A 55387-nucleotide genomic window follows, 5' to 3' on the forward strand; every position below is an offset into this window, starting at 1 on the left:
TTGCCGATGAAGAAGGGCGCGCGGTTCGTCTCGTAGGCCCGCTTGAATCCGGCGACGTAGGAGGCGGACGCCTGGGTGCGCCAGCCCGGGTAGTTGTACGAGGGTGCCCGGGTGGTGGCGATCGACTGGTTGGCGAGGATGTTGTAGTCCATCGAGAGGACCTCGAAGCGGTGTCCGGGGAAGGGCATCGCCTGGAGGGGCAGGTCCCACAGCCCCTCCTTCTTCTGCGGCCAGCGCTGGACACCGCCGGGCGAGGAGGCGTCGTAGCGCCAGCCGAGCTCCTTGATGGCGGGCAGCAGGTTGTTCTGGCCGAGCAGGCAGGGGGTGCGGGCGCCGATGAGCTCCTTCTCGTAGTCGAAGGGCAGCGGGGGCAGGTCGGTCCAGCCCGTGTTGGTGCGCCACTCGGTGACGAAGGACTTGGCCTGTTCGATCTCGCTGGTCCACTGGCGGGGCGTCCAGTTGCCGACCGAGCCGGAGCCGCCGCAGAAGTGGCCGTTGAAGTGGGTGCCGATCTCGTGGCCGTCGAGCCAGGCCTGACGGATCAGCTTGAGCGTGGAGCGGACGTGTTCGTCGCTCAGGTAGCCGATGTCCGAGGCGCCGCGGGGGTTGTTCGGCGGGTCGTAGAGGCGCTTCTTCGACTCGGGCAGCAGATACAGCCCGGAGAGGAAGAACGTCATGTGCGCGTCGTGCTCGTTGGCGAGCTGGAGGAAGCGGTCGAAGAGGCCGGTGCCGACCTCTCCGGCTCCGTCCCAGGAGAAGACCACGAACTGCGGCGGGGTCTCGCCGGGTTCGAGCGGTACGGGGGCCTGGGGCTGGCGCGGCTGCTTGCCGGTGTAGGCGGTGGAGCCGTCGCCGATCAGTCGGGCGGCCGGCTTCTTCGGGGCACCGGGCCGGCCGGTGCCGGCCGTGGCGGACGGGTCAGGATGCCGTTTTGCTTCCTTGCCCGAGGTGGTGCCGCATGCGGCGAGTCCGAACGCGGTCGCCGCACCCGCACCGAGGCCGATCATTCCCCTTCGGCTGACGTCGCGCATACGGTCCTCTTTTCATCGCACCCTCTCAGCTGACTCTCAGCTTGTATCCCATGAGAGGGCGCGATGAAGTCGCGGGTTCCGTTTAACGCGCGCAGATTTATATGATTTTACGAAGATACGCCCATTTAGCCGGGCTCTTCGCGTACGTCCGTCAGGCCCCGAACGCCTTGCCCTTGCCCTTCACCGGCTTGGCGCCCGCGAGGAGATGAGCCGGCACCAGATCGCGCGCGGGCTCGCTGTAGCCCACGGAAACGATCTTGTCGCCGCGGTAGGTGAACGTGGTCAGCGACGCCAGGGTGCACTGCCGCTTGCGCGGGTCGTGCCACAGCCGCCGCTTCTCCGCGTAGCTGCGGACGATCCAGATCGGCAGCTGATGACTCACCAGCACCGCCTCGTGGCCGCGCGCCGCGTCCTTGGCCGCGTCCAGCGCCCCCATCATCCGCACGACCTGGTCCACGTACGGCTCGCCCCAGGACGGCTTGAACGGGTTGACGAGGTGCTTCCAGTTCTCCGGCTTGCGCAGCGCGCCGTCCCCGACCCCGAACGTCTTGCCCTGGAAGACGTTGTCGGCCTCGATGAGCCGCCCGTCCGTCGCCAGGTCGAGCCCGTGGGCCTTCGCGATCGGCGTGGCCGTCTCCTGCGCCCGCTCCAGCGGAGAGGCCACGACGTGCGTGACGTCGCGCGAGGAGAGGTGCTCGGCCACCCGGTCGGCCATCTGCCGCCCCAGCTCGGACAGGTGATAGCCGGGCAGCCGCCCGTAGAGCACACCGTCCGGGTTGGCGACCTCGCCGTGCCGCATCAGATGGACGACGGTGATGTCGCCCGCGCCGTTCGTGCCGCTGGTGTCGCTCATGCCGTGGCCTCCGCCGCTGCCCGCGCCGCCGCCGGAAGGGCGTCGGCGATCCGCTGAATCGCCTGGTCGTCGTGGGCCGTCGACACGAACCACGACTCGAACGAGGACGGCGGCAGGTAGACGCCCTGCGCCAGCATCGCGTGGAAGAACGCGGTGTAGCGGAAGGACTCCTGCGCCTTCGCGTCCTCGTAGTCGCGCACCTCACGTCCCGTGAAGAACACGGAGAACATGTTGGAGGCGCGCTGGAGGCGATGGGTCACGCCCTCCTTGGCGAGCGCCTCGGTCACCAGCGCCTGGATCCGCTCCGACACCGCGTCGGCCTTGTCGTACGCGGCCTGGTCGAGCAGCCGCAGCTGCGCGAGACCTGCGGCGGTGGCGACGGGATTGCCCGAGAGCGTGCCCGCCTGGTACACCGGCCCGGCCGGCGCGAGGTGCGCCATCACGTCCTCGCGGCCACCGAACGCGGCGGCCGGGAAGCCGCCGCCCATCACCTTGCCGAAGGTCATCAGGTCGGGACGCACGCCGTCGATCCCGAACCAGCCGGCCCTGCTGGTACGGAAGCCGGTCATCACCTCGTCCGAGATGTACAGGGCGCCGTTCTTCGCGCAGGCGTCCTTGAGGCCCTGGTTGAAGCCGGGCGCGGGCGGCACCACACCCATGTTCCCGGGCGAGGCCTCGGTGATCACACAGGCGATCTCACCGGGGTGCGCGTGGAACGCGGCCTGCACGGCCTCCAGGTCGTTGTAGGGCAGGACGATGGTGTCGGCGGCCTGCGCGCCGGTGACGCCGGGCGTGTCCGGCAGCGCGAACGTCGCGAGACCGCTGCCGGCCGCGGCGAGCAGCGAGTCGACGTGGCCGTGGTAGCAGCCGGCGAACTTGATCACCTTGGTGCGCCGGGTGAACCCGCGGGCGAGCCGGATGGCCGACATGGTCGCCTCGGTGCCGCTGGAGACGAGGCGGACCTGCTCCACGGGCTCGACCCGGGCGACGATCTCCTCGGCGAGGGCGACCTCCCCCTCACCGGGCGTGCCGAAGGACGTACCGCGTGCGACGGCCTCCTGGACCGCGGCGATGACCTCGGGGCGGGAGTGCCCGAGGATCATCGGACCCCAGGAGCAGACGAGGTCGACGTACTCGCGGCCGTCGGCGTCGGTCAGGTACGGACCGGTTCCGGACACCATGAACCGGGGCGTACCGCCCACGGCGCGGAAGGCGCGCACCGGAGAATTCACGCCACCTGGTGTGACGGCCGCCGCACGGTCGAACAGCGACTGCGAGGCTGGGGCTTCGTAGGGATAAGGCAGTTCGGTCATGACCTGCGACGTCTCCGACTCCGGGGGGCTAGTGACCTCCTCAGGGTAGGCCAGGGGTCCCGGTGGGCCGTGCGGGGAACGGCGGAGCGCCGTGAACGGACCGCCCCGGCCCGACGTACGGGTCCTCACAAGGAACGATCCCGGCCATCGCCGGGCCGGTGTGACGGAGCCCGGTACGACAACCGGGTCCCTTCCCCCGGCCATCTGCGAAACTGGGGCACGAACGGACAGCTCACATGAACGACGGTGTTCAGGGGCCGCGAAGATCCCGCGGACAGGTGTTTCGGCGTACGTTTCGGCGTGCGACCGTGGGGGAGGTCACTGTCACGATGATCGGGTTGCGTGGCGGGGGTCGCGCGACTTAGAAAAGCAGTCGGGTGGAGATATGCATCGCGGTGGCGGACTGGGCGAGGGGACCGATGACCTCAACCCTCGGCGTGCCCGGCGGGGGAAGCACCGGCGTGAGGCGGAGGAAGCGGCCGGGAGAGCCGGACAGGTACAGGGATCGCACGGTGACCCCGACGAACAGATCGATCGCGCGGTCGAGCGACTGCGGGCGGAGAGCGGGAATGGTGGCCGAGTGGGGGTGACGTACAAATATTTCGGCGCGCCGGACGGCGCGACGGCCGCCAGGGTCCCGATCTCGATGCGCCCCGAGGAACTCGGCGGCGACGAACTCGGCATGAACGGCATGTTCACCAAGATCAAGCCGGAGACGATGGCCGCGATGGTCCTCACCGGCATAGAAGGCGTCCCCCTGAACAAGGTGCCGCCGCTCGAACTCGTCGTCCTTCACCCCGACTACGCCGTGGTCAAGCTCCCCATGACCGTCGTCGACCCGATCCGCGGCATAGGCGAGGAGGCCGTCGGCGCCGCCGCCTTCATCTGGTCCACGGTCCCGGACCGCGGCGGCCCGCGCGACGCCTTCAACGTCTACCAGCTGCTGCACGAGTGGCAGGACTTCTCCCACCGCCTCCACGAGGCGGGCCACCAGCCGTACTGCCTGGTGTGGCCCTGATCCAGGGCTTGAACGGCAACGGGCGGGGTCCTCGGACCCCGCTTTTCCCGTTCCCGGGCCCCGTTCAGCGACCGCCCGCGACCCGCAGCACCGTGCCCGTCGTGTACGAGGCGTCGTCCGACAGGAGCCAGGCCACCGCGCCGGAGATCTCGTCCGGCCGGCCCGCGCGGCCCATGGGGATCGTGGCCGCCAGCCGGGCCGGACGCTGCGGGTCCTCGTGGAACTCGGTCCAGACCACGCCCGGGGCGACACCGTTCACGCGGATGCCGTCGGCCGCGACCTCCTTGGACAGGCCGACGGTCAGGGTGTCGACGGCCGCCTTCGCCGCCGCGTAGTGGACGTACTCCCCCGGGCTGCCGAGGGTCGCCGCGGCGGACGAGACGTTGACGATCGCGCCCCCGCCCGACCCGGTCATCTCCCGTACGGCACGGCGGGCGCAGAGCAGATAGCCGAGGACGTTGACCGCGAGAGCGTCCCGCATGCCCTCGGGGTCGGCGTCGGCCAGCGGTCCGTTGGGGCCGCTGACGCCCGCGTTGTTCACCAGCCCCGTGACCGGGCCCAGACCGGCGGCCGCCCGGTCGAAGAGTGCGTCGACCGCGGCGGGGTCGGAGGTGTCCACGGCGACGGCCAGAGCACGCCCGCCCGCGTCCTCGACGGCACCCGCCACCTTCTCGGCCGCCTCGCGGTCGGACCGGTAGCCGACGACGACGTCATGCCCCTCCAGGGCCAGCCGCCGGCAGACGGCCGCGCCGATACCGCGGCTTCCGCCCGTCACCACCGTGATCCTCCGCCCGTCACCCACGGCCGCCCACCTTCCTGACGCATCGTCATGTCGCTTCACGCCCCGGCACATCCCGTCATCTCGCTCCACGGCGTGGACCACCAGTGTGACGGCAACCGGTGCCGCCGGTGATCTCCGACGGCCGGGGCCGGCTCGGGCACCCCGCCCGGCCCAGCCGGCCGCGCAGACGAGTCGCCGCCGATCGGGTCATGCGCCGGGCGCCGTCCGGAGCCGTCCCACCACGACGGGGCCCGGCGAACCGGCAGGTCAGAGCCGCCGGACCGGCCCCCGGTGACCGCCGGGGCAGCGGCCGGACGGGGGCTCCGCCCTCGGCCGGGTGCGCTCCCCGGGTGGTGCGCCCGGCTCATCGGATTGACGGTTGATCACGTCGCACCGGGTTTTCGCCTGCTGACAAGAGGTCAGCTGCCTGGTCTGACGGAAGGACTTCGACAATGCGATCTGCCCGCATGCTCCTGGCCGCCGCCACGGCCACCGCCGCTCTCGCGATCGCCGCCCCGGGGGCGTACGCCGCCACGGCCGGCGACTGGGACCACAGCGACTCCTCCTCTTCCTCTTCCTCCTCTTCGTCCTCCACCAAGGACCACGAGGACTCCGGCTACGGAAAGGAGCACGACGACTCCGGGTACGGCCAGGACCACGGGAAGGACAGCGACAGCGACCACGGCAAGCCCAGCTGGCACCACGAGAAGCCCGAGGGCGGCGTCCACACCGGTGGCGGCGCGCTGATGTCCATCAAGACGGACGACTCCTCGAAGGGTGACAAGAAGTACGACCCGGAGACCTACAAGGACAAGGACTCCTCCAGCTCCGACCACGGCAGCGGCTCCTGGGACTCCGGTTCGGACAAGGGCTCGTGGGACTCGGGCAGCAAGGAGGAGGAGAAGCCGCACGGCGGCATGCACACCGGCGGCGGCGGTCTCGCCACGTCGTCCGGCGTCACGGCCGGCGGCATCGGTGTCCTGGGCCTCGCGGCCGCGGGCGTGTACATGCTGCGCCGTAGGAACACGCAGGGTGGTGTGGCCTGACCATGCCTGACGACATAGCGGTCCGGGCCGCCGCCCCCTCACCCGTGGCGGCCCGGCCGGTCTCCCCCACCCGTGGCGCCCCGCCCGCTCTCTCCTTCCACCGCTCCTGCCGCTCCCACGGCCGGTGCGCCTGACGCTCCCCGCCGCGGACCGCCGGGACACCTGACGCTCCCGCCGTTCCTGGCCCCGATGCCGCTCCTGCCGCTCCCACCGCTTCGAACGTTGCCGTAAGTCCCGTTGATCCTGTTGCCCTCCTGCCCCCACCGGTCCCGTCGTTCCCGCTGTCCCCGCCCAGTCCGCTCCGCTGCCCCGACCCGATGAGGTGGTACCCGATGGCAGCCCGGTTGTCCTCTCCCGCCGAGACCCCGACCACGTCACCCGAGCGGTCCTTCCGGCGTCGTGCGACCTGGGTCGTGTGGTGCGCAGGCATCGCGGTCCTGGTGGCCACCAACGTGCTCCACCGCCAGGACGAACCCTCCGGCCCCTCCCCCACCGCCCCCGCCGCGGCGGCCCCCGGGCACGCGCACCCGCCCGTGTCCTCGGCCTCGCCCTCGAACGACCGCCCGGCGGCACGGCACCTCCCGCGAGCCGAGCCGACCCGGCTGCTCATCCCGAAGATCTCGGTGGACGCGCCCTTCACCGAACTCGCCCTCGACTCCACGGGCAAGCTCCAGCCCCCGCCCGCGAACGACACGAACCTGGTCGGCTGGTACGCCAACGGCGTCTCCCCCGGCGAGACCGGGGCGGCGATCATCGCCGGGCACGTCGACACGAAGACCTCCGCCGCCGTGTTCGCCGGCCTCGGCGATCTGAAGAAGGGCGACAAGTTCAGCGTCGAACGGTCCGACGGCCGGACGGCGAACTTCGTCGTCGACACCGCGGAGACCTTCGCGAAGAACGCCTTCCCCGACGACCGGGTGTACGCCGACACCCCCGACGCCGAGGTCCGCCTCATCACGTGCGCCGGCACCTACGACCGCACGGTCAAGGACTACACCGACAACCTGGTCGTCTTCGCCCACCTCGTCTGATCCGGCGGGCGGCCGGTCCGCACGGACCGGCCGCCCGCCGCACACGGACCCGTCAGCCCTGGCCGCAGGTGCCCCGAGGGCGATGTCGCGTCAGGGGTCGTTCAACGTTGACGCCATGGCTCGTCAAAGACCCGTCAACGCACGTCGCCCCCCGCCCCACCGATCACTACGGTCGGAGGCATGGAACCCCGCGACGAGACCCGCGCAGCGGCCGAGGCGCCCCCGCCACCGGCCGCCGAGGTCGCACACGACCTGCGCTGGGCCCAGGACCTGCGCAGCTCGATCCGCTGCGCGGGCGCGCTCCTGGCCCTGCTCGTCCTGACCGACGGCGTCGCCGGCACCCTCACCGGCCCGCGCGCCCTGCTGTGGCTGGCCCTCGCGGCCCTGCTCTTCCTCATCCTGTGCCCGGCCCGGATCGCGGCGGGCGAGGGCTGGCTCAGCTCCCACGGCCCGCTCGGCACCCGGCGGGTACGGACCGACCGCCTGGTGTCCGTACGCTGCCTCGACGGCGTCGGACAGCGGCTCGTCCTGCGCGACACCTTCGGAGCGCGCCTGGAGCTCGACCCCGATGTCCTGGCCGCCAGCCCCGGACTGTGGCACCGCCTGGACGAGGACGCCCGGATCTCCGCCCGGCGCGGCACCCTCACCAGCGGAGAGAGCGCGCTGCGCCGCGTCTCCGAGCGGATCGACCGCGAGACCGCACGCACCGTGTTCAAGCTGTCCGGACTGGACTGAATGTCCGGTCCCGACCGAGTGTCGGGACCGCCCGGCCCGTCCCGGCGGGCTTAACCTCCGCCCGTGCTCAACGTGACGGAGATCCTCAAACGCCTGGTGATCGGCCGCGCGATGCGCAGCGAGGAACTGACCGGGACGCTGCTGCCCAAACGGCTGGCCCTGCCCGTCTTCGCCTCCGACCCGCTGTCGTCCGTGGCCTACGCGACCCAGGAGATCCTGCTCGTCCTCACCCTCGGCGGACTGGCGTACCTGCACTTCACGCCGTGGATCGCCGGGGCGGTGGTGGCGCTGATGGCCGTCGTGGTGCTGTCGTACCGGCAGGTCGTGCACGCCTATCCGAGCGGCGGCGGCAGCTTCGAGGTGGCGACCACGAACCTGGGCCCCTCGGCCGGTCTGGTCGTCGCCGCCTCGCTCCTGGTCGACTACGTCATGACGGTCGCCGTCTCCGTCGCCTCGGGCGTCGACAACATCATCTCGGCGCTCCCCGGACTCGCCCACCTGCGGGTCCTGCTGGCCCTCGTCTTCGTCGCGGTGCTCGCGGCCATCAACCTGCGGGGCGTGCGCGAGTCGGGACGGGCCTTCGCCGCGCCGACCTATCTGTTCATCGGCGGCGTCCTGATCATGGTGGTCACCGGCATGGTCCGCTACGCCCTCGGGAACCCGCCGGTCGCCATGAGCGCCGGCTACGGGATCACCCCCGACCCCGCCGACGCGCATCTGACGGGACTGGCCCTGCTGATGCTGGTCCTGCGCGCGTTCTCCTCCGGCTGCACGGCGCTGACCGGGGTGGAGGCGATCTCCAACGGCGTCCCCGCGTTCCGCAAGCCCAAGTCGCGCAACGCGGCCACCACCCTGGCCGCGATGGGAGGGCTCGCGATCGTCATGTTCACCGGGGTCACCACCCTGGCGCTGGTCTCCAAGGTGCACATCACCGACGACGCGTGCCGGCTCACCGGTCTCGACGTGGACTGCGCCTCCTACACCCAGCGCACGGTCATCGCGCAGATCGCGGCGGCGGTGTTCGGCGGGGAGCACAGCGCCGGCTTCTACTTCATCCAGGCCGTGACGGCCCTGGTCCTGATCCTGGCCGCGAACACCGCCTTCAACGGCTTCCCCCTGCTGGCCTCCATCCTGGCCCAACACCGTTATCTGCCACGCCAGTTGCACAACCGGGGCGACCGACTCGCCTTCTCCAACGGCATCCTGGCCCTCTCCATCGTCGCGGGCCTGCTGCTGTGGGGCTACCGGGCGAACGTCACCAGCCTCATCCACCTCTACATCCTGGGCGTGTTCACCTCCTTCACGCTCTCCCAGCTCGGCATGGTGCGGCACTGGAACCGGGAGCTGCGCGGCGAACCCGACGGCGTCGCACGCCGGCGCCATCACACCGCGCGCCTGATCAACGCGGTGGGCGGCATCGTCACCGGCTTCGTCCTCCTCATCGTCCTGACCACCAAGTTCACCCAGGGCGCCTGGCTGGCGGTCCTCGCGGCGAGCGTGCTGTGGGTGACCATGCGCGCGATCAGACGCCACTACGACACGACGGCTGCGGAGCTGGCGGTCACCGATCCGCACGAGGAACTCAGGCCGCCCAGCCGGGTGTTCGCGATCGTGCTGGTGTCCCGGCTGCACAAACCGACCCTGCGGGCCCTCGCCTACGCGCACGCCACCCACCCCTACCGGCTGGAGGCGCTGACCGTCTCCGTCGACGCGGACGCCACGGCCGAGCTGCGCCGGCACTGGGAGGAGTACGGCATCGACGTACCGCTGAAGATCGTCGACTCCCCGTACCGCGAGATCACCCGGCCGGTCGTCGGGTACGTCCGCTCCATCCGCCGCGAGAGCCCGCGCGACGCCGTCGCCGTCTTCGTCCCCGAATACGTCGTGGGCCACTGGTGGGAAAACCTCCTCCACAACCAGTCCGCCCTGTGGCTCAAGAGCCGGCTGCTGTTCACCCCGGGCGTGATGGTGACGAGCGTGCCCTGGCAGCTCAGCTCCTCGGCCCACGCCGACCGGCCGGCGCCCCGCGCACCGGGCTCCGTACGCCGCGGCGAGCCCCCGGTCGCCCCGCAGCAGCGGACCCCGTGACCACGGACCCGCGGACGCACGGTCACCGGCCCACGGCCACCGACCCCGTGACCGGCACCTGAACGGGTGACGAACCCCGCCCCTCCCGGCGCACCCGTGATGCGGGACCAGCGGGTCTTAACGCAAGCTTGACGCCTGAGGCCCCTCGACGCTTGGGCCCGGGCATCACTCTCTGCATACGCTGATGGGCGCCGTCTCCTCGATGGCCGGAATGTTCGAAGAGACGTACGTCAGGAGAGTCATCGATGGCCAGCACCGAGCCCGCCCCGCCGAGCCGCTTGCGGGCGTGGATGCTGGAAGGCCTGTCCGACATCAGCAAGAGCAAGGGCCGCCAGCTGCCGAAGCCGGCCGAGCCCGCGCCCGTCCACAAGGGACAGCGCTGGTGGCGCGTCATGTGCCTGACCGGTGTCGACTACTTCTCCACCCTCGGCTACCAGCCCGGCATCGCGGCCCTGGCGGCCGGCCTCCTGTCACCGATCGCCACGATCGTGCTGGTCGTCGTCACCCTGGCCGGCGCCCTGCCCGTCTACCGCCGCGTCGCCGAGGAGAGCCCCCACGGCGAGGGCTCCATCGCCATGCTGGAACGCCTGCTCTCCTTCTGGAAGGGCAAGCTGTTCGTCCTCACCCTCCTCGGCTTCGCCGCCACCGACTTCCTGATCACCATCACCCTCTCGGCCGCCGACGCCTCCACCCACCTGGTGGAGAACCCCCATCTGAACAGCGCCCTGCACGACAAACAGATGGTGATCACCCTCTTCCTGGTGGCCCTGCTCGGCGCCGTCTTCCTCAAGGGCTTCCTGGAGGCGATCGGCGTCGCGGTCGTCCTGGTCGGCATCTACCTCGGCCTCAACGTCGTCGTCGCCGTCGCCGGGGTCTGGGAGGTCGCCACCCACGAGCACCTCGTCACCGACTGGTCCACCGCGCTGACCGCCGAACACGGGAACGTCGCCGCCATGATCGGCGTGTCCCTGCTCGTCTTCCCCAAACTCGCCCTCGGCCTGTCCGGCTTCGAGACCGGGGTCGCGGTCATGCCGCACGTCGAAGGCGACTCGGGCGACACCGAGGAGGAGCCCACCGGGCGGATCCGCGGCGCCAAGAAGCTGCTCACCACCGCCGCCGTGATCATGAGCGTCTTCCTCATCGTCACCAGCTTCATCACCACCGTGCTGATCCCCGAGAAGGAGTTCCAGCCGGGCGGCCAGGCCAACGGCCGCGCCCTCGCCTACCTCGCCCACGAGTACCTCGGCAACGCCTTCGGCACCGTCTACGACGTCTCCACCATCTGCATCCTGTGGTTCGCCGGCGCCTCCGCCATGGCCGGCCTGCTCAACCTCATGCCGCGCTACCTCCCCCGCTACGGCATGGCCCCCCACTGGGCCCGCGCCGTCCGCCCCATGGTGATCGTCTTCACCCTGATCGCGTTCCTCGTCACCTGGATCTTCGACGCCGACGTCGACAAGCAGGGCGGCGCCTACGCCACCGGCGTCCTCGTCCTGATCAGCTCCGCCGCCATCGCCGTGACCATCGCCGCCCGCAAGGCCCGCCAGAAACACTGGGCCGTCCTCTTCGCGGTCATCTCGGCGGTCTTCCTCTACACGACCGTCGTCAACATCATCGAACGCCCCGACGGTGTGAAGATCGGCGCCTGCTTCATCGCCGGCATCATCCTCGTCTCCCTGCTCTCCCGGCTCGCCCGCGCCTTCGAGCTCCGGGTGACCAGCATGACCATGGACGACATGGCCGAACGGTTCGTCCGCGACATCGCCAGCCGCCGGATCCGCTTCGTCGCCAACGAACCCGACAAGCGCGACATCGCCGAGTACCGCGAGAAGATCGAGCAGATCCGCGCCGACCACGACCTCCCCGCCCAGGACGACTTCGTCTTCCTGGAGGTCACCGTCGGCGACCCCTCCGAGTTCGAGTCCGTCATGAACGTACGCGGCGAAGTCCTCCACGGCCGCTACCGCGTCCTGACCCTGGAATCCGCCTCCATCCCCAACGCCCTCGCCGCCCTGCTCCTCTACGTGCGCGACACCACCGGCGGCATCCCCCACATCTACTTCGAGTGGACCGAGGGCAACCCCTTCACCAACTTCCTGCGCTTCTTCCTCTTCGGTCAGGGCGAGGTCGCCCCCGTCACCAGGGAAGTCCTGCGCGAGGCCGAACCCGACCGCACGCGAAGGCCACGCGTCCACGTCGGCTGACCCCGCACCCGCACAGGACCGGGACCTTTCCGGGCACGTCCGACACACCGGGAAGGGGTGAGAGGCCGGTAAGAAGGCCCGTCGCGGACCCGCCCACCTGCTCGCTTTCGGCCGACGGCTTGGCAGACTGGGCAAGTGCCCCAGAACGTACTGCTCGCCGAGGACGACCGCGCCATCCGCCACGCCCTGGAAAGGGCGCTGACACTGGAGGGCTACGAGGTCACAGCCGTGGCCGACGGGGTGGAAGCGCTGGCCCAGGCCCACCGCACCCCGCCGGACGTCCTCGTCCTCGACGTCATGATGCCCGGCATCGACGGCCTCCAGGTCTGCCGCGTCCTGCGCGCCGAGGGCGACCGCACCCCGATCCTGATGCTCACCGCGCTCGTCGAGACCGCCGACCGCATCGCCGGGCTCGACGCCGGAGCCGACGACTACGTCGTCAAGCCCTTCGACGTCGAGGAGGTCTTCGCCCGGCTGCGCGCCCTGCTGCGCCGCACCGGCAACGGCGCCCTCGACGAGGACGCGCAGCCGCCCGCGCCCCGCGAACCCCAGACGTCCAGCAGCCAGATCTCCGCGGCCGGACTGCGCATGGACATCCAGGCCCGCCGGGCCTGGCGCGGACAGCGCGAGCTGGAACTGACCCGCACCGAGTTCGAGCTCCTCGAACTGCTCGTCCGCAACGCGGGCATCGTCCTGGACCACTCGACCATCTACGACCGGATCTGGGGCTACGACTTCGGCCCCGGCTCCAAGAACCTCGCCGTCTACGTGGGCTATCTGCGGCGCAAGCTCGACGAGCCGGGAGCTCCGGCGCTGATCCACACCGTACGGGGCGTGGGGTACGTCCTGAGGGAGGACTGAGTGCGACGACGGCTGCGGCAGGTGTCGTCCCTGCGGACCACCTTCACCGTGTCCTTCGCGGCCGTCGCCGCCGCCGTCACGGTCCTCGTCGGGTTCCTCAGCTACGACGCCGCCGCCCGCCTGGTGCGCGTCGACCAGCAGACGGTGTTCGCCGAGGTGGTGCAGGACCTGCGCGACCAGGTGCGCGAGCGCTCGCTGGAACCGGGCGACTTCGCCTCATCCGACCCCGACCACGACGGGCCCCTCGACGACATCATCCGGCCCAGCCGCACCGACGTGCAGGTGCTCGGGCCCAAGGGCGTGATCGTCGACCACGGCGTTCCGCCGCTGCCCGTGTACAGCCACGACCGGGCGGTCGCCGACGACGCCAAGGCGGGCAGGCTCGAACAGCACAAGGACGTCGACGTCTCCGGGGACCGCTACCGGCTGGCGACCGTCTCGCTGGGCGGCGGACGCGGTGCCGTGCAGGTCGCCCAGCAGTTCAGCGACACGGAGGACCTGCTCCGCACGCTCCAGCAGCGGACCGTGATCCTCGTCGGCGCCGTCGTGATCGCCGCCGGGCTGTTCGGCTGGTGGCTGGCCCGGCGCATCACCCGGCGCCTGGTCCGGCTCGCCGGGGCCGCCGAGGACGTGGCCCGCACCGGGCGCCTCGGCATCCAGGTGCCGGTGACCGGGCACGACGAGGTGGCCCGGCTCGGCCGGTCCTTCGACCGGATGCTCGGCCGCCTCGCCCAGTCCGAGGAGGACCAGCGCCGGCTCGTCCAGGACGCGGGACACGAGCTGCGTACGCCCCTGACCTCCCTGCGGACGAACATCTCCATGCTCCGCCGGATCGACGAGCTGCCGCCCGGCGCCCGCGAGGAACTCGTCGCCGACCTGGCGCTGGAGTCCCGGGAGCTGACCGACCTGGTCAACGAACTCGTCGCCCTCGCGGCCGGGCAGTCGGACACCGAGCCCGTACGCCGGCTGGACCTCGGCGAACTCGCGGAGGACGTGGCGACCGTCGCGCGCCGCCGGACCGCCCGGGAGATCACCGTCCGGGCCATCGGCGACACCACCGTCGACGGCCGCCCGAGCGCCCTCCAGCGTGCGGTCTCCAACCTCGTGGAGAACGCCGCCAAGTTCGACCGGGGCGGCAGCGCGCCGATCGAGGTCGTGGTGACCGGGCCCGCCGGGCCGACGGCCGGGACCCATCCGGGCATCCCCGGCACCCCGCTGATCCACCTCGGGGCCGCCGCTTCCGCGAGCCGTCAGGGGCTGGTCCGGGTCGAGGTGCTCGACCGGGGGCCCGGCATCGGCGAGGACGACCTCATGCGGGTCTTCGACCGCTTCTACCGGGCCGCCGACGCCCGCAGCCTTCCCGGTTCGGGCCTCGGCCTGTCGATCGTCCGCGAGGTCTCCACGGCCCACGGAGGCACCCCGTTCGCCCATCCCCGCAAGGGCGGCGGCACGGTGATCGGCTTCACGGTGCAGGCGGCACCCGCCGCGGACTGAGGCTTCCGCTGTGCGGCCTCGGTCCGGTGGGTGGGTGGGTCGGGGCCGGGCCGGTGCATCAGCCCGTCGCCGTCGGACAAAGACGTGACCGTCGGTGGCGACGGCCATCGATGCACCGCCCCGCCCCCTCACGCCCGATCCCGACTGCGGATGCATCGTGGTACCGGATCAGGAGACCTCATCCCCGGCCGGTCAATCTTCATCCCCGGCCAGCGAAGGATTCGGCCGCTCCGGCCCACCTTTCGGATGCCGGGGACATTCCCTCCCCGGCCGATCACATTCCAGCTCCGGCCGGCGAAGGATTCGGCTCCGCCCGGTCACCGTCCCGGCCGGGGAGAGATTCCGCCCTGCCCGGTCACCTCTCAGCCCCGGCCGGGGAAAGGTTCAGCCCTGCCCGGTCACCTCTCAGCCCCGGCCGGGGAAGGGTTCAGCCCTGCCCGGTCACCTTTTAGCCCCGGCCGGGGAAAGGTTCAGCCTTGCCCGGTCACCTCTCAGCCCCGGCCGGGGAAGGGTTCAGCCCCTCCGGCGTTTGAGGAGCGGGGGTCCGGGGGCGGCGCCCCCCGGGTACGGGTTGGGTAGGGGCGGAGGGGGCGAAAACCACCCACTACGGCCGCAGCGCCGCCAGCTGCTCCTCGAACGGGACCACATGGAACCCGTCCGCCCGACCGGGGGGCTCGGACTGAGCCGGCAGCAGCGCAGCCCCCGGCTCCGGGCCAGCAGCAGGCGCAGGCACAGACACAGGCACAGGGGCCGGCGAGGACACGGCCAACGCCGACATCAGCGCAGCCAGCTCCCCCGCCCCCCGCTCGATCCGCTCCGCGAGCCCCTCGGCCCCCCAGTCCTCCGAAGCCGCGTACACCCCGGTCGGCACGACCACGGCCCGCAGATAGGCGAACAACGGCCGCAACGCGTGCTCCAGGACGAGCGAATGCCGCCCGGTCCCCCCGGTCGCCGCGACCAGCACGGGCTTCCCCACCAGCGCGTCCTTGTCGAGCACGTCGAAGAACGACTTGAACAGCCCGCTGTAGGAGGCGGAGAAGACCGGCGTGACGACGATCAGACCGTCCGCGGAGGTCACGTCCTCGATCGCCGCGGACAACGCCCGCCCGGGAAACCCGTTGGTGAAGTTGTGCGCGATCTCGACCGCGAGATCACGCAGCTCGACCACCCGGAGATCCACCGCACCGGACACCCGGCCGGCGGTCGCAGCCGCCAGCCGGTCACCCAGCAGCCGCGTGGACGACGGAACACTCAGCCCCGCCGAGACGACGACGAGCCTCATGCGCGGCTCACCTCCTCCTCGGCCGCCGCCACCCGGGCCGCGTGGGTCGGCGCGTCCGGCACGTCGGCCGGCCGCCCCTTGGCGAACTCCTCGCGCAGCACCGGCACGACCTGCTCCCCGAGGAGGTCGAGCTGCTCCAGCACGGTCTTGAGGGGCAGCCCGGCGTGGTCCATCAGGAACAGCTGTCGCTGGTAGTCACCGGCGTACTCGCGGAACGCCAGCGTCTTCTCGATGACCTGCTGCGGCGAGCCGACGGTCAGCGGGGTCTGCTCGGTGAAGTCCTCCAGGGAGGGCCCGTGCCCGTAGACCGGCGCGTTGTCGAAGTACGGCCGGAACTCCCGTACCGCGTCCTGCGAGTTGGGCCGCATGAACACCTGGCCGCCGAGGCCGACGATCGCCTGCTCGGCCGTGCCGTGCCCGTAGTGCGCGTACCGCTCGCGGTAGAGCTCGACCATCTTCTTGGTGTGGTCGGCGGGCCAGAAGATGTTGTTGTGGAAGAAGCCGTCGCCGTAGTACGCGGCCTGTTCCGCGATCTCGGGCGAGCGGATCGAACCGTGCCAGACGAACGGCGGGACACCGTCCAGCGGACGCGGGGTCGACGTGAACGACTGGAGCGGCGTACGGAACTTGCCCTCCCAGGTCACCACGTCCTCGCGCCACAGGCGGTGCAGCAGCGCGTAGTTCTCGACGGCGAGGTTGATGCCCTGGCGGATGTCCTGTCCGAACCAGGGATAGACGGGGCCGGTGTTGCCGCGGCCCATCATCAGGTCTACCCGGCCGTCCGCGAGGTGCTGGAGCATCGCGTAGTCCTCGGCGATCTTCACCGGGTCGTTGGTGGTGATCAGCGTCGTGGACGTGGACAGGACGAGCTTCTCGGTGCGCGCCGCGATGTAGCCGAGCATCGTGGTCGGGGACGACGGCACGAACGGCGGGTTGTGGTGCTCGCCGGTCGCGAAGACGTCGAGGCCGACCTCCTCGGCCTTCAGCGCGATGGCGACCATGGCCTTGATGCGCTCGCGCTCGGTCGGCTCCCGGCCCGTGGTCGGGTCCGGTGTCACATCGCCGACGCTGAAGATCCCGAACTGCATGGTCGCTCATCCTCCAAGTTGTTGATGCTTCAACCATACCGTCGAACCACCACCCCGCCCCCGGTATTCCGCGACCCCCACCCCCCTCATATTCCGCTTGACCGCACCACGCCTCATGCCCGACATTTATCTGCGTGACACAGATACTGCATGACGCAAACGAAACTGAAACCGCCGGCCACCCTCCCGCCCGCGTCCGCTGGGCGATCCTCGGCGTCGTCCTCGCCGCCGACGTCCTCGACCTCCTCGACGGCACCATCACCAACATCGCCGCCCCGACCATCACCCACGACCTGGGCGGCGGCACCGCCCTCGTCCAGTGGCTCGGCGCGTCCTACGCCCTCGCGCTCGGCGTCCTGCTCGTCCTCGGCGGACGGCTCGGCGACAAGTACGGCCGCCGCCGGCTCTTCCTGACCGGCCTCACCGGCTTCACCGCCGCCTCCCTCGCCTGCGGTCTCGCGCCGACGCCAGGAACCCTCGTCGCGGCCCGGCTGATCCAGGGCGCCTTCGGCGCACTCGTCATCCCGCAGGGCTTCGGCATCCTCGGCGCGACCTGGCCCCGGGACCAGATCGGCAAGGCGTACAGCCTGTTCGGACCGGTCATGGGCCTCTCGGCCGTCGGCGGCCCGGTCCTCGCCGGACTCCTCATCGACGCCGACCTCGCCGGTCTCGGCTGGCGCCCGATGTTCCTGATCAACCTCGTCCTCGGCGGCGCCGCGGTCCTCGCCGCCGCCCGGCTGCTCCCCCGTGACACCGGCGACCGCGCGACCGGCGTCGACGTCCCCGGCTCCGTCCTCCTGGGCGCCACCATGCTCGCCCTGCTCACCGGCCTCATCCAGGGCTCGGCCCACGGCTGGACCGCCCTCCCCGTCCTGCTCCTGCTCGCCGGACTCGCGCTGTTCGCCGGGTTCTGCCACCGCCAGCGCACCGCGCCCAGCCCCCTGATCAGCCCCTCCCTCCTGCACAACCGCGGCTTCACCTCGGGACTGCTCACGGGTGTGGTCTTCTTCGCCGCCGTCGCCGGCCTGCTCTACGTCGTCTCCCTCTTCCTCCAGCAGGGCCTCGACCGCACCCCCGCGTCCGCCGCGCTCGCCCTGACGCCCCTGTCCGCGGGCATCGTCATCGCCTCGATCGCCTGCTACCGCCTGATCGCCCGCCTGGGCCGCCGTCTGGTCCTCACCGGGTTCCTCGTCACCCTCGCCGGAACGGCCCACCTGATCGCCCTGGTCACCGTCTCCGGCACGGACACCGACGGCTGGGCCCTGGTCCCGCCGCTGTTCGTCATCGGGCTCGGCATGGGCGCGTGCTTCGGCTCGCTCTACGACGTCACGATCGGCGACATCGCCCCCGCGGAGGCCGGCAGCGCGGGCGGCTCGCTCGGCGCGGTCCAGCAGCTCGCCAACGCGCTCGGAGCCGCCGCCGTCACCACGGTCTACTTCCGCTCCGACGGCGGCGCGGCCCACGCCACCACGCTGAGCCTCACCGTGGTCGCCGCGGTCACCCTCCTGTGCTGCCCCCTCGTGGGCCTGCTCCCGCACAAGGCACCGGACCAGCACCACCAGGGCTAGGAGCGGCCCCTAGGACTCCTGGTCCGAGGGGTCCTCAAGATCTCCGGACCGCAGGCGGGCGACCTGCTCGGCGCTGAAGTCGACCGTGCGGCGCATGTGCCCGATGATCAGGGCGACCTCGTCGTCGTCGAGCCCGTCGAACAGGCCGTACCAGCCGGCGCCGAGCCGCTCCCACATCCGTCCGAACTCGGCGATCTTCTCGGGCACGGTCGCCACCAGCACCCGGCGCCGGTCGACCGCGTCGCGCTCCCGCACGACGTAGCCGGCCTTCTCCAGCCGGTCCACGAGCCGGGTGGCCGACCCGGTCGTCAGTCCGGTCATCTCGGCGATCCGCCCGGTGGTCACGGGCGCGGCCTCCAGGCTGAGCAGGTTCACGCACTGCACGTCCGTCGGGTGCAGGCCGACGTGGTCGGCGAGGGCCTGGTTGAACAGCGCGTACGAGGCCATGTACCGGCGTGACACGACCGCCAGTTCCTCCAGCAGCCGCCCGCGCGGTTCCCCAGCCGTGGCCATACGGCCCCCTTCCACCAGCCCCGAATCCTACGCCGGGCGCCCCACTCACCCCCGGAAGCCGACGCCGCCCCCCACAACCTTCCTTCGCCCCCTCCGCCCCTACCCGACCCGTACCCGGGGCTCCGCCCCGGACCCCGCTCCTCAAACGCCGGAGGGGCTGAAACTTTCCCCGCCCGGGGTGAGATGTGACCGGACACGGCTGAAGCCTTCGCCGACTGGGGCTGAACCTCTCCCGCCCGGGTGGGATGAGGCCGGGCACGGCTGAAGCTTTCGCCCACCGGGGCTGAGAGGTGACCGGCCGAGGCTGAACCTTTCCCACCCGGGTGAGACGTGGCCGACCGCGGCTGAAGCTTTCGCCCACCGGGGCTGAGAGGTGACCTGCCGAGGCTGAACCTTTCCCGCCCGGGTGGGATGAGGTCGGGCAGGGCCGAGCTTTCGCCGGCCGGAGCTGGACCTGTCCCCGCCCGGGGACGAAACGTGGCCGGCCGGGGCTGAAAGGCACGCACCCAAGCCACGGCCCTGCCGCAGTCGGTATCCGGCGCGAGGGGCCGTGCCGGTACATCGATGGCCGTCGCCACCGACGTTCACACCTCACCCAACGGCGACGGCCTGATGCACCGGCACGGCCCCGACCCACCCACGAACCCGGACCGAACCCGCGACCCCGGCCCCTGCCAAAGTGACCCCATGCTGATCGCCCGCTCCGCCGCCCTCTTCGTCCTCGCCGCGCTCCTGGAGATCGGCGGCGCCTGGCTCGTCTGGCAGGGCGTGCGCGAACACCGCGGTGCCCTCTGGATCGGCGCCGGACTCATGGCCCTCGGCCTGTACGGCTTCGTCGCCACCCTCCAGCCCGACGCCGAGTTCGGCCGCGTCCTGGCCGCGTACGGCGGAGTCTTCGTGGCCGGCTCCCTCGCCTGGGGCGTCGTCGCCGACGGCTACCGCCCCGACCGCTGGGACATCACCGGCGCCCTGATCTGCCTCGCCGGAGCCGCCGTGATCATGTACGCGCCCAGAGGCGGCAGCTGACCCCGCCTATCCTGGCCGAGGCACCACCGACACCACCACGAGCACACGACCACAGCCACGCACACCCGCCAAGGAGCAGCCGTATGACCCCCGCCGCCGCGTCCCGTATCGCCGTCATCACCGGTGCAAGCAGCGGAATCGGCGCCGCGACGGCCCGGCAGCTCGCGGCCGAGGGCTACCGCGTCGTCCTCACGGCCCGCCGCAAGGACCGCATCGAGGCGCTGGCCGAGGAGATCACCGCGGCGGGCGGCCAGGCCACCGCGTACGCCCTGGACGTCACGGACCGCACCGCGGTCGACGAGTTCGCGACCGCGTTCAAGACGATCGGCGTCCTCGTCAACAACGCCGGCGGCGCACTCGGCGCGGACCCGGTCGCGACCGGCGACCCGGCCCAGTGGCGCCAGATGTACGAGACGAACGTCATCGGCACCCTGAACATCACCCAGGCCCTGCTCCCCGCGCTCACCGCCAGCGGCGACGGCACGGTCGTCGTCCTGTCCTCCACGGCCGGCCACGGCACGTACGAGGGCGGCGGCGGCTACGTGGCCGCGAAGCACGCCGAGCACGTGCTCGCGGAGACGCTGCGCCTGGAGATCGTCGGCACGCCGGTCCGCGTGATCGAGGTGGCCCCCGGCATGGTCAAGACCGAGGAGTTCGCGCTCACCCGCTTCGGCGGCGACACCGAGAAGGCCGCCAAGGTCTACGCGGGCGTGGCCCAGCCGCTGACCGCCGACGACGTCGCCGAGACGATCACGTGGGCGGTCACCCGCCCCAGCCACGTGAACATCGACCTCCTGGTGGTCCGCCCCCGCGCCCAGGCGTCGAACACGAAGGTCCACCGCGAACTGTGACCCCGGACGAGACACCGGCCCCCCAGCCACCCCTCGCGAACGAACAGGCCCGCCTGGCCCTGGAGAAGAAGCGCGAACGGTACGTCTGGTACTACCTGGCGTACTTCCTCTTCGGCATCCACATCGTCGCGTTCGTCATGATCTGGGCAGTCCTGTCAACGAAGTGACCCGGCCTCGGCGGCCCCTGGATCCGTCCAGGGGCCGCCTCCTTTCAACCCTTCACGCAGACAACCTGCTTCAGCTTCGCCACGACCTGCACGAGATCCTGCTGCTGCTCGATGACCTGCTCGATCGGCTTGTAGGCGCCCGGGATCTCGTCCACGACGCCGGAGTCCTTGCGGCACTCGACGCCCTTCGTCTGGTCCTCCAGGTCCTTCGTGGAGAAGCGCCGCTTCGCCGCGTTGCGGCTCATCCGCCGACCGGCGCCGTGCGAGGCCGAGTTGAAGGACTTCTCGTTGCCGAGACCCTTCACGATGTACGACCCGGTCCCCATGGAGCCCGGGATGATTCCGAACTCTCCGGCCCGCGCACTGATGGCCCCCTTGCGCGTGACAAGCAGGTCCACACCCTCGTACCGCTCGACGTTCACGTAGTTGTGGTGGCAGCTGATCTCGGGCTCGAAGGCCGGCTTCGCCTTCTTGAACTCCTTGCGGACCACGTCCTTGAGGAGCGCCATCATGAGCGTGCGGTTGTACTTCGCGTACTCCTGGGCCCAGAACAGGTCGTTGCGGTACGCCGCCATCTGGGGCGTGTCCGCCACGAAGACCGCGAGGTCCCGGTCCACCAGGCCCTGGTTGTGCGGGAGCTTCTGCGCGACCCCGATGTGATGCTCGGCCAGCTCCTTGCCGATGTTCCGGGAACCGGAGTGCAGCATCAACCAGACATAACCGTCGGAGTCGATACAAACCTCAACAAAGTGGTTGCCCGCGCCTAGCGTCCCCATCTGCTTCACGGCCCGTTCCTCGCGGAACTTCACCGCGTCCGCCACCCCGTCGAACCGCCCCCAGAAGTCGTCCCACCCGGCCGTGGCCAGGCCGTGGAAGCGGTCCGGGGTGACCGGGGAGTCGTGCATCCCGCGGCCCACCGGGATCGCCTCCTCGATCTTCGAGCGGAGCCGGGAGAGGTCGCCCGGGAGGTCGTTGGCGGTGAGGGACGTCTTGACCGCGGACATTCCGCAGCCGATGTCGACACCCACCGCCGCCGGGCACACGGCGTCCCGCATCGCGATGACCGAGCCGACCGTCGCGCCCTTGCCGTAGTGGACGTCCGGCATGACGGCGAGGCCCTTGATCCAGGGAAGCGTCGCGACGTTCTGGAGCTGGCGCAGCGCGACGTCCTCGACCGAGGCGGGGTCGGTCCACATACGGATGGGAACCCGCGCCCCCGGCATCTCTACGTACGACATATCGTCCTCTTCCCCCACAAAACCAACAGAAGTCTTAAATCGCAAAACCGGCGCCTAGGTCGACGTATAGGACAACGGACCGGCGTCCACGGCTGTGCGTGCGATACACATTGTCTCCAGGGGCCGCCCCCGTGCGGCAACCGAATAACCACAGGACACCCGGGCCCAAGCGCCGTCGGGAACCGTCGAGAGGAGCCTGACCGTGCAGCGGAAGGCGTACGTATCTGGCGCCGCCGTGCTCCTCGCGGCGGTGCTGGCGGGCTGCACGGGCGGCGGGAGCGTGGGCGGTTCGGCTCCGGACTCCAAGGGCGGCGACACGGGCACCACGGCCCCGGTGGCCCAGCCGGGCAAGTACCGCACCCTCCCGGAGGCGTGCGGAGCGGCCGACCACGACACGCTCGACACCCTGCTGCCCGGCATCCAGGAGAGCAACGACGAGGCGCAGCAGGAGAAGGAGTACGCGGGCGAGGCCACGCTCACGTACGACACGGACCGGCGTGACGGCTGCGACTGGAAGGTGGCGTCCTCCGCCGCCACGGATCACCTCTTCGTCGACTTCGAGCGTGTGGTCTCGTACGACAACACGGTGAGCGACGAGAGCAAGGCCGAGCAGCTCTACGCCGCCAGGCAGACGTCGGCCGATCTCCCGCAGCCCTCCGCGTCGGCGTCCGCGTCGGCGTCCGGCGCCGCGTCTCCGAGCCCGAGCGGCAGTGCGAGCGGCACGACCGACGGCAGCGCCGATGCCGGCGGGGACAACGGCGACGCCTCCGGCGCTCCGTCCGCCTCCGCCTCGCAGACGCCGGCCGATCTCCGGTCGCGCGTCCTGGACGATCTGGGCGACGAGGCGTTCCTCGACGACAAGCTGAGCACGGGCTCGTCGACGGCTCAGCAGCGCACGGTGACTGTGGTGTTCCGCACGTCCAACGTGATCGTGACGATCGAATACTCCGAGCAGCCGACGGCTTCGGCGAGCGCCCCGGACAGCAAGGAAATGCAGGACAGGGCGCGGAAACTGGCCCAGAAGCTGGACTCGCGGCTCAACGGCTAGCGGCCCGGCGGCCGCTGGGGACGGCCCGGCGCAAACCCCCCGAACGGGAACCGCCCTGGCGCCTCACCGCGTACCGTGGCCCCTCGGACCCGACCGGTCGCACGTGCCATGTGCGGCCGTACCACGAGCGCCACGAGTGAAGGAACCATGCACCGACCAGTACAGCGAGCAGGCCGAGCCCAGCGACTCACCCGCATCCTTGTCAGCGCGGCAGCCGTCCCGGTGATGCTCGTCGTGGCGGGCTGCTCCTCGGACTCCGGCTCCGGTGACGACGCGCAGAAGAACGAGAGCGCGGGCCCGGGAGCGACGGTGTCCGCGAGCAGCGAGGCCCCCACCGTCCAGCCCGCCGCGTACACGACGTTGCCCAAGGCGTGTTCGACACTGTCGAAGAAGACGCTGGACGAACTCATACCGAAGGGCTCGAAGTCGGGCAAGACGGGCAAGCTGGACGAGCCGAAGCAGCGCGCCAACTGCAACTGGACGAGCCTGGACAACAACGGGGTGAAGGGCTCTCAGTTCCGCTGGCTGAACGTGGCGTTGCTGCGTTTCGACTCGGACGCGCGCGGCTCGGGCAACGAGCAGGCCCACGCCTACTTCCAGAAGCAGGTCGCGGCCGCGCAGACAGTGGAGGGCGCGCTGGGCAGCACGTCGGCGCCGGTCGCCGGCACGGGTGCCGAGGCGACGGCGGTGCGGTACGGGCTGAAGAAGAAGGAGGGGTCCTTCAAGCAGCAGACGGTCGTGGCGCGGGTCGAGAACGTGGTCGTGACGCTCGACTACAACGGCGCCGGTCTCGCGGGCGAGAAGACCCCGGACGCGGCCACGCTGCTGAAGGCCGCGGAGAAGGCCACGAAGGAAGCGGTGGCCTCGGTGTCGGCCGCGAACGGGGACGGCGGCGCCGCGGGCGGCGGCTCCCCTGCGCCTGCCGCCTCGTCGAAGGCTCCGTCCTCCGCCGCGTCGCCGTCGGCCTCGGCGTCCAGGAGCGGCGCCGCGGGCACCTCGAAGACCGCTTCGAAGAGTGCCTCGCCGTCGCAGTCGGCGGCCAAGAAGGGCTGACCCGGCCCCAGAAGAGCCGGCACCGGTCCCGGCCGGGCCGGGGGTTCGCCCCGGGCCCGGCGGGCCCGTCGAGGAGGCCCGGTTCCCGTCGGAACCGGGCTCCGTCCATACCGCGCATCCGTACGCCACACACATGTGCCACTCTGTTGCGCGCAACAACACGCAAGGGAGGGGAGTACAGGTGGCCGCGCCCATACAGCTGACACGGATGCACAAGATTCTCATCGGCGTGGTCGTCGCCGGTGCGCTCGTCATCGCCGGAATCGGCTTCGCCGGTTCGTACGCGGCGGTCCGTGAGCTGGCGCTGAAGAAGGGGTTCGGGAATTTCTCGTACGTCTTCCCGATCGGCATCGACGCGGGTATCGGCGTGCTGCTGGCCCTGGACCTGCTGCTGACCTGGATCCGCATCCCGTTCCCGATGCTGCGCCAGACGGCGTGGCTGCTGACGGTGGCGACGATCGCGTTCAACGGCGCGGCGGCCTGGCCGGACCCGCTGGGCGTGGGCATGCACGCGGTCATCCCGGTGCTGTTCGTGGTCTCCGTCGAGGCGGCCCGGCACGCGGTCGGCCGCATCGCCGACATCACGGCCGACAAGCACATGGAGGGCGTGCGCCTCACCCGCTGGCTGCTCTCCCCGATCCCCACGTTCCTGCTGTGGCGCCGGATGAAGCTGTGGGAGCTGCGCTCCTACGAGCAGGTCATCAAGCTGGAGCAGGACCGCCTGGTCTACCAGGCCCGCCTGCACTCCCGCTTCGGCCGCTCCTGGCGCCGCAAGGCCCCCGTGGAGTCGCTGATGCCGCTGCGCCTGGCGCGCTACGGCGTCCCCCTCGCGGAGACGGCCCCCGCGGGCCTCGCCGCGGCCGGTATCGAGCCCGCGCTGCTGCCGCCGGCGCCCGCGCAGGTTCAGACGTCGGTCCCGGCGGCCGCCGCGGCGGCTCCCGAGCCGCTGGAGCTGGAGGCGAACGGGGGCGGCGGCCGGCAGCCGCAGGCCGCGTACGCCCAGCAGGGACAGGGACAGGGGCAGGCCCAGGGCGCGCCTCAGGGCCAGGGCCAGTACCCCGGTCAGGGCCAGGGCCAGGGCCAGTACCCGGGACAGGGGCAGGGCCAGTACCAGCAGCAGGGCCAGTACCCGGGCGAGGCCGTGGACCCGAGTCTGAACCCGTGGTTCGCCACCCCGGTCGACCCCCAGGAGATCCCGTACGACGGCGGCTACGACCCGTCGTTCGGGCAGGAGGAGCAGTACCGGCAGTGGTTCGCCGAGCAGGAGGCGCAGGCCTACGAGCCCGGCCCTGAGGAGACGGGGACCTTCCCCATCCCGGCGGGTCCCGGCCGTACGCGCCAGCTCGGTGAGGGCGGCGGGCCCGAGCAGCTGCCCATCCCGTCCCCGCGGGAGGAGCAGTCGCCGATCCTGGACGAGAAGGCCCAGGAGGAGGCGTACTACCAGGTCTTCCGTCAGTCGATAGACGGCAGTTTCCCCACCCCCCGGGTGCTGGGCGACAACATAGAGGCCACCTACGGGACGGCGCTCAGCCCGAGCGCGCTGAAGAACCTGACGGACCGCTTCCAGAACCGCTTCAACGCGGAGCTGGAGGAGGACCACATCGCGTAGGCGGTGGGGCGCGGCCGCGCCCCACGCACGCACGCACGACCGTACGAGGAAGGGGCTCCCGGTGATCACCGGGAGCCCCTTCCTCGTACCGCGTCGCGGTGCCTGGTTACGCGCTGAGCAGCTTGCGCACCCGGTCCTGGCCCACGGCGAGCAGCAGGGTGGGCAGGCGCGGCCCGGTGTCGCGGCCGACGAGCAGGTGGTAGAGCAGGGCGAAGAAGGTGCGCTGGGCGACCTTGATCTCGGCGGGGAGTTCCTTGGCCGTGGCGTCGGCGGGGAAGCCGGCCTGGACCTTGGGAACGCCGTAGACGAGGTGGGTCAGGCCGTCCAGGGACCAGTTCGCCTCAAGTCCTTCGAGGAGCAGGCGCAGGGACTCGCGGCCCTGGTCGTCGAGGGACTTCAGGAGGTCGGCGTCGGCCTCCTCGCGGACGACGGTGCGCTCCTCGGCGGGGACCTGGGTGTTGATCCAGGTCTCGGCCTTGTCGAGGCGGGGCCGGACCTCGTCCAGGGAGGCGAGCGGGTTCTCGGGGTCGAGTTCGCTCAGGATGCGCAGGGTCTGGTCCTCGGCGCCGGCGGTGATGTCGGCGACGGAGGCCAGGGTGCGGTAGGCCATCGGGCGGGGGGTGGGGGGCAGTTCTCCGGCGGCGGTGCCGACGGCACGGCTGTACGCGGCGGCGTCGGCCGGGAGGACCGAGCCGTCGGCGACCTTTCCGGCGAGCTTGTCCCACTCGTCGTAGAGCCGCTGGATCTCCTGGTCGAAGGCGATCTTGAAGGACTGGTTGGGGCGGCGGCGGGCGTACAGCCAGCGCAGCAGCTGCGGTTCCATGATCTGGAGCGCGTCGGACGCGGTCGGGACCCCGCCCTTGCTGCTGGACATCTTGGCCATGCCGGAGATGCCGACGAAGGCGTACATCGGGCCGATGGGCTGCTCGCCGCCGAAGATCCCGACGATCTGGCCGCCGACCTGGAAGGAGGAGCCCGGCGAGGAGTGGTCGACGCCGCTGGGCTCGAAGATCACGCCTTCGTAGGCCCAGCGCATGGGCCAGTCGACCTTCCAGACCAGCTTGCCGCGGTTGAACTCGCTGAGCAGGACGGTCTCGGCGAAGCCGCAGGCGGAGCAGGTGTACGACAGCTCGGTGGTCGTGTCGTCGTAGGAGGTGACGGTGGTCAGGTCCTTCTCGCACTGCCCGCAGTAGGGCTTGTACGGGTAGTACCCGGAGGTGGAGCTGCCGTCGTCCTCGGCGGCGGCGCCGGAGCCCTCGGCGGCCTCCAGCTCGGCCTCGTCGACCGGCTTCTGGCCCTGCTGCTTCTTGGCGGGGGCCTTCTTGGTGCGGTACTGGTCGAGGATCGCGTCGATGTCGCCGCGGTGCTTCATCGCGAACAGGACCTGTTCGCGGTAGGTGCCCGCGGTGTACTGCTCGGTCTGGCTGATGCCGTCGTACTCGACGCCGAGCTCTGCCAGGGCCTCGGTCATGGCGGCCTTGAAGTGCTCGGCCCAGTTCGGGTACGCCGAGCCGGCGGGGGCCGGGACGGAGGTCAGGGGCTTGCCGATGTGCTCGGCCCAGGACCCGTCGATGCCCGCCACGCCGTTCGGGACCTTGCGGTAGCGGTCGTAGTCGTCCCAGGAGATCAGGTGGCGCACGGTGTGGCCGCGGCGGCGGATCTCGTCGGCGACCAGGTGCGGGGTCATGACCTCGCGGAGGTTGCCGAGGTGGATCGGGCCGGACGGGGAGAGGCCGGACGCGACGACGACCGGTTTGCCCGGGGCCCGACGCTCCGACTCCTCGATGACCTCATCCGCGAAACGGGAGACCCAGTCGGTGGTCTCGGTGCTCTGAGCCACGATCGGCACGTCCTTCTTCCTCAAACGCGAGTACGGCTGACGCGACCATTCTCCCAGCTCGGCCCCGAAGAGCGAAAACGGCTTTTCACCGCATGGGATACTGGCTTTCCTTGTAGTCACAGTCTCCGTACTCGCAGCCTCCGTACGCGGAGTCTCCGTCTTCGGAGTCTCCGGAACCCGAGCAGAAACGGCAGCCACTCCATGGCCTCGGTCACGTCCCTCACCGCTTCCGTCCATCAGCGCCTCGCGGACGCCCTCACGGCAGCTCTGCCCGAGGCCGGTTCCGCTGACCCGCTGCTGCGCCGAAGCGACCGGGCCGATTTCCAGGCCAACGGGATCCTGGCCCTCGCCAAGAAGGCGAAGGCGAACCCGCGGGAGCTGGCGACGCAGGTCGTGGCCGCGGTCGCGTCGGGTGACGTGATCAAGGACATCGAGGTCTCCGGGCCCGGCTTCCTGAACATCACGATCACCGACGGGGCGATCGTGTCGAACCTGGCGGAGCGGTACGCGGACGGTGAGCGTCTCGGCGTGCCGCTCGCGGCGAACCCGGGCACGACGGTGATCGACTACGCGCAGCCGAACGTGGCCAAGGAGATGCACGTCGGGCATCTGCGGTCCGCGGTGATCGGTGACGCGGTGGTGCAGATCCTGGAGTTCACGGGCGAGTCCGTCGTGCGCCGGCACCACATCGGCGACTGGGGCACGCAGTTCGGCATGCTCATCCAGTACCTGATCGAGCACCCGCACGAGCTGGACCACAAGGGCGGCGAGGTCTCCGGCGAGGAGGCCATGTCGAACCTGAACCGGCTCTACAAGGCGGCGCGGACGGTCTTCGACTCCGACGAGGAGTTCAAGACGCGGGCGCGGCGCCGGGTGGTGGACCTCCAGGCGGGTGAGCCCGAGACGCTGGCCATGTGGCAGAAGTTCGTGGACGAGTCGAAGATCTACTTCTACTCGGTCTTCGAGAAGCTGGACATGGACATCCGGGACCCGGACGTGGTCGGCGAGTCCGGCTACAACGACATGCTGGACGAGACGTGCCGGCTCCTGGAGGAGTCGGGCGTGGCGGTCCGTTCGGACGGCGCGCTGTGCGTGTTCTTCGACGACGTGAAGGGCCCGGACGGCAACCCGGTGCCGCTGATCGTGAAGAAGTCGGACGGCGGCTACGGCTACGCGGCCACCGACCTGTCGGCGATCCGTGACCGGGTCTTCAACCTGAAGGCCGACAGCCTGATCTACGTGGTGGACGCGCGGCAGTCCCTGCACTTCAAGATGGTCTTCGAGACCGCGCGCAGGGCCGGCTGGCTGAACGACGACGTCAAGGCCCACCAGCTCGCCTTCGGCACGGTGCTGGGCAAGGACGGCAAGCCGTTCAAGACGCGTGAGGGCGAGACGGTCCGGCTGGTCGACCTGCTGGACGAGGCGATCGACCGGGCGACGGCGGTCGTGCGGGAGAAGGCCGAGAAGGTGGGCCTGAGCGAGCGGGAGATCGAGGAGAACGGCCGGTACGTCGGCATCGGTGCCGTGAAGTACGCGGACCTGTCCACCTCGGCCGTGCGGGACTACAAGTTCGACCTGGACCAGATGGTCTCGCTGAACGGCGACACGTCCGTGTACCTGCAGTACGCGTACGCCCGTATCCGGTCGATCTTCGGAAAGGCGGGCGACCGTACGCCGGTTGCCCACCCGGAGCTCGAACTGGCCCCTGCCGAGCGGGCGTTGGGTCTGCACCTGGACCGGTTCGGGGAGACGCTGGAGGAGGTCGCCGCCGAGTACGCCCCGCACAAGCTGGCGGCGTACCTGTACCAACTGGCGTCGCTGTACACGACGTTCTACGACCAGTGCCCGGTCATCAAGCCGGCCCCGGCGCAGGAGGTCGCGGAGAACCGCCTGTTCCTCTGCGACCTGACGGCCCGCACGCTCCACCAGGGCATGACCCTGCTGGGCATCAGGACGCCCGAGCGCCTCTGACCGCTCCGAGACACGCGTCGCGGGCCCCGTCCTCATCGTGAGGACGGGGCCCGCGGCGCGTTGTCAGTGGCGGGTCCTACAGTCACCGGCATGGCGACCCTTCCCAATCCGCTGCCGCGGCTGGCGGCAGACCCGAGCGGGCGCGCGCTCGGGCTCGGTCTCCCGGCCGGGAGACTGATCGACGCGACGCACGACGGCCCGTGGCACGAGCCCTTGCTGTGGCATGCCGAGGACCGGGCGGCTCCCGGGGACTGGGCGGCCCTGTCCGCCGCCAGGACCTCCGGTCTGCTGCCGGTCCTGCTGGACGTGGGCGGGCCGCAGAACGGCCCGGAGGACTGGGAGTTGATGCCCGAGGAGATGTCCTATCCCGGGGATCACGACGCCGAGGAGGTGCTGGCGGAGTTCTGGGAGGAGTACGCGGCCGACGAGCCCGGCCCGGACCAGGACCACCCCGGCGGGGAGAAGGTCGTCGAGGTGTTCGGGGAGCAGCCCGGCCCCGACGAGATGCTCGCCCCGTTCGGCCCGCTCTGGCCGGGCCTGGCGGCGGCCGGTCCGCTCGACGCGGATCCCGAGGCCCGGGCCGCCGAGACCGCCGACTCCCTCGCCCGGACCGGCTCCTGGCTGAAGGAGCCCCGGCTCGCCCTGGTCCCGGCGCGCCGCAGCGCCGACATTCCCGCGGTCATCGGCTGGCCGGGTCCGTTGAACCACGAGAACGACGTGGCGCGTCTGTGCGCGGTGCTCCGCTCGTGGGAGGACCGCTTCGGGATACGGGTGGTGGCCCTGACCTTCGACCAGCTGGTGCTCTCCGTGGCGGCCCCGCCCACCACGACGGCCGAGGCCGAGGCGATCGCCGCCGAGCACTTCGCCTTCTGCCCGGACAACATCACCCAGGGCGACCACGAGACGCTCCGGGAGTACGCCGAGCGGGAGGTGCTGAACGGCCGGCTGTGGTCCTTCTGGTGGGACTGAGCCCGTCTTCCGCCTCGGAGCCCGTCCTTCGCCTCCGCGTCCCCGGCGGTCAGGCGCGCAGCCCCGTCCCCAGTCTGCGCAGGCCCTCCGCGATCTCCTCCGGGGTCTGGGTGACGAAGCACAGGCGCAGGGTCGCCGGGTCCGGTGTGCTCGCGTAGAAGGGGGCGCCGGGGACGTAGGCGACGCCCTGGTCGACCACCTGGCGGAGCAGGGCCGTGGTGTCGTACGGGGCGGGGAGGCGCGCCCAGAGGAACATGCCGCCTTCCGGGCGGGTCCAGGTGGATCCGGCCGGCAGGGCGGTGCCGATGCCCGCGAGCATGGCGTCCCGCCGTTCGCGATAGACGGCCGCGACCCGGGCCACGTGGGCGTCGAGGTCGCGGTCGGCCAGGTAGCGGGCGGCGGCGAGCTGGTTGACGGTCGGGGTGTGCAGGTCGGCGGCCTGCTTGGCGACGGCGCAGGCGCGCCGCAGTGCGGCCGGGGCCCGCAGCCAGCCCAGCCGCATACCGGGTGCCATGACCTTGGAGAAGGAGCCGAGGAGGACCGTGCGGTCCCCGGCGCCGTCGTGGGAGGCGATCCAGGGGACCCGCTCGCCCTCGAAGCGCAGCTCTCCGTACGGGTCGTCCTCGATGATCCACAGGCCGTGCGCGGCGGCGGCGCGGGCGACGGCGGCCCTCCGGTCGGCCGGGTGGGTGCGTCCGGTGGGGTTCTGGAAGGTGGGCACGGTGTAGAGCAGCTTCGGGCGCTCCCGGACCACCAGTGCGGCGAGGGCTTCGGGGTCGATGCCGTCGTCGTCGCCCGGCACGGCCAGCACGCGCGCTCCCGCGAAGGCGAACGCCTGAAGTGCCGCCAGATAGCAGGGACTTTCGACCAGGACGGTGTCACCGGGTTCGATCAGGGCGGTGGCCAGCAGCGACAGGGCCTGCTGGGAACCGGTGGTGACGAGGACGTCGTCGGGACCGGTCGGCAGTCCGCGCGCGCTCATGCGGTCGGCGAGGGCCGCCCGCAGGGTCGGTTCGCCCTCGGTCGTCGAGTACTGGAGGGCCCGTCGGGGTTCCCCGGCGAGGACGTCCCGGTAGGCGGCGGCGATGCCCTCCGCGTCGAACAGCTCCGGGGCGGGCAGACCGCCCGCGAAGTTGATCACCTCGGGGCGTGCGGTGACCGCGAGGATGTCCCGTACCGGCGAACCGCCGATCGCGGTGGCCCTCGCGGCGAGCGGGGGCACGGGTGCGGTCGCGGCGGCGGGTTCGGCGACGGTCACGGTGACGGCTCCTTGTCCTTGCGGGCGGCGTCCTTGCGGGGGCGTCCTTGACCGCACCCTAGGCCGGTGCATGGCCTCTACACCCGCCGATTCCGGAATATGGACGGGCCCAACTCCCCCACTGCGGCCGGGGCTTGCTCGCGCCTCACGTCCCGGTCCGCTCGACGGTCCGGTCAGCCGCCAGGAGGCGCCGTCTGCCATTCGCTGCTGCCCAGCGGGTGGTTGTACGCGGGGCGCCCCACGTTCCCGCTCGTACGGAACGGCTTTCCGTGGTCGTCGACGCGTACGGTGCCGCTCTTCGCCCCGCTGGACCAGTCGAGTTCGAGGTACCAGCTCACGTCGTGCGCCTGAGCTCCCGCGATGATGTAGAAGACCTCGGGGTCGGACTCGCTGACCTTGTAGGGGAAGTTCCGCTGGCCGCCCTTGACCCCGACGGACGGCCGCCCCGCGTCGAGGTCGACGGTGAACGACTTCGTGTCCACGTGGCCGCCGCAGCCCACGCCCACGGCGTAGTCGTTCCAGGCGAGCGGCGCGCCCTTGTCCAGGACCCGCACGTGCAGCTCCTTCAGGACGACGGTCGCCGTCCCGGTGCCCTGCACGGTGAGCGCGATCATCTGCTCCCCGCCCGGGACCGCGCCGAGCGCGGCGACCCAGCCGCGCGCGTCCGACTCGCCCGGAGGCGGGGGCACTTGGGGGGCGGGCCGGTTCACCAGGTAGTGCTGGCTGCACGGATCCTCGAACTTGTACGCGTCGGTGACGACGGTGGGCGCGTCCGCTCCGTCGGCGGCGGCTCCCTGTCCGGCCGCCGTGGCGTCGTCACCGCCCGCCGGGTCGACGGGCCCGCCGATGGAGGAGACGGACGCCTTGGGACTGCCCTCGCGCGAGGCGGACGGCGAGGGCGAGCCGTGCCCGGCGGCGGCTCCGGTCTTCCGCTGGCCGGTGGCGCTCGGTACGCCGAGGGCCACCACCTTGCCCCCGGTGTCGTCGTCGCCGCCGGAACCGAGCCGTACGCCCAGCGCGGCGGAGACGACGGCGGTCACGACGACGGCACCGACCGCGGCGAGCACCAGGGGCCGCCGCCCCCGCAACGCACCCCGCTCCGCAGCCGCCTCGGCCTCCCCTGACTCCTCGGCCTCCTCGGCCTCCGCGGTCCCCTTGGTCCCACCGGACTCTGCGGCCCCCTCGGTCTCTCCGGTCTCTCTGTTCTCTCTGGTCTCCTGGTCGCCGTCAGCCGCGCTCTCCCCCCGCGCGCTCCGGTCGGAGGCCAAGTCCTCCGGAGAGGAGCCCTCTTGGGCCGGGCCCGCCGGTGCCGCGCCCGCGCCCTTCCGCGCGCGCAGCGCGTCCGCGAGGACCCACCGCCGGTGCAGTTCCACCAACTCCTGCGGGGTCGCCCGGCACGCCCGCGCCAGCCGTTCCACGGGCGCGTAGTCCGCCGGTACGGCATCCCCGTTGACGTACCGGTGCAGTGTCGACGTACTCACGTGCAGCCGTTTGGCGAGTACCCCGTAGCTGAGACCGGACCGCTCCTTCAGCTCCCGGAGCAGTCCCGCGAACTCGTCCCCCGCCACCGTTCCTCCATCCCCCGTGTCCCGGACCGCGTTCCAAGGCAAGCTTGTTTCCCCAGGTCAGACTGTGTTTTGGCGTTCCAGCGTCCCGCGTTCCCCGCCAGATGTGGCGGCCGGGACGGAGCACCGCACAAGCTGTGGCCATCCAAGCACGCCGCTCCCGTCGACCGGTCGAGCGGCCGTGCCACCAGCGACACCATCGGGGGAACACCCATGTCCGCACGCACTGCCCGCACCACCCGCACCGCCCGCACCGCCCGCACCCGTCTGCTCGCCGCCTCCGCGATCGCGCTCACCGCGTTCTCGCTCACGGCGTGCAGCAACGGGAACGGCGTCCGCGACGAGGGCTCGTCCGCCCCGGCCCGCAGCTCGGCGGGGTCGGACGGCCCGGCGGCCGGCTCGGGAACGACGGCGAAGCCCGCGGGCACCGGCACGACCAGCGGCTCGGGCTCGGGCTCGACGAACGGTTCGAAGAACACCGGCACCACGACGGGCGGCACGAGCGCAGGCTCAAGCGGCAAGACCGGCACGGGCTCGACGGGCGGCTCGGGCGGCTCGGGTGCCTCCACCGGCAAGACCGGCACCGTCACCAGGAACGTGGCCTGCGACGCCTCCAACACCCGTACGAGCGCGACGGCCGTCTCCCGGCCGCTGAACCACCTGCTGCTCACCGTCACCAACACGGGGTCGAGGAACTGCGACCTGACGGGCTATCCGATCGCCCGCTTCGGCGAGGCCCAGTCCGTCCCGCCGGTCGCGGAGGAGACGCACCCGCAGGCGGTCGTCACCCTCACTCCCGGCGAGTCCGGCTACGCGGGCGTGCTGCTGTCGTCGGCCGACGGCAGCGGCGCCAACGGCTACACGGCCAAGACCCTGGAGGTCGGCTTCGGCAAGAGCCGCGGCGTGCCCACCGCTCTCCCCGCGAAGGGTGTGTACGTCGACGACAAGCTCACAGTGACGTACTGGCAGCAGACGCTGGACGCGGCGCTGTCGTACTAGCCCAGGCCGCGGGCCACCTCGGTCGCCCAGTACGTGAGGATGTTCTGGGCGCCGGCGCGCTTGATGCCGGTCAGGGACTCCAGGATCGCGCGGTCGCGGTCGATCCAGCCCTTCTCGGCGGCGGCCTCGATCATCGAGTACTCGCCGGAGATCTGGTAGGCGACGACCGGGACCTCGGAGGCGTCGGCGACGCGGGCGAGGATGTCGAGGTAGGGACCGGCGGGCTTCACCATCACCATGTCGGCCCCCTCCTCCAGGTCCAGGGCCAACTCCCGCAGCGACTCACGGGCGTTGGCCGGGTCCTGCTGGTACGTCTTGCGGTCGCCCCGCAGGGACGAGCCGACGGCCTCCCGGAACGGGCCGTAGAACGCGGAGGCGTACTTGACGGTGTAGGCCATGATGGCCACGTCCTCGCGGCCGATCTGGTCGAGGGCGTCACGGATGACACCGATCTGGCCGTCCATCATCCCGCTGGGGCCCACGACATGGGCGCCCGCGTCGGCCTGCACCTGGGCCATCTCTGCGTAGCGCTCCAGGGTCGCGTCGTTGTCGACGCGGCCCTGGTCGTCGAGGACACCGCAGTGCCCGTGGTCGGTGGTCTCGTCGAGGCACAGGTCGGACATCACGAGAAGCTCGTCGCCGACCTCGGCGCGCACATCGCGCAGGGCGACCTGGAGGATCCCGTCCGGGTCGGTGCCGGGCGTCCCGACGGCGTCCTTCTTCTCGTCCTCGGGGACCCCGAACAGCATGATCCCGGAGACCCCGGCCTCCAGCGCCTCCACGGCCGCCTTCTTCAGGCTGTCCCGCGTGTGCTGCACGACCCCGGGCATCGACCCGATCGGCACCGGCTCGCTCACACCCTCGCGCACGAACGCGGGGAGGATGAGGTCGGCGGGGTGCAGCCGGGTCTCGGCGACCATCCGGCGCATGACGGGGGTGGTGCGCAGCCGCCGGGGACGCGTACCGGGGAAGGATCCGTACTTCGTCATGCGCTCTACGCTACGCCCGCCGCACCCGTGCCTTTGCCGACGCCCAGTCGGGGCAGGGGGATCAGCCGAGGGCCATCACGTCCGCCGGGGCCACGGGAGCCTTCCCCGGGTGGGCCGCGCGGCAGTCCCGACACCAGGCTCCTGGGAACGGGGCCCTGAAGGGACGGTCGCAACCGCCTTCACAGGCCGCCAGGGCGGGTGGACGGGGCAGCCCGGCGAGCAGTGCCTCCGCCTTGTCGTGGTGCTCACCGCCGGGCGGCTCGGGGTCGGCGGCGCCCTCGGGCAGCGACAGGATGTGTACGGCGACCCCGATCGCGGTCGCCGAGAGGTCCCGGTGCTGGGCCAGGTGGTTGCCGACGATCGTGTAGCGGTCGGGCTGGTACTCACGTACGTGCGTGACGCCGGAGTGGGTGTCGTTGCGCCGTACTCCCTGACTCGGGAGCAGGGCATCGATAAGCTTGGTGACAGCCATGGGGAAGGTGTTGCTTCCTCTTTGGTCAGGCCCTCGCATTGGGATTGCCGTCCCGGCGGGGGCCGAAGCATGTACAGGCATGTGGAGTTGTGGATGGTGCTGCGGCGAGCGTGCACGTCCGAACCGCCCACGCGCCAGTCGCACCGGCCTCTTTCACCCGCCTGTATGCATGCGCCGGGTTTGACCGGTTGGTCGGTTTCTTCCCCCGGCTTCGGCCCGAGGGCCTGGATCGCCTTCCCGGTGTCTGTCCGACCGGGCTGACGAACGAAGAACGCCCCGCCGTCTCCCTGAGGAAACGGCGGGGCGTTCTTCACCCGGTTCAGGTGGTGCGGCGCCTGCGTGAGCCCGGGCGGCGTTCGCTCGGGCGGGTCACCGGGTCGCCGGCGTCCAGTGCCGCGGCGCGGCGGCGCAGGCCGAACTCGGCCAGGGCCTCCGCCAGCTTGTGCACCGAGGGCTCGGGGGCCATCACGTCGACCCGCAGCCCGTGCTCCTCGGCCGTCTTGGCCGTGGCCGGGCCGATGCAGGCGATCACCGTCACGTTGTGCGGCTTGCCCGCGATGCCGACCAGGTTCCGGACCGTGGACGACGAGGTGAACAGGACCGCGTCGAAGCCGCCGCCCTTGATCGCCTCACGGGTGTCCGCCGGCGGCGGCGACGCGCGCACGGTGCGGTACGCCGTGACGTCGTCGACCTCCCAGCCCAGCTCGATGAGCCCGGCGACGAGGGTCTCCGTGGCGATGTCGGCCCGGGGCAGGAAGACACGGTCGATCGGGTCGAAGACCGGGTCGTAGGGCGGCCAGTCCTCCAGCAGGCCCGCGGCCGACTGCTCGCCGCTCGGCACCAGGTCCGGCTTCACGCCGAAGGCGACGAGCGCGTTCGCGGTCTGCTCGCCCACCGCGGCGACCTTGATGCCCGCGAAGGCACGCGCGTCGAGGCCGTACTCCTCGAACTTCTCCCGGACCGCCTTGACGGCGTTGACCGAGGTGAACGCGATCCACTCGTAGCGGCCCGTGACCAGGCCCTTGACCGCGCGCTCCATCTGCTGGGGCGTGCGCGGCGGCTCGACGGCGATCGTCGGGACCTCGTAGGGCACGGCCCCGTACGAGCGAAGCTGGTCGGAGAGCGAAGCCGCCTGCTCCTTCGTCCGCGGCACGAGCACCTTCCAGCCGAACATCGGCTTGGACTCGAACCAGGACAACTGGTCGCGCTGGGCGGCTGCGGAACGCTCGCCGACCACGGCTATCACCGGGCGCCCGCCGTCCGGGGACGGCAGCACCTTCGCCTGCTTCAGCGTCTGCGCGATCGTGCCGAGGGTGGCCGACCAGGTGCGCTGGCGGGTCGTCGTACCGGCGATCGTCACCGACATCGGGGTGTCGGGCTTGCGGCCGGAGGCCACCAGCTCGCCGGCGGCCGCGGCCACCGAGTCGAGCGTCGCCGACACCACGACGGTGCCGTCGGAGGCGCCGACCTCGGTCCAGCAGCGGCTGGAAGCGGTCCGCGCGTCGACGAACCGGACGTCCGCGCCCTGCGCGTCCCGCAGCGGCACACCCGCGTAGGCGGGGACACCGACGGCGGCCGCGATACCGGGCACCACCTCGAAGGGCACGCCCGCGGCGACGCAGGCCAGCATCTCCTCGGCGGCGTACGTGTCGAGGCCGGGGTCACCGGACACCGCACGCACGACCCGCTTGCCGCCCCGCGCGGCCGTCATGACAAGATTGGCAGCGTCCCTCGACGCGGGGTCACCAACGGTCGTTGACGCACCGTCAACAACCGTCAGCTGAGGCGTGCCTGTGCTCTGGTACGGAACCGGCGAAGTGTCCGGATCCGTGTTCAGAACAGTGACGCCTTGCCTGGCATGAACACGTACGACGTCGAGCACATCGTGCTCGGCGACGAGAACGTCCGCGTTCGCCAGCGCCTCCACGGCGCGCAGTGTCAACAGCCCTGGATCTCCGGGTCCGGCACCCAGGAAGGTGACGTGCCCGTGGACCGGACCGGCGGGAAAGTTGGTGGGGCTCAAAGTGCTCGCTCCCCCATCAGACCGGCCGCGCCCTTGGCAAGCATCTCGGCGGCGAGTTCACGGCCGAGCGACATCGCCTGGTCGTGTGTCTCGGGCACGGGACCGGTGGTGGACAGCTGCACCAGCGTCGAGCCGTCGGTCGTACCGACGACACCGCGCAGGCGCATCTCCTTGACAATCTGCCCGTCGGCCAGCAGGTCGGCGTACGCGCCCACGGGAGCGCTGCAGCCGGCCTCCAGGGCGGCAAGCAGGGATCGCTCGGCGGTCACGGCGGCCCGGGTGAACGGGTCGTCGAGCTCGGCGAGCGCGGCGACGAGGTCCGCGTGATCCGCGGCGCACTCGATCGCCAGGGCCCCCTGGCCGGGGGCGGGCAGAACGGTGTCGACCGACAGGAAGTCGGTGACCTCGTCGATCCGGCCGAGCCGGTTGAGTCCGGCGGCGGCGAGCACGACGGCGTCGAGCTCCCCGGCACGGACGTACCCGATCCGGGTGTCTACGTTGCCCCGGATGGCGACCGTCTCGATCGTCATGCCGTGGTTGCGCGCGTAGGCGTTCAGCTGGGCCATACGGCGCGTCGAACCGGTACCGACGCGCGCGCCGTCCGGAAGCTGCTCGAAGGTCAGCCCGTCACGGGCGACCAGCACGTCACGCACGTCCTCGCGCACCGGCACGGCGGCCAGCGCGAGGTTCTCGGGCTGCGCGGTCGGAAGGTCCTTGAGGGAGTGCACGGCGAAGTCGACCTCCCCGCGCACCAGGGCCTCCCGCAGCGCGGTCACGAAGACACCCGTGCCGCCGATCTGTGCGAGGTTCTCGCGGGAAACGTCGCCGTACGTCGTGATCTCAACGAGCTCGACGGGCCGTCCGGTCACCCGGCTCACGGCTTCCGCCACCTGCCCGGACTGGGCCATGGCGAGTTTGCTGCGCCTGGTCCCGAGCCTCAAAGCCTGCTCACTCATGCTCGCCCTCGGTTCTTGGCGTTCTCGGTGTTGTTCTCGGCCCGCGAGACGGCGGCGACCGTCTCCGGGTCCAGGTCGAACAGGGTCCGCAGCGCGTCCGCGTACCCGGCACCGCCGGGCTCGGCGGCGAGCTGCTTGACCCGTACGGTCGGCGCGTGCAGCAGCTTGTCGACGACGCGCCGCACGGTCTGGGTGATCTCGCCGCGCTGCTTGTCGTCGAGGTCGGGCAGCCGTCCGTCCAGCCGCGCGATCTCGTTCGCGACGACGTCGGCGGCCATGGCACGCAGCGCCACCACGGTGGGCGTGATGTGCGCGGCGCGCTGGGCGGCGCCGAACGCGGCGACCTCGTCGGAGACGATCCGGCGGACCTGGTCCACGTCGGCGGCCATCGGCGCGTCCGCGGAGGCCTCGGCGAGCGTCTCCAGGTCGACGAACCGCACACCGAGCAGCCGGTGGACGGCCGCGTCGATGTCACGGGGCATCGCGAGGTCGAGCAGGGCGAGGACCGGCGCGGGGCGGGGGGCCTCGGCGACGGGTTCGGGCCTGCGGCGCTCGGGGATCCGGCCGGTCGTCGCGGCGGCGGAGGCCAGCGCGGCGATGAGTCCGGCGTCGGCCTCGGCGTCCTCGCCCGGCGTACGACGGCCGTCGCGGCGCTCGACGGTTCCGGTGCCCTTGTCCACCCAGGCCGCGTGCTGCTCCAGGGTGGCCGCGTCCATGCCGGCGACGGCCGCCTCGCCCATGACGGAGAAGCCGGTGGCGCCCTGCACGGCGGACAGGTCCAGCGGACAGGCGTCCTCGGTGCCGGCGTCGCAGGGGGCGAGGTGACCGGCCGGACCGGCCGTCGCCTCGCGCAGCGCGGCGGGAGTGCCGGTGCGGCCCTCGACGGCGGCCGCGACGGTGTCGGCCGTCAGGACGAGCCCGGTCGCCCCGGTGCACGAGACGGCGATGTCGGCACGTGTCAGCTCGGCCGGCACCGAATCCATCGGTACCGCGCGGGCCAGCACGTCCGTGTCGTCGCCGCCGGTGAGGATCTCGGCGAGGCGCTCGGCGCGGGCGGGGGTGCGGTTGGCGATCACGATCTCGCCGACGCCGAGACGCGCGAGCGTCGCCGCGGCCAGCGAGGACATCGAACCCGCGCCGATGACGAGGGCCTTCTTGCCCTTCGCCCAGGCGTCGACGGCCCGTCCGCCGGACAGCTGCTCCAGGCCGAAGGTGACCAGGGACTGTCCCGCCCGGTCGATGCCGGTCTCGGAGTGCGCGCGCTTGCCGACCCGCAGGGCCTGCTGGAACAGGTCGTTCAGCAGCCGGCCGGCGGTGTGCAGCTCCTGCGCGGTGGCGAGGCCGTCCTTGATCTGGCCGAGGATCTGGCCCTCGCCGACGACCATCGAGTCCAGGCCGCAGGCCACCGAGAAGAGGTGGTGGACGGCCCGGTCCTCGTAGTGCACGTACAGATGGGGAGTGAGCTCCTCCAGGCCGACGCCGCTGTGCTGGGCGAGGAGCGTGGACAGCTCGGCGACGCCCGCGTGGAACTTGTCCACGTCGGCGTACAGCTCGATGCGGTTGCAGGTGGCGAGGACCGCGCCCTCGGAGGCGGGCTCGGCGGCCAGGGTGTCCTGGAGCAGCTTGACCTGCGCGTCCGCGGACAGCGCGGCGCGTTCGAGGACGCTGACCGGAGCGCTGCGGTGGCTCAGTCCGACGACGAGGAGACTCATGCCGGCATCACGGCGGGAACGTCCCCGTCGGGCCCTTTGCCGTTGTTCTCGCGCTCGGCCGGGGCGGCGGCACCGGCCTGCGCCTCGGCCTCCTCGCCCGCCTTGCGCTGCTCGTGGAACGCGAGGATCTGAAGCTCGATGGAGAGATCGACCTTGCGCACGTCGACGCCGTCCGGGACGGACAGGACGGTCGGCGCGAAGTTCAGGATGGAGGTGACTCCGGCGGCGACCAGGCGGTCGCAGACGGGCTGGGCGGCCCCGGCCGGGGTGGCGATGACACCGATCGAGACACCGTTCTCGTCGATGATCTTCTCCAGGTCGTCCGTGTGCTGCACCGGGATCCCGGCGACGGGCTTTCCGGCCATCGCGGGATCGGCGTCGATGAGCGCCGCCACCCGGAATCCACGGGAGGCGAACCCTCCGTAGTTGGCCAGTGCCGCACCGAGGTTGCCGATGCCGACGATCACGACCGGCCAGTCCTGGGTCAGGCCGAGTTCGCGCGAGATCTGGTAGACGAGATACTCGACGTCGTAGCCCACACCGCGGGTCCCGTAGGAACCGAGGTAGGAGAAGTCCTTGCGCAGCTTCGCGGAATTGACCCCCGCCGCAGCGGCGAGTTCCTCGGATGAGACCGTGGGTACCGAGCGTTCCGACAGTGCGGTGAGTGCTCGGAGGTACAGCGGAAGCCGGGCGACGGTGGCCTCGGGAATTCCTCGGCTGCGGGTCGCCGGTCGGTGAGTTCGGCCAGTTGCCACGGTGCTCCTGCGGGTAGAGCGGGGCTGAAGGCGGTCACACCTACCTGGACCGCCCCGTCGAATGCAGGCTATGTCTTTGTGAACGCGTGCACAAAGACGGTGTCCGATTTGCCCGGCCAACGTGACCGGGGTCACGCATGCCCGGCGCGCCCGTATGGAACCGGCGCGCGGACGACTCCGTTCCGCACCTGAAGGGGGCAAAACCGCACACGCTCCTCAACGAATCCCGCCCCCGAGACCAATCGCCGTCGATCCTAGGCGACTTTCCGGACACCTTGGGCTGCTCGGTCAGGTCACAGTCGGGGTACGTCACAGGCGCGATCGGAGTCGTCGCGCACCGCTCACGGCGCGAGGGCTTTGCGAAGGCGTTCCTCGTTCACACGCCAGAAGGTGTGCTGGGCGCCGTCCACCAGCACGACCGGGATCTGCTCCCAGTACTGGCGGTGCAGTTCCTCGTCCTCGGTGATGTCCTTCCCCTCCCAGGGGACCCCGAGATCACCGCACACCCTCTCGATCACTTCCTGTGCGTCATCACACAGATGACACCCGGGCTTCCTGATCAGCGTGACCAGGTGCTCCGCGGGCGCCTTGCTCTCCGTACGGCGGTTGCTGCGCCGGAACATGGGGCTCATGCCCGCCATTCTCCCGCCCCCGGCACCCCCGTGGGCACGCCCGGGGCACGGGCCGGTCCGCCGCGCCGGCGGGGTCCGGAACCGGTCGTTTAACGGCATGGCCGCGGAGAGTTCACAGCGTCGAATCCTCTCGACTCCGGAAGCACCGAACAGACTGGCTATGCTCACGACATGGCCGCTCTCGGATGGCTCACTCCCCGTAGGCGCTCCGCGACCGCGCGGAGCGTGTTGGCAGGCGAGGCCTCGGCAGAGGCAGCGCGCAAGTCCTCGCAGGAACTCCAGGAACTCGAAGAACAGGCGCCACCGGACGCCGTGGAGGAACCCGTCTTCCCGGTGCTCGGCGACGACAAGGCCGCCGCGTTCTTCGATCTCGACAACACCGTGATGCAGGGTGCCGCCCTCTTCCACTTCGGGCGCGGGCTGTACAAGCGGAAGTTCTTCGAGACCCGCGACCTCGCGAAGTTCGCCTGGCAGCAGGCGTGGTTCCGGCTGGCCGGGGTCGAGGACCCCGAGCACATGCAGGAGGCGCGCGACTCCGCGCTGTCGATCGTCAAGGGCCACCGGGTCTCCGAGCTGATGTCGATCGGCGAGGAGATCTACGACGAGTACATGGCCGAGCGGATCTGGCCCGGGACGCGGGCGCTGGCCCAGGCGCACCTGGACGCCGGACAGAAGGTGTGGCTCGTCACGGCGGCGCCGGTGGAGATCGCCACGGTGATCGCGCGGCGGCTCGGGCTGACGGGTGCGCTCGGTACGGTCGCGGAGTCGGTGGACGGGATCTACACCGGGAAACTGGTCGGCGAACCGCTGCACGGGCCGGCGAAGGCGGAGGCCGTACGGGCGCTGGCGGCCGCGGAGAGCCTGGACCTGTCCCGGTGCGCCGCGTACAGCGACTCGCACAACGACATCCCGATGCTCTCGCTGGTCGGGCACCCCTACGCGATCAACCCGGACTCGAAACTGCGCAAGCACGCGCGGGACTTCGACTGGCGGCTGCGGGACTACCGCACCGCGCGCAAGGCCGCGAAGGTCGGGATTCCCGCGGCGGCCGGGGTCGGAGCGGTGGCCGGCGGCACGGCGGCGGCGATCGCACTGCACCGACGGCGTCGCTAGCTCGCTCGCTCGCTCGCGGGGTCGGTCCGGTGGGTGGGTCGGGGCCGTGCCGGTGCATCAGGCCGTCGCCGTTGGGTGAGGTGTGGGCGTCGGTGGCGACGGCCATCGACGTACCGGCACGGCCCCGACGATGCGTACCCGGCTGCGGGTGCGTCCACGTTTCGGTTCCGGCGAAAGGTTCAGCCCCTCCGGCGCTTGAGGAGCGGGGTCCGGGGCGGAGCCCCGGGTGCGGGTCGGGTAGGGGCGGAGGGGGCGAAAACCTGTCCGGACCTGGGGGTTGAGCGCCGCTCCGGCAGGCAATCACATGGTCCTACCCATGTCGTGGGCGACTCAGTCGCGCTCTCCGCAGGCGTGCACAACACGCTCTGTACTCAGACGGAACACGAACCCATCCGATCAACAAGCGATCACCGACCCGTACTTGAACGGGCATCGATCCGTGCCAAAAGCGTCGTAATCGATGATTTTAGCAACTGGGTGTAGTGCTGCCTGTACGAAGCGTTATTCTCCTCAGACGCAAACCGGTACCCCTCCGTCGCTACGACGGGTGAAAGGTCCCGCACTGCACGTGATGGAAGCTCTGCCTCTGGGAGTCCCGTGTACTCACACGTCGGGGTTGACGCCTCGGGCCTGGCTACGCTGCGCGCAACGGTCCTGGACCGTCTGCGCGGCTTCGTCCCCACCGCGTACGCCGTCCCCGCCTTCGCCCTCGCCGCACCCGTCGGACCTTGCTATGCCCTGGCCGACGGCAACGCGACGGTCGGCCGGCGGGGCCGCTCGGGCTCGGCCACCACCGCACGCCGTCCGGCCGCGGACAGCGACAGCGCCCGGATGATGGATCTCGTGGAGCGCGCCCAGGCCGGCGAGGCCGACGCCTTCGGACGGCTCTACGACCAGTACAGCGACACCGTGTACCGCTACATCTACTACCGGGTGGGGGGCAAGGCGACCGCCGAGGACCTCACCAGTGAGACCTTTCTGCGCGCACTGCGGCGCATCGGCACCTTCACCTGGCAGGGCCGTGACTTCGGCGCCTGGCTCGTGACCATCGCCCGGAACCTGGTCGCCGACCATTTCAAGTCCAGCCGCTTCCGGCTGGAAGTGACCACCGGCGAGATGCTCGACGCCAACGAGGTCGAGCGGTCCCCCGAGGACTCCGTCCTGGAGTCGCTGTCGAACGCGGCACTGCTCGACGCGGTGCGCCGGCTCAACCCCCAGCAGCAGGAGTGTGTGACGCTCCGCTTCCTCCAGGGGCTCTCGGTCGCCGAGACCGCCCGGGTGATGGGCAAGAACGAGGGGGCGATCAAGACCCTCCAGTACCGGGCCGTCCGCACCCTGGCCCGGCTCCTGCCCGACGACGTGCGCTGAGCCCGCTTTCGACCACAGGGCCCCGCGCACGCTCAGCGACGCCCAACTCACCTTCCGTGAAAGTCTGTTGACTTAGCGGTCTGTGTGTCCGCCGTCCGTAACCAAGGTGCCGTGACGCTCGTTGTGCGGGATACAGGCTCCCTGTGGTCACGCCTTGGCCAGCGCCGATCACCCGATCGTGTGCACACGGCCAGGGGGTGCAACCCTCAGGACCCCCTGGGGAGTCGACCGTCATGACGAGAGGAGGTGCCGCCAGTGATCGCGAACGTATCGGCCCACCGGCGGGCGAACGCCTTCGCCCAGGCCCTGGAGGAGATCGACCAGGGCACGGCGGCCGAGCAGCCCGATGGGTCGGCACCGTCACGGGCTGCTGCGGAACAGACCGAGCAAGGGCTGCTGTTGGCCCTCGCCACCGGTCTCGGCGAGCTGCCCCAACCGGAGCTGGACCCCGAGGTCAAGATCGTGCAGCGAGCCCAGCTCGTCGCCGCGATGGAGGCCATGCTGCTAGAAGGCACCGCCGCCGGAGGCGAGGGTCCGGGCCGTGCCCTGCCCGAACAGCGGTCCCCCCGGGCCAGGGGCTCGCACCGGGCGACCGGACTGGGGAAGCTGCGCCCCCGGTCACGGCTGTCCAAGGGACTGGCCGCGGGCGGGCTCACCGTCGGCGTGGCCGCCGGGGCCTTCGGCGGTGTGGCCGCCGCGAGCTCCGACGCCCTGCCCGGCGACTCGCTCTACGGGCTCAAGCGCGGCATGGAGGACATCAAGCTGGGCCTGGCCCACGGCGACAGCGACCGGGGCGAGCTCTACCTCGACCAGGCCTCGAACCGCCTGAGCGAAGCCCGCAGGCTGATGGAGCGGGGCCGCTCGGGACACCTGGACCACGAGTCCCTGGGTGAGGTCCGCCGCGCCCTGTCCGGCATGCAGCACGACGCCACCGAGGGCCACCGGCTGCTGCACGAGGCCTACGAACGGGACGGCTCACTGGGCCCCATCCAGGCCCTGTCCGCCTTCTCCCAGTCCCACCGCCAGGCCTGGGGCGCACTGCGTGACCGGCTGCCCGTGCAGCTCGGCGACGTCAGCGACCAGGTCTCGTCGGTCTTCGCGGCCATAGACGAAGAGGTCGACCCGCTGCTGCCCAAGTCGCCCGCCCCCCAGGGCACCGGCCGTCACCGGGGCAGGAGCGAGGAGTCCACCCGCCCGCCGGGCACGGACACCCCGACGCCCAGCGCCGGCGGCAGCTCCGCGGACGCGAGCCACAGCAGCGGCAAGCCCAAGCCGTCGAGTTCGAGCAGCAGCAGCGAGGGCCTGCTCGGCGGCGGCACCGGCGGTCTGCTCGACCCGCCGCAGGACGACACCAGCTCCTCCCCGTCGTCCAGCTCCGGCAGCAGGAGCAGCGCGCCCAACGCGCCCGACGTCACCCTGCCGCCGCTGCTCCCCGGCCTCCTGCCGGGCCTCGGCATCGACACGCAGAACACCGACTGACCGGACCAGCGCGGTACGTCGATGGGGGCGCCCTCCTCGGGAAGGGCGCCCCCATCGACGTACGGGCATATCAGGACATGATCAACAGAATCGTAACTGCATGATCAGAAGAAAACACTCCTGCGCTGCACCAGCAGCTTGTACAGGGTGTGCTGGATCTGCTCCCTGACCTGGTCGGTCAGGTTGAACATCAGCATCGGGTCGTCGGCCGCCTCCGGCGGATAGCCGTCCGTGCGGATCGGCTCGCCGAACTGGATCGTCCACTTGGTGGGCAGCGGGATCGCGCCGAGCGGGCCGAGCCACGGGAAGGTCGGGGTGATCGGGAAGTACGGGAATCCCAGCAGCCGCGCGAGGGTCTTCGCGTTGCCGATCATCGGATAGATCTCCTCCGCCCCGACGATCGAGCACGGAATGATCGGGGTGCCCGCGCGCAGCGCCGTCGAGACGAAGCCGCCCCGGCCGAACCGCTGGAGCTTGTAGCGCTCGCTGAACGGCTTGCCGATGCCCTTGAAGCCCTCCGGCATCACCCCGACCAGTTCACCGCGCTCCAGCAGCCGCTCGGCGTCCTCCGCGCAGGCCAGGGTGTGTCCGGCCTTGCGGGCCAGCTCGTTGACCACCGGCAGCATGAACACCAGGTCGGCGGCGAGCAGACGCAGATGCCGGTTCGCCGGGTGGTTGTCGTGAACGGCGACCTGCATCATCAGGCCGTCCAGCGGCAGGGTGCCCGAGTGGTTGGCGACGATCAGGGCACCGCCGTCGGCCGGGATGTTCTCGACGCCCTTCACCTCGACGCGGAAGTACTTCTCGTAGACCGGCCGGATCAGCGACATGAGGACCTGGTCGGTCAGCTCGTGGTCGTAGCCGAACTCGTCGATCTCGTAGTCGCCCGTGAGCCTGCGGCGCAGGAAGGACAGGCCTCCCGCGATGCGTTCCTCCAGGCTCGCGCCGGCCTTCTGGGGCTGTCGGGGCGGCTGTTCCTCCGGTGTCACAGGAACATCATCCTGCGGGAGGGTCCGTCCGGGCATGGGCTGGACCTCGCGTACGACCACGGGATCACCCTTGCGCCGGCTCCCCGCGGCCCGGCGCCGCGCCGGACGCTGCACCGCAGCCCCGCGCGAGCGGTCGTCGTCGAACGGAATGACCTTGGCGTCCGCCATCGTTGATGCGCTCCTCAGTTGGCGCTCTGCGTCGGGGGGTGGCCGCCGTCCGGTACGGACAGCGCGGCGATCTTGTCCACGGCCCCCGCAAGGGCCTCCGGGGGCAGGAGTCCGGGACCCCTGCTCTGGGCGAAGTCCGCGAACGTCTCCGCCGTCGTGTACTTCGGCTGGTAGCCCAGGGTTTCGCGCATCTGCACCGTGGCGACCACCCGGCCGTGCGTGAGCAGCCGCAGCTGCTCCGGCGAGAAGTCCGTCACTCCCAGGGTACGCACGGCCGTACCGGCCCAGCTGAGGGCCGGCAGCAACAGCGGGACGGTGGGCCGGCCGAGGCGCCGCGCGCACTGCGAGAGCAGCAGGACGCCGTCGCCCGCGATGTTGAACGTGCCGCTGTTCAGGGTGCCCCGCCGGGGTTCGTGCGAGGCGAGCCGCAGGACCTCGATGACATCGCTCTCGTGGACGAACTGGAGCCGGGGGTCGTAGCCGAACACGGTCGGCAGCACGGGCAGCGAGAAGTACGAGGCGAGCGGCGAATCGGCGCTCGGTCCGAGGATGTTGGCGAACCGCAGCACGCACACGGCGACGTCGGGCCTGCGGCGCGCGAAGCCGCGTACGTAGCCCTCGACCTCGGTCGTGTCCTTGGCGAAGCCGCCGCTGGGCAGCGACTTGGGCGAGGTGGTCTCGGTGAAGACGGCGGGGTCGCGGGGCGCCGAACCGTAGACGTTCGTACTGGACTTCACGACGAGCCGCTTGACCGTCGGGGACTTCTGGCAGGCGCCGAGCAGCTGCATGGTGCCGATGACGTTGGTCTCCTTGACCGTGGTCCGGCTGCCGGAACCCAGCGCCGTACCCGTCACGTCCATGTGCACGACCGTGTCGACGGAGTACTCGGCGAGCACCCGGGCGATGGTGGGCTGGCGGATGTCGGCCTGGACGAAGTCGGCCCCGCCGATGTGGTGCTCGGGCGGTACCGCGTCGACGGCGATCACCCGGTCCACCTGCGGGTCACGCTGGATCCGTCGTACGAAGCGGCCCCCGAGCTGCCGGGCCACCCCGGTCACGAGCACGACCTTCCCCAAGATCAGCGCCTTCCTTCCAGAACTGGACGTAGCTCCGCTCGTACTGCCGGGTTCCCCGTGTCCGGCCAACTTAGCGGGTTGATGTTGCGCTGTGATGACCGCCCGATGCACGAAGTGACGACAGCCATGGACGTACGACCAGACCCAGCCATTCGGCCCACAGGCCCGCGTGGCAGGTGTGGCCGAAGACGTTCGACGGTCGAGCGGTCTTTCGGGGCTCCGCTTCTGTTTCCGCGGCCGCGGCGGAGGTCCCCGGTCGGCTCCACGGCGCCTCGGCCGGCCCCCGGGGCGGGATTCCCCCGCCGGGTACGCGTGTGGCCTCTCACCAGCCGGTGAGAGGCCACAGTACGCGTTTCCGCGGCGTCGCTTACTTCTTGTTGCGACGCTGAACGCGAGTGCGCTTGAGCAGCTTGCGGTGCTTCTTCTTCGCCATCCGCTTGCGCCGCTTCTTGATAACAGAGCCCACGACTACCCTCGCTCACTTCTCTTTACTCGGTGCTGGGCTGCATGGGCCCACACGACCTATGAGGGGCCAGCCTACCCGCCCGAGAGCTGAGGTCGTAATCGAGGTGATTCCGGGAGATCGCGAACGGTCTCCCGGAACGCCGTCAGGCGGTCTCCACCCCCACATAGCTCTCACGGAGGTACTCGTGAACCGCTTGCTCCGGCACCCGGAAGGACCTGCCCACCCGGATCGCCGGCAGATGACCGCTGTGCACCAAGCGGTACACGGTCATCTTCGACACTCGCATCACCGAGGCCACTTCGGCCACGGTAAGGAACTGAACCTCGTTCAGAGGCCTCTCGCCTGCCGCCATGTCACACCTGAACCTTCCGCACTCGACGGCCACCGGCTTCCCCTTCCGGTGACTCTTCGTCGTTGCGCACTCACTCCCCAATGTAGGGGCGGGTGATGCGAGTGGGGAAGAGGGGATGCCATCGGCCGCCTACTGTGACAGACACGCTCGATTGAGTACATAGCGAGTAAGCGGTCGGTAGTAATCAGACCGCACAGCGTCATCAAGCGGAACGACGACGGACACCCGCCCCTCTGCCTCTCCGACGAACAGCGCGGGATCGTCCGTATCGGCGAGCCCGATGGCCTCGAACCCCAGCTGACCTGCCCCGCAGACCCATCCGTGGTCCCCGATGACCAGCTTCGGGAGCGGGTCCCCGCACTCCGCGGCGGCGGCCAGAGCGGTCCGAACCGGGAGCGGTGAATGGGTGTGTGCGCCGGTCGTGCGACCGGCGGCAGCCGCCTCCGGTTCGCGCACCAGCGCGACACCTTGTACGTAGTCGAGGTTGTACGTGCGTAGACCGAACCGGGTCGTTATGTCGACAGAGCTACCCTGCGCCGGGGTGAGGACGGTACATCCGGCCGACGACAGGGCGTCCGCGAGCGCGGCGTAGAAATCGATCAGACGGTGCGGGTGACCGGTACCGAGGAGCACGGGGTGACGGTGGCGGGCGGCTTCGCCGAGCCGTTCCGCGAAGGCGTCGAGGGCCGCCAGGGTGCGCTCCGGGTCGATCACATCATGCCCCGAAGTGTGCGACGGATCAGCCGAGACTCCGCATTTGTCGGCCATCAACCCGATCAGATCCCGCTGGCACCAGGCCCATTCGGGATCAAGTCCGAGCAGCAGCCGGGGGTCGCGGGCCGCGAACAGCCGGTAGCTGCGCAGGCTCTGCTCGCGCGAGGTGGCCACGGGCCCGGCGAGCCGGGCGGCCAGCAGATGCGCGCGTACGGCTCCGGTGCTCAACACGTCAGCCAGGCTGGCGCATCCACCCGTACCCAATGCCCAAAATGCCGAATATGCCCCACAGTTGGGCTAATGGCCCGCGCGAGCCCTACGGGAGCATGCCCCGCAGCGGGAACACGGCCTTGCGCGTGGCCACGATCGCCTGGTCCAGCCGGTCCGCCGGGTCGTACCCCGCCTCCCAGTCCTTCCAGGACACAGGCCACCGGCCGTCCGTCATCCGCATCGGCGCCAGCTGCCGCGTACGGGCGAAGACCTCCTGGCGCCAGCTCTCCGGGATCACCGTCTCGGGCTCGACGGGACGGCCCGCGGCGATGGCCACGAGGTGCGTCCAGGAGCGCGGCACCACCTCCACCACCGCGTAGCCGCCGCCACCCAGCGCGACCCAGCGTCCGTCGGCGTACGTGTGCGCCAGGTCGTGGCAGGCGGCCTGCACCGCCCGCTGCGCGTCGAGCGAGACCGCCAGGTGCGCGAGCGGGTCCTCGAAGTGCGTGTCGGCGCCGTGCTGGGTGACCAGCACCTGCGGCCGGAAGTCGGCGATCAGCTCGGGCACCACGGAGTGGAAGGCGCGCAGCCAGCCCGCGTCCCCGGTGCCCGCCGGCAGCGCCACGTTGACGGCGGTGCCCTCCGCGCTGTCCGCCCCGGTCTCCTCGGGCCAGCCCGTCTGCGGGAACAGCGTCCGCGGATGCTCGTGCAGCGAGATCGTCAGGACCCGCGGGTCCTCCCAGAAGGCCGCCTGGACCCCGTCACCGTGGTGCACGTCGACATCGATGTACGCGACCCGCTCGGCGCCCAGCTCCAGCAGCCGGGCGATCGCGAGAGCGGCGTCGTTGTAGACGCAGAACCCCGAGGCGGCACCCGGCATCGCGTGGTGCAGCCCGCCGGCGAAGTTGACCGCGTGCAGCGCCTCCCCGCGCCACACGGCCTCCGCCGCCCCCACGGACTGCCCGGCGATCAGCGCGGACACCTCGTGCATCCCGGCGAACGCGGGATCGTCCATGGTCCCGAGGCCGTACGAGAGGTCGGCCGACGCGGGATCGGCGGACGCGGCCTTGACCGCCGCCACGTAGTCCTCGCGGTGCACCAGCCGCAGCGTCGAGTCCCCGGCGGGCTTGGCCGCCACGACGTCGACGGCCCCGTCGAGCCCGAAGGCATCGACGAGTCCCCGGGTCAGCCGGAGCCGGACCGGATCCATCGGATGGTCCGGCCCGAAGTCATACGCCGTTACTGCCTGGTCCCACATCAGCTGTGCGCGGCCGCTCATGCACGTCACCGTATCGGTCCGGTTGAGGTTCGAACGAGCGGGCGTACCCGAGGGTCGCCAGGACCAGGACCATGGGTACGAGCATGGCGCCCCGGTAGTTCCACGCGTCACCCAGCGCGCCCACGAGCGGGGACCCGACCAGGAAGCCGACGTAGTTGAAGATGTTCAGCCGCGCGATCGCCGTGTCCGACGCCCCGGGGAAGAGCCTCCCGGCGGCCGCGAAGGTCTGCGGGACGATCACACACAGCCCGAGGCCCAGCAGCGTGAACCCGAGCATGCCCACCCCGGCGCCCGGTGCCACGGCGACCACACCGAACCCGAGCGCGGCGACCACGGCACCCAGCCGCACCACCGCCACGGCCCCGAAGCGCCGCACCCCGAAGTCACCGACGGCCCGCCCGACCAGCGTCATCACCATGTAGACGTTGTACGGAACGGTCGCCATCTGCTCCGAGCTGCCCAGTACGTCCTTGAGGTACTTCGCGCTCCAGTTGGAGACCGTCGAGTCCCCGATGTAGGCGAACGTCATCACCAGGCACAGCGGCAGCAGCAGCTTGAAGACGAGAGGCCCGGCACCCGCACCGGCCTGCGCGTCCTCCGTCCCGTCCGCGTCCGTACCCCCGTCGACGTACCACCGGCTGCCGACCAGGGCGAGCGGCAGCAGCACCAGCACGACCGGCAGGTACGACACGAAGAGGCTCTGGTGCCAGTGCGCCCCGGCCCACGCGAGCGAGGCGCCCACGATCCCGCCCAGGCTGTACGCGGCGTGGAAGCCGAGCATGATGCTGCGCCCGTACGACCGCTGGAGGCTCACCCCGAGCATGTTCATCGAGGCGTCGAGGCCCCCGACCGCCAGACCGAAGACGCCGAGGGCGACGGCCACCTCGGCGAGCCGGTCACCGGCACCGACACCGAGCAGGGCCAGCAGCACCACCGGCTGCGACCACCGCAGGATGCGGCTGGGGCGTATGCGCTTGACCAGATGTTCGGTGGTGACGCTGCCCAGCCCGGCGAGGACCGGGACGGCCGCCAGGAACAACGGCAGCAGCGCGTCGGAGATCCCGTAGCGGTCCTGGATGGCCGGGATACGCGTCACGAGCAGCGCGAAGGCGGCACCCTGAGCGAAGAAACTGAACGCCAAAGAGGCCCTACCGCGCCGCAGCACATCTGTCATGGCGGCGAGCGTAGGGCCCCGGCTTACCGGTGGGTAGATCAAGCCGAAGGTGAATTTTGCTCAGCTCTTCGGGGGCGGACCGTCGAGGGAGGGCCGAGGTCCTCGTGGCGGACCCGAACGGGCCCGCCGCCAGGGGGTGTTCAGCCGTGCGTCCCGGCGCCGGCGGCGAGCTCGTGCTCCAGCATCTTCTCCATCGGGACGACGGCGAAGCGGCCGCTGACCAGGAAGGCGAGGACCATCGAGGCGATCGTGACGACCGTGCCGAGCCAGACCATGGTGTCGATCGGCAGCGTGTAGGCGCCCACGGCCTTCGCGACGCACTCGCTGAGCAGGACCGTGCCCCACACCAGCGAGAAGGTCCGCTCGGCCTTCCGGAAGGGCTCGGACCCGGCCGCCAGCCGGTTCCAGGCCGCGGCCCGCGCCGCGTCACCCTTCACCAGGAACGGCTTCATGCCCTGCGTCATCATCGGCCGCCCTAGCCGCACGGACACGAGGACACCGATCCCGATCACGCTGCTGACCCCACTGTCCTTCGCGAGCATCAGCCGCGGGTCCCCGGCGACCAGGCTGAGCGCGAGCCCGACGACGTTGACGACCAGGATCAGCGCGGCCAGGGCGTTGACCCTGCGCTCCTTCACCACGCTCCACACGGTCCGCACGGCCGGCACGACACTGCTCCAGCCGAGGGCGGCCATCGTGCTCATCCCGAACCCGTTCTTCAGCAGGTAGTACGAGCCGACGGGCACCGCCACGTCCACGATCAGCGGCAGGAAGCTCGGCCGGGGGCCGGCGCTCTCCGGGGTGACCGCGCCCGCTCCGGCAGCGCGGGCGGTCTCTGTGGTCTCGCCGGTGCTGATCTCGGTGGCGGTGATGGTCATGGTCGGGTCCCTCCGTCGTCGCTGTGTACGTCCCGTTCCGATGTACTCAGCTTCGCGGTCGGACCCCTCCCTCCGACAGAAACGATCGTCCGGTGCTCGGCATGACAAATGTCAGCGCCCGCGGATGGGTGCCGTCATACCAGCAGGTCAGCCAACTCGCCCATGTCGGCGAACAGTTGGGTGGCACCGGTCAGCCTCTCCGCGGGGGTCATGGCGGTGAACCCGTACACGTCCATCCCGGCCGCGTTGGCCGCCTGGACGCCCAGCGGGCTGTCCTCGACGACGGCGCACCTCTCGGGCCGTACGCCCATGCGCTCGGCGGCGTGGAGGAACAGATCGGGGGCCGGCTTGCCCCGTCCGACGTCCTGCGAGCTGAAGACCCGCGATGCGTCGAACCAGCGGTCGAGTCCGGTCGTCCGGTGTCCGACCCGGATGCGCTCATGGCTGCCGGAGGAGGCCACGCAGTACGGCACTCCGTCCGCGGCCAGCTTCTCCAGCACCTGCTCCGCACCGGGTACGGGCTTCAGCTCCCGTTCGAAGGCGGCGAAGACCCGCGCGTGGAAGACGTCGTCGAAGTCGTCCGGCAACCGCCGGCCGGTGCGCTCCAGGACGAGATCGTGGACGCGGTGCATCGCGGAGCCCATGTAGTCCCGCAGGGAGTCCTCGTACGAGGTCGGGTGTCCCAGTTCGGTGAGATGGGCGGCCAGCAGGGTGTTGGAGATCGGCTCGCTGTCCACGAGGACGCCGTCGTTGTCGAAAATAATCAGGTCGTAGCGCATAACAAAGACCCTAAACGCAGAAAACCCCCGTACCGGTATCCCCGGCACGGGGGTTTTCACAAAAATTGTTCGGCGGCGTCCTACTCTCCCACAGGGTCCCCCCTGCAGTACCATCGGCGCTGTGAGGCTTAGCTTCCGGGTTCGGAATGTAACCGGGCGTTTCCCTCACGCTATGACCACCGAAACACTATGAAACTGTCAACCGCACCACGCTCTGTGACAAACGTGGGGTTGTTCGTGGTTTCAGAACCAACACAGTGGACGCGAGCAACTGAGGACAAGCCCTCGGCCTATTAGTACCAGTCACCTCCACCCGTTACCGGGCTTCCAGATCTGGCCTATCAACCCAGTCGTCTACTGGGAGCCTTAACCCCTCAAGGGGGTGGGAATACTCATCTTGAAGCAGGCTTCCCGCTTAGATGCTTTCAGCGGTTATCCCTCCCGAACGTAGCCAACCAGCCATGCCCTTGGCAGGACAACTGGCACACCAGAGGTTCGTCCGTCCCGGTCCTCTCGTACTAGGGACAGCCCTTCTCAATATTCCTACGCGCACAGCGGATAGGGACCGAACTGTCTCACGACGTTCTAAACCCAGCTCGCGTACCGCTTTAATGGGCGAACAGCCCAACCCTTGGGACCGACTCCAGCCCCAGGATGCGACGAGCCGACATCGAGGTGCCAAACCATCCCGTCGATATGGACTCTTGGGGAAGATCAGCCTGTTATCCCCGGGGTACCTTTTATCCGTTGAGCGACGGCGCTTCCACAAGCCACCGCCGGATCACTAGTCCCGACTTTCGTCCCTGCTCGACCCGTCGGTCTCACAGTCAAGCTCCCTTGTGCACTTACACTCAACACCTGATTGCCAACCAGGCTGAGGGAACCTTTGGGCGCCTCCGTTACTCTTTAGGAGGCAACCGCCCCAGTTAAACTACCCATCAGACACTGTCCCTGATCCGGATCACGGACCCAGGTTAGACATCCAGCACGACCAGACTGGTATTTCAACGACGACTCCACAACCACTGGCGTGGCTGCTTCAAAGTCTCCCAGCTATCCTACACAAGCCGAACCGAACACCAATATCAAACTGTAGTAAAGGTCCCGGGGTCTTTCCGTCCTGCTGCGCGAAACGAGCATCTTTACTCGTAGTGCAATTTCACCGGGCCTATGGTTGAGACAGTCGAGAAGTCGTTACGCCATTCGTGCAGGTCGGAACTTACCCGACAAGGAATTTCGCTACCTTAGGATGGTTATAGTTACCACCGCCGTTTACTGGCGCTTAAGTTCTCAGCTTCGCCAC

The 55387-nt window shown here is 70.7% G+C and carries 47 protein-coding genes, 2 rRNA genes and 1 pseudogene (1 of these 50 running past the window's edge); 21 read left to right on the forward strand and 29 right to left on the reverse strand.

What is annotated here, in order from left to right:
* The 3 genes from ACFWI4_RS11520 to hemL all read right to left on the reverse strand — a co-directional run.
* On the reverse strand, positions 1 to 1031 hold the 5' portion of the coding sequence (locus tag ACFWI4_RS11520; protein ID WP_387193910.1) for a hypothetical protein. 232 nt of this gene lie to the left of the window's left edge; the window shows 1031 of its 1263 coding nt (coding positions 1–1031); it begins with the start codon at positions 1029 to 1031; its stop codon lies beyond the left edge, outside the window.
* Positions 1032 to 1182: 151 nt separating this feature from the next.
* Positions 1183 to 1884 (reverse strand): histidine phosphatase family protein, encoded by a 702-nt coding sequence (locus ACFWI4_RS11525; RefSeq protein WP_387193913.1) that lies wholly within the window; start codon positions 1882 to 1884, stop codon positions 1183 to 1185.
* Positions 1881 to 3197, reverse strand: a complete 1317-nt coding sequence (gene hemL / locus ACFWI4_RS11530; RefSeq protein ID WP_387193916.1) for a glutamate-1-semialdehyde 2,1-aminomutase — start codon at positions 3195 to 3197, stop codon at positions 1881 to 1883. The genes ACFWI4_RS11525 and hemL overlap by 4 nt, the downstream gene beginning before the upstream one ends.
* 580 nt (positions 3198 to 3777) lie before the next feature.
* Here hemL and ACFWI4_RS11535 point away from each other — a divergent pair.
* On the forward strand, positions 3778 to 4215 hold the full coding sequence (locus ACFWI4_RS11535; RefSeq protein WP_385401794.1) for a hypothetical protein: 438 nt from the start codon (positions 3778 to 3780) through the stop codon (positions 4213 to 4215).
* A gap of 64 nt (positions 4216 to 4279) precedes the next feature.
* Here the strand turns inward: ACFWI4_RS11535 and ACFWI4_RS11540 are convergent, their stop codons facing one another.
* Positions 4280 to 5017: an SDR family NAD(P)-dependent oxidoreductase gene (locus tag ACFWI4_RS11540; protein WP_387193920.1), complete on the reverse strand. Its 738-nt coding sequence runs from the start codon at positions 5015 to 5017 to the stop codon at positions 4280 to 4282.
* 431 nt (positions 5018 to 5448) lie between these two features.
* On the opposite strand from ACFWI4_RS11540, the gene ACFWI4_RS11545 reads away from it, so the two are divergent.
* The 7 genes from ACFWI4_RS11545 (at position 5449) to ACFWI4_RS11575 (ending at position 14455) form a co-directional block, all read left to right on the forward strand.
* A complete protein-coding gene (locus tag ACFWI4_RS11545) occupies positions 5449 to 6042 on the forward strand; it encodes a hypothetical protein (protein ID WP_387193923.1) in 594 nt (197 codons plus the stop codon).
* Positions 6043 to 6374: 332 nt separating this feature from the next.
* Positions 6375 to 7073 carry a class F sortase gene (locus ACFWI4_RS11550; protein WP_387193925.1) on the forward strand — a complete coding sequence of 233 codons (699 nt, stop codon included), beginning with the start codon at positions 6375 to 6377 and terminating at the stop codon, positions 7071 to 7073.
* 180 nt (positions 7074 to 7253) lie between these two features.
* Positions 7254 to 7808 carry a hypothetical protein gene (locus ACFWI4_RS11555; protein ID WP_387193928.1) on the forward strand — a complete coding sequence of 185 codons (555 nt, stop codon included), beginning with the start codon at positions 7254 to 7256 and terminating at the stop codon, positions 7806 to 7808.
* Between the two features lie 111 nt (positions 7809 to 7919).
* The gene (locus ACFWI4_RS11560) at positions 7920 to 9896 is read left to right on the forward strand and encodes an APC family permease (RefSeq protein ID WP_387194032.1); all 1977 of its coding nucleotides are present in this window, start codon (positions 7920 to 7922) and stop codon (positions 9894 to 9896) included.
* 245 nt (positions 9897 to 10141) lie between these two features.
* Positions 10142 to 12100, forward strand: a complete 1959-nt coding sequence (locus tag ACFWI4_RS11565; RefSeq protein WP_387193931.1) for an amino acid transporter — start codon at positions 10142 to 10144, stop codon at positions 12098 to 12100.
* Between the two features lie 135 nt (positions 12101 to 12235).
* Positions 12236 to 12961, forward strand: a complete 726-nt coding sequence (locus ACFWI4_RS11570) for a response regulator transcription factor (RefSeq protein ID WP_385401781.1) — start codon at positions 12236 to 12238, stop codon at positions 12959 to 12961.
* Positions 12962 to 14455 (forward strand): ATP-binding protein, encoded by a 1494-nt coding sequence (locus tag ACFWI4_RS11575; RefSeq protein ID WP_387193934.1) that lies wholly within the window; start codon positions 12962 to 12964, stop codon positions 14453 to 14455.
* Between the two features lie 604 nt (positions 14456 to 15059).
* Here ACFWI4_RS11575 and ACFWI4_RS11580 read toward each other — a convergent pair.
* Together ACFWI4_RS11580 and ACFWI4_RS11585 are read right to left on the reverse strand one after the other, a co-directional pair.
* Positions 15060 to 15737 carry an FMN reductase gene (locus ACFWI4_RS11580; RefSeq protein ID WP_387193937.1) on the reverse strand — a complete coding sequence of 226 codons (678 nt, stop codon included), beginning with the start codon at positions 15735 to 15737 and terminating at the stop codon, positions 15060 to 15062.
* A complete protein-coding gene (locus ACFWI4_RS11585; RefSeq protein ID WP_387193940.1) occupies positions 15734 to 16825 on the reverse strand; it encodes an LLM class flavin-dependent oxidoreductase in 1092 nt (363 codons plus the stop codon). The genes ACFWI4_RS11580 and ACFWI4_RS11585 overlap by 4 nt, the downstream gene beginning before the upstream one ends.
* 134 nt (positions 16826 to 16959) lie before the next feature.
* Here ACFWI4_RS11585 and ACFWI4_RS11590 point away from each other — a divergent pair, with 134 nt between their 5' ends.
* Complete coding sequence (locus tag ACFWI4_RS11590) at positions 16960 to 18393, forward strand: MFS transporter (protein ID WP_387193943.1); 1434 nt, start codon at positions 16960 to 16962, stop codon at positions 18391 to 18393.
* A 9-nt stretch (positions 18394 to 18402) separates the two neighbouring features.
* Here ACFWI4_RS11590 and ACFWI4_RS11595 read toward each other — a convergent pair whose 3' ends face one another.
* Complete coding sequence (locus ACFWI4_RS11595) at positions 18403 to 18906, reverse strand: MarR family winged helix-turn-helix transcriptional regulator (protein WP_387193946.1); 504 nt, start codon at positions 18904 to 18906, stop codon at positions 18403 to 18405.
* Positions 18907 to 19593: 687 nt separating this feature from the next.
* Between ACFWI4_RS11595 and ACFWI4_RS11600 the strand changes: the two genes are divergently transcribed.
* From ACFWI4_RS11600 to ACFWI4_RS11610, 3 genes are all read left to right on the forward strand, one after another.
* Complete coding sequence (locus ACFWI4_RS11600; protein ID WP_385401766.1) at positions 19594 to 19932, forward strand: YnfA family protein; 339 nt, start codon at positions 19594 to 19596, stop codon at positions 19930 to 19932.
* A gap of 83 nt (positions 19933 to 20015) precedes the next feature.
* On the forward strand, positions 20016 to 20783 hold the full coding sequence (locus ACFWI4_RS11605) for an SDR family NAD(P)-dependent oxidoreductase (RefSeq protein WP_387193949.1): 768 nt from the start codon (positions 20016 to 20018) through the stop codon (positions 20781 to 20783).
* On the forward strand, positions 20780 to 20950 hold the full coding sequence (locus ACFWI4_RS11610; RefSeq protein WP_385401760.1) for a hypothetical protein: 171 nt from the start codon (positions 20780 to 20782) through the stop codon (positions 20948 to 20950). Before ACFWI4_RS11605 ends, ACFWI4_RS11610 begins: the two co-directional genes overlap by 4 nt.
* Positions 20951 to 20994: 44 nt before the next feature.
* Here the strand turns inward: ACFWI4_RS11610 and ACFWI4_RS11615 are convergent, their stop codons facing one another.
* Positions 20995 to 22188: an RtcB family protein gene (locus tag ACFWI4_RS11615; RefSeq protein ID WP_387193952.1), complete on the reverse strand. Its 1194-nt coding sequence runs from the start codon at positions 22186 to 22188 to the stop codon at positions 20995 to 20997.
* Between the two features lie 202 nt (positions 22189 to 22390).
* On the opposite strand from ACFWI4_RS11615, the gene ACFWI4_RS11620 reads away from it, so the two are divergent.
* The 3 genes from ACFWI4_RS11620 (at position 22391) to ACFWI4_RS11630 (ending at position 25898) form a co-directional block, all read left to right on the forward strand.
* Positions 22391 to 23236, forward strand: a complete 846-nt coding sequence (locus ACFWI4_RS11620) for a DUF3558 domain-containing protein (protein WP_387193955.1) — start codon at positions 22391 to 22393, stop codon at positions 23234 to 23236.
* A gap of 147 nt (positions 23237 to 23383) precedes the next feature.
* On the forward strand, positions 23384 to 24289 hold the full coding sequence (locus ACFWI4_RS11625; RefSeq protein WP_387193957.1) for a DUF3558 domain-containing protein: 906 nt from the start codon (positions 23384 to 23386) through the stop codon (positions 24287 to 24289).
* A gap of 181 nt (positions 24290 to 24470) precedes the next feature.
* Positions 24471 to 25898 carry a DUF2637 domain-containing protein gene (locus ACFWI4_RS11630; protein ID WP_387193960.1) on the forward strand — a complete coding sequence of 476 codons (1428 nt, stop codon included), beginning with the start codon at positions 24471 to 24473 and terminating at the stop codon, positions 25896 to 25898.
* 106 nt (positions 25899 to 26004) lie between these two features.
* Here ACFWI4_RS11630 and lysS read toward each other — a convergent pair whose 3' ends face one another.
* A complete protein-coding gene (gene lysS, locus ACFWI4_RS11635) occupies positions 26005 to 27747 on the reverse strand; it encodes a lysine--tRNA ligase (RefSeq protein ID WP_385408681.1) in 1743 nt (580 codons plus the stop codon).
* Between the two features lie 192 nt (positions 27748 to 27939).
* Here lysS and argS point away from each other — a divergent pair, with 192 nt between their 5' ends.
* Both argS and ACFWI4_RS11645 read left to right on the forward strand, forming a co-directional pair.
* A complete protein-coding gene (gene argS / locus ACFWI4_RS11640) occupies positions 27940 to 29709 on the forward strand; it encodes an arginine--tRNA ligase (RefSeq protein ID WP_387193963.1) in 1770 nt (589 codons plus the stop codon).
* Positions 29710 to 29799: 90 nt separating this feature from the next.
* Complete coding sequence (locus ACFWI4_RS11645) at positions 29800 to 30678, forward strand: DUF4253 domain-containing protein (RefSeq protein WP_387193966.1); 879 nt, start codon at positions 29800 to 29802, stop codon at positions 30676 to 30678.
* Between the two features lie 49 nt (positions 30679 to 30727).
* Here ACFWI4_RS11645 and ACFWI4_RS11650 read toward each other — a convergent pair whose 3' ends face one another.
* Together ACFWI4_RS11650 and ACFWI4_RS11655 are read right to left on the reverse strand one after the other, a co-directional pair.
* Entirely contained in the window at positions 30728 to 31936 is a 1209-nt protein-coding gene (locus ACFWI4_RS11650) for a PLP-dependent aminotransferase family protein (protein ID WP_387193969.1), read from the reverse strand.
* A gap of 173 nt (positions 31937 to 32109) precedes the next feature.
* Complete coding sequence (locus ACFWI4_RS11655) at positions 32110 to 33504, reverse strand: helix-turn-helix domain-containing protein (protein ID WP_387193972.1); 1395 nt, start codon at positions 33502 to 33504, stop codon at positions 32110 to 32112.
* 210 nt (positions 33505 to 33714) lie between these two features.
* On the opposite strand from ACFWI4_RS11655, the gene ACFWI4_RS11660 reads away from it, so the two are divergent.
* Positions 33715 to 34500 carry a DUF4232 domain-containing protein gene (locus ACFWI4_RS11660; RefSeq protein WP_387193975.1) on the forward strand — a complete coding sequence of 262 codons (786 nt, stop codon included), beginning with the start codon at positions 33715 to 33717 and terminating at the stop codon, positions 34498 to 34500.
* Here ACFWI4_RS11660 and hemB read toward each other — a convergent pair.
* From hemB to ACFWI4_RS11695, 7 genes and pseudogenes are all read right to left on the reverse strand, one after another.
* Positions 34497 to 35489, reverse strand: a complete 993-nt coding sequence (gene hemB / locus ACFWI4_RS11665; protein ID WP_387193978.1) for a porphobilinogen synthase — start codon at positions 35487 to 35489, stop codon at positions 34497 to 34499. The genes ACFWI4_RS11660 and hemB overlap by 4 nt on opposite strands.
* 271 nt (positions 35490 to 35760) lie before the next feature.
* A pseudogene (locus ACFWI4_RS11670) lies at positions 35761 to 35961 on the reverse strand (helix-turn-helix domain-containing protein); the annotation flags it as partial.
* Positions 35962 to 36280: 319 nt separating this feature from the next.
* Complete coding sequence (locus ACFWI4_RS11675) at positions 36281 to 37984, reverse strand: uroporphyrinogen-III synthase (protein ID WP_385408667.1); 1704 nt, start codon at positions 37982 to 37984, stop codon at positions 36281 to 36283.
* Positions 37981 to 38940, reverse strand: coding sequence for a hydroxymethylbilane synthase (hemC, locus tag ACFWI4_RS11680; protein ID WP_387193981.1), 960 nt, complete (start codon positions 38938 to 38940; stop codon positions 37981 to 37983). Before hemC ends, ACFWI4_RS11675 begins: the two co-directional genes overlap by 4 nt.
* Positions 38937 to 40652, reverse strand: coding sequence for a glutamyl-tRNA reductase (locus ACFWI4_RS11685; protein WP_387193984.1), 1716 nt, complete (start codon positions 40650 to 40652; stop codon positions 38937 to 38939). The genes hemC and ACFWI4_RS11685 overlap by 4 nt, the downstream gene beginning before the upstream one ends.
* Positions 40649 to 41407, reverse strand: a complete 759-nt coding sequence (locus tag ACFWI4_RS11690) for a redox-sensing transcriptional repressor Rex (protein ID WP_385408661.1) — start codon at positions 41405 to 41407, stop codon at positions 40649 to 40651. The genes ACFWI4_RS11685 and ACFWI4_RS11690 overlap by 4 nt, the downstream gene beginning before the upstream one ends.
* A gap of 341 nt (positions 41408 to 41748) precedes the next feature.
* A complete protein-coding gene (locus ACFWI4_RS11695; protein WP_387193988.1) occupies positions 41749 to 42048 on the reverse strand; it encodes a glutaredoxin family protein in 300 nt (99 codons plus the stop codon).
* Between the two features lie 162 nt (positions 42049 to 42210).
* Here ACFWI4_RS11695 and ACFWI4_RS11700 point away from each other — a divergent pair, with 162 nt between their 5' ends.
* The 3 genes from ACFWI4_RS11700 to ACFWI4_RS11710 all read left to right on the forward strand — a co-directional run bounded on the left by ACFWI4_RS11700 (position 42211) and on the right by ACFWI4_RS11710 (position 45999).
* Positions 42211 to 43152: an HAD family hydrolase gene (locus tag ACFWI4_RS11700; protein WP_385408657.1), complete on the forward strand. Its 942-nt coding sequence runs from the start codon at positions 42211 to 42213 to the stop codon at positions 43150 to 43152.
* A 597-nt stretch (positions 43153 to 43749) separates the two neighbouring features.
* Positions 43750 to 44520, forward strand: a complete 771-nt coding sequence (locus ACFWI4_RS11705) for an ECF subfamily RNA polymerase sigma factor, BldN family (RefSeq protein WP_385408655.1) — start codon at positions 43750 to 43752, stop codon at positions 44518 to 44520.
* Positions 44521 to 44775: 255 nt separating this feature from the next.
* Positions 44776 to 45999, forward strand: a complete 1224-nt coding sequence (locus ACFWI4_RS11710) for a DUF5667 domain-containing protein (protein WP_387193991.1) — start codon at positions 44776 to 44778, stop codon at positions 45997 to 45999.
* 104 nt (positions 46000 to 46103) lie between these two features.
* On the opposite strand, the gene ACFWI4_RS11715 is transcribed toward ACFWI4_RS11710, so the two are convergent.
* The 11 genes from ACFWI4_RS11715 to ACFWI4_RS11765 all read right to left on the reverse strand — a co-directional run.
* Positions 46104 to 47156: a lysophospholipid acyltransferase family protein gene (locus tag ACFWI4_RS11715; RefSeq protein WP_385408651.1), complete on the reverse strand. Its 1053-nt coding sequence runs from the start codon at positions 47154 to 47156 to the stop codon at positions 46104 to 46106.
* Positions 47157 to 47170: 14 nt separating this feature from the next.
* On the reverse strand, positions 47171 to 48232 hold the full coding sequence (locus ACFWI4_RS11720) for an NAD-dependent epimerase/dehydratase family protein (protein ID WP_387193995.1): 1062 nt from the start codon (positions 48230 to 48232) through the stop codon (positions 47171 to 47173).
* A 367-nt stretch (positions 48233 to 48599) separates the two neighbouring features.
* Positions 48600 to 48698, reverse strand: coding sequence for a 30S ribosomal protein bS22 (locus ACFWI4_RS11725; RefSeq protein WP_003948845.1), 99 nt, complete (start codon positions 48696 to 48698; stop codon positions 48600 to 48602).
* A 142-nt stretch (positions 48699 to 48840) separates the two neighbouring features.
* The gene (locus tag ACFWI4_RS11730; protein ID WP_093781815.1) at positions 48841 to 49050 is read right to left on the reverse strand and encodes a helix-turn-helix domain-containing protein; all 210 of its coding nucleotides are present in this window, start codon (positions 49048 to 49050) and stop codon (positions 48841 to 48843) included.
* Between the two features lie 129 nt (positions 49051 to 49179).
* Positions 49180 to 49995 (reverse strand): phosphatase, encoded by an 816-nt coding sequence (locus tag ACFWI4_RS11735; protein WP_387193998.1) that lies wholly within the window; start codon positions 49993 to 49995, stop codon positions 49180 to 49182.
* Between the two features lie 85 nt (positions 49996 to 50080).
* Entirely contained in the window at positions 50081 to 51253 is a 1173-nt protein-coding gene (locus ACFWI4_RS11740) for an acetoin utilization protein AcuC (protein ID WP_387194001.1), read from the reverse strand.
* Positions 51204 to 52427 (reverse strand): MFS transporter, encoded by a 1224-nt coding sequence (locus ACFWI4_RS11745; protein WP_387194004.1) that lies wholly within the window; start codon positions 52425 to 52427, stop codon positions 51204 to 51206. Before ACFWI4_RS11745 ends, ACFWI4_RS11740 begins: the two co-directional genes overlap by 50 nt.
* A 140-nt stretch (positions 52428 to 52567) precedes the next feature.
* Positions 52568 to 53305 (reverse strand): VC0807 family protein, encoded by a 738-nt coding sequence (locus ACFWI4_RS11750; protein WP_387194007.1) that lies wholly within the window; start codon positions 53303 to 53305, stop codon positions 52568 to 52570.
* Between the two features lie 134 nt (positions 53306 to 53439).
* Positions 53440 to 54084: an HAD family hydrolase gene (locus ACFWI4_RS11755; RefSeq protein WP_385408639.1), complete on the reverse strand. Its 645-nt coding sequence runs from the start codon at positions 54082 to 54084 to the stop codon at positions 53440 to 53442.
* A 67-nt stretch (positions 54085 to 54151) separates the two neighbouring features.
* A 5S ribosomal RNA gene (gene rrf / locus ACFWI4_RS11760) occupies positions 54152 to 54268 on the reverse strand.
* An 89-nt stretch (positions 54269 to 54357) separates the two neighbouring features.
* Positions 54358 to 55387, reverse strand: a 23S ribosomal RNA gene (locus tag ACFWI4_RS11765); the annotation flags it as partial.

This window comes from Streptomyces sp. NPDC127038, assembly GCF_042725875.1.
Lineage (GTDB): Bacteria > Actinomycetota > Actinomycetes > Streptomycetales > Streptomycetaceae > Streptomyces.

Bases quoted from the DNA above. Each gene is read 5' to 3' on its own strand.
- ACFWI4_RS11695 (WP_387193988.1), bottom strand. From the start codon at position 42,048: ATGGCGGGCATGAGCCCCATGTTCCGGCGCAGCAACCGCCGTACGGAG.
- ACFWI4_RS11745 (WP_387194004.1), bottom strand. From the start codon at position 52,427: ATGACAGATGTGCTGCGGCGCGGTAGGGCCTCTTTGGCGTTCAGTTTC.
- ACFWI4_RS11555 (WP_387193928.1), top strand. From the start codon at position 7,254: ATGGAACCCCGCGACGAGACCCGCGCAGCGGCCGAGGCGCCCCCGCCA.
- ACFWI4_RS11595 (WP_387193946.1), bottom strand. From the start codon at position 18,906: ATGGCCACGGCTGGGGAACCGCGCGGGCGGCTGCTGGAGGAACTGGCG.
- ACFWI4_RS11585 (WP_387193940.1), bottom strand. From the start codon at position 16,825: ATGCAGTTCGGGATCTTCAGCGTCGGCGATGTGACACCGGACCCGACC.
- ACFWI4_RS11740 (WP_387194001.1), bottom strand. From the start codon at position 51,253: ATGAGCGGCCGCGCACAGCTGATGTGGGACCAGGCAGTAACGGCGTAT.
- ACFWI4_RS11750 (WP_387194007.1), bottom strand. From the start codon at position 53,305: ATGACCATCACCGCCACCGAGATCAGCACCGGCGAGACCACAGAGACC.
- argS (WP_387193963.1), top strand. From the start codon at position 27,940: ATGGCCTCGGTCACGTCCCTCACCGCTTCCGTCCATCAGCGCCTCGCG.
- ACFWI4_RS11560 (WP_387194032.1), top strand. From the start codon at position 7,920: ATGCGCAGCGAGGAACTGACCGGGACGCTGCTGCCCAAACGGCTGGCC.
- ACFWI4_RS11525 (WP_387193913.1), bottom strand. From the start codon at position 1,884: ATGAGCGACACCAGCGGCACGAACGGCGCGGGCGACATCACCGTCGTC.
- ACFWI4_RS11645 (WP_387193966.1), top strand. From the start codon at position 29,800: ATGGCGACCCTTCCCAATCCGCTGCCGCGGCTGGCGGCAGACCCGAGC.
- ACFWI4_RS11730 (WP_093781815.1), bottom strand. From the start codon at position 49,050: ATGGCGGCAGGCGAGAGGCCTCTGAACGAGGTTCAGTTCCTTACCGTG.
- ACFWI4_RS11580 (WP_387193937.1), bottom strand. From the start codon at position 15,737: ATGAGGCTCGTCGTCGTCTCGGCGGGGCTGAGTGTTCCGTCGTCCACG.
- ACFWI4_RS11685 (WP_387193984.1), bottom strand. From the start codon at position 40,652: ATGAGTCTCCTCGTCGTCGGACTGAGCCACCGCAGCGCTCCGGTCAGC.
- ACFWI4_RS11600 (WP_385401766.1), top strand. From the start codon at position 19,594: ATGCTGATCGCCCGCTCCGCCGCCCTCTTCGTCCTCGCCGCGCTCCTG.
- ACFWI4_RS11565 (WP_387193931.1), top strand. From the start codon at position 10,142: ATGGCCAGCACCGAGCCCGCCCCGCCGAGCCGCTTGCGGGCGTGGATG.
- ACFWI4_RS11550 (WP_387193925.1), top strand. From the start codon at position 6,375: ATGGCAGCCCGGTTGTCCTCTCCCGCCGAGACCCCGACCACGTCACCC.
- ACFWI4_RS11545 (WP_387193923.1), top strand. From the start codon at position 5,449: ATGCGATCTGCCCGCATGCTCCTGGCCGCCGCCACGGCCACCGCCGCT.
- ACFWI4_RS11700 (WP_385408657.1), top strand. From the start codon at position 42,211: ATGGCCGCTCTCGGATGGCTCACTCCCCGTAGGCGCTCCGCGACCGCG.
- ACFWI4_RS11625 (WP_387193957.1), top strand. From the start codon at position 23,384: ATGCACCGACCAGTACAGCGAGCAGGCCGAGCCCAGCGACTCACCCGC.
- ACFWI4_RS11615 (WP_387193952.1), bottom strand. From the start codon at position 22,188: ATGTCGTACGTAGAGATGCCGGGGGCGCGGGTTCCCATCCGTATGTGG.
- hemL (WP_387193916.1), bottom strand. From the start codon at position 3,197: ATGACCGAACTGCCTTATCCCTACGAAGCCCCAGCCTCGCAGTCGCTG.
- ACFWI4_RS11605 (WP_387193949.1), top strand. From the start codon at position 20,016: ATGACCCCCGCCGCCGCGTCCCGTATCGCCGTCATCACCGGTGCAAGC.
- hemC (WP_387193981.1), bottom strand. From the start codon at position 38,940: ATGAGTGAGCAGGCTTTGAGGCTCGGGACCAGGCGCAGCAAACTCGCC.
- ACFWI4_RS11755 (WP_385408639.1), bottom strand. From the start codon at position 54,084: ATGCGCTACGACCTGATTATTTTCGACAACGACGGCGTCCTCGTGGAC.
- ACFWI4_RS11660 (WP_387193975.1), top strand. From the start codon at position 33,715: ATGTCCGCACGCACTGCCCGCACCACCCGCACCGCCCGCACCGCCCGC.
- hemB (WP_387193978.1), bottom strand. From the start codon at position 35,489: ATGACGAAGTACGGATCCTTCCCCGGTACGCGTCCCCGGCGGCTGCGC.
- ACFWI4_RS11715 (WP_385408651.1), bottom strand. From the start codon at position 47,156: ATGGCGGACGCCAAGGTCATTCCGTTCGACGACGACCGCTCGCGCGGG.